The following is a 50,152-nucleotide window of genomic DNA, read 5'->3' as shown; positions in this document are numbered from 1 at the left end:
CAAAATAGAAATGAAAAAAGACCACCTGTAAAGGGTGGTCTTTTTCTTTGTATCGAATTAATGCGGTGTTGGGAATCCAGAGGTAAGGAGCGTCATGACTGTAAACCAGCCAATAACCAAGAATGTTCCTCCACCAAATACGATTCCAAGAATGTTTTTGTTTTTAAGTGCCGAAAATGTTGCATAGCCGGCAAGCAGTGTAATTAAAGCGCAAATAATAGCAAAACCCATGAAAAAAGCCCCCTTCATAAATTAGGCAGACATAAAGCCTGTTTGTTGAATAAGTTTGAATGGAATTTAGGCGGCAGCCTGTTATGTAATGACAAGCATACACTCGTTTTATATTTTATATTTTTTTACATCATTTGTCGAGGTCTAAAAACTCAACTTTCACTTGATATGCCTTTACTATACCCAATACCAGGTCATTATAATGTTTTATTGTGAAATAAATCCCTTCCCTTGTCGTAAAAACAAGATGTTCTTCAAGCTGTAAGAGAGCCATTTCAGTCTGGATTTTGCTGCCACCTGTAAATCTGAAAGCTGACAATTCATTAGCGTATAAATAAGTATCGATACCAGCATGAAATCCATAGTCGTAAAAATTTTCTCCCTTTGTTCCTTCTGTTTTTATCAATTGATGCGTTTCTTCATGAAGATCCGCTTCCGAAAGCAAACCTGAAGCTGCATCTGCTAATTGCTGATCGTTATAAATATAAATATTTTCATGAACAAGAAACGGTGGTGAAGCTGATTGAAGAAACCGTTCAAAGTCAGGCAGTTCCGAAAGTAAAGGCCTAGCCTCAATTCCTATGAAAAATTGCATTTTGCAGCCTCCTTTGTGCTGGAATGTACAAAACTAAATAATTATGATTTGAAAACTCATCAGGAGACATGAGCTTTTCTACCGTAATCCTTAAAACTTGCCTGACAATAGTGTAAAATAATTGTATTAATAATACCACTAGAAGCTGGAGGCTATTTTAATGAAATGGAAACAGATTCCCCTAGGTCTTTTACAAACAAATTGCTATATCGTATACAATGAAAACAATTCATGCCTGATTGTGGATCCTGGCGATAATCCGAAAAAGCTGTCTACAGTGATTGAACAGCTGGAATTGAAGCCTGAAGCAATTGTGCTAACACATGCTCATTTCGATCATATCGGGGCAGTGGATAGAATAAGGGATAAGTACGGGATCAAGGTATATATTCATGAAAAAGAAAAGGATTGGCTATCAGATCCTGCTTTGAATGGTTCAAAGCATTTTATGCTTAACGAACCAATCAAAGTGCGTGCTGCTGACCACTTGATCAACGATGAAGGTGTCATGTCAATTGGCAGTTTTAAATTCGAAGTGTTTGAAACCCCTGGACATTCTCCAGGAAGTATTTCGATTTATTTTTCAGACGCGGAATTTGTCCTGGCAGGAGATGCACTATTTAATGGGGGCATCGGAAGGACGGATTTGCCGGGTGGCAACCATAATCAACTAATCAGAAGCATAGATGAAAAGCTCATGTCATTGCCAGAACAAACAGAGGTGCTTCCTGGACACGGACCGACAACTCCATTGGTTTAGAGATGGATTCAAATCCTTTTTTAAACGGATTTTAAAGAAGCATAATGAATAAGGGAAACTAGGAAAGCCCTTCTCAAAGAGAAGCTTTCCTGGGGGATGTTCTATTCATATCATGGGAGGGGATATAGTTAAGCTACTACTAAAACAATATAATATCGAAAACACTATGTCAATAGTGAAAACTTTTTTCAAGGAGTCATTATGAAAGAAATTATTAGACAGATTATTGACGCCTCCCCGGAAAAAATGATCTCATATGCTGAGTATATGGAACTTGCACTCTATCACCCGGAGGAAGGTTATTACATAAAGGAACGCCAAAAAATAGGGAAAGAAGGGGACTTTTATACTTCAAGCAATGTGTCCGATGTATTTGGCAAATTGATAGGGAAATGGTTTGCAAAACATTCAAGAAACCTTGGCCTGCCGCCATCTTTTTGTGAAATAGGAGCTGGAAATGGCCGCTTTGCACGCGCATTTATTCAGGGTTGGAATGACTTGAATGATGAGAAGCTCACCTACTGTATCGTTGAAGCGAGCCCTTATCATCGAAAGCTTCAGGAAGCGGAGTTTAACGGTCTAGAAAATGTGAAGATACTTTACGCTAGTACTTTTGCAGATACAGGCATGAAACAAGGGCTGATTTTTTCAAATGAATTATTTGATGCTTTTCCTGTCCATGTCGTCGAAAAAAGCGAGGGTATTGTGAGAGAAGCTTTCGTAGGCCATGACAATGGACAATTAAAAGAAATCATTGTTCCGGTAACGGATGATCGAATTACCGCTTTTTTTACTGACCAAGAACTTGAACTGGCAGAAGGGCAAAGAATTGAGATTCCGCTTGCCTTTGAACCGTTCATTAAATCTATCTCAGCTAACTTAACGAAAGGCCTCATGGTGACTGTAGATTACGGATACACGAAAAAAGAATGGATGCACCCATCAAGGAGGCGGGGAAGCTTAAGGGGATATTACCAGCACCAGATGCATCATGACGTATTGCAGCATCCGGGAGAGATGGATATTACCAGTCATGTGCATTTTGATGCACTTAAATTAATTGGTGAGAAATACAGCCTGAACTTTGTGCAAAAAATGAGACAGGATGAATTCCTTATGGCTGCAGGGATATTGGAAGAGCTTGCGGAACACAATGACCCCAATCCGTTTTCTGAAGCAAGCAAGCGGAATCGAGCGATCCGGAGTCTGATTTTGCCAGGCGGGATCAGCCAGTCCTTTGATGTCGTGATTCAGGCTAAGGGTTTGGATCACACGGCTGGAAAATTATTTTAATATAAGCGTGGAAAATAAAAAAAGCGATGTATGAACATCGCTTTTATTTGAGCCTAACAATTGATCAATGTCCAGTTCCACCTAATGGCATCATAAATGTTGACCAGTAAGTAAATCCAGCAAAGAAAATCGTTAAGTATGCGCCGAAGACGTAAATGTACATACGCTCAGACAGTTTCAAGTAACTTAAAAGCAAGAAAAATCCAGTTTGACCAAAGAAAATCAAGGACGTTGTATACATGTCACCTAAGAAAAACATGACAGCAAAGATTCCCGTCCAGAATCCTAAAACTCTGTACATACGATCCAAAGATATCCCTCCTTTACCCTACAAGTCCATCACTATCATATTATAAAGTAAAGTGGAGTAAAAAGTAAACAAGGATTGATTATTGTGCAATAACTGCTTGATATGAACAAGAGTCACAGCCTGTGAACATATTCTCTTTTTCGATCAGTTCGATCTCACCAAACAATGATTCGAACATGCCTCGCAAGAATTCATAATGCATATTGCACACTGTTTCTGTGTGCTCCATTGCCACTTCCTTAAAAGGACAGTTGAAGATTTGGAAATAAATCTTGGTCTTTTCGCTATTAGATTCGAATTCAGGATAAAAACCTGCAAGAGTCGCAGCATTCTTGATTGAATTCAGTTTATGCTCGAACGTCATTTCAGCTGACATATGTGAGTGCCGGGATATTTCTTGTTCAATCAGTTCTTCCCCGAAACGTTTTCCTGTCATGTACAAAGCTTTCTTTCCTGCTTCTCCAAGAGACATCATTGTTGTCATCGCGATTTTGGACAATAGCTGGTAATCACGGAATGGGAAGTGAAGCTGGATCACTTCATCGGACAGTCGGTACAGTCTGCTAGGACGTCCCCCTTTGCCAGTCTTTTTTGTTTCTGAAATCAGCATGTTCACATCTTCAAGTTTCGATAAATGCAGCCTTGCCACATTTGGATGGATATCAAAATTGTCGGCAATTTCCTGTACAGTTACATCTTTATGCCTTTTTGTAATGTATTGATAAATATAATAACGCGTTGGATCAGACAAAACACTTGTTATTTTTAATGTTTGCTCCACCTTAGTTCACCTCAGACCACTAATTTGCCTTCATTATAATACAGAGGAAAATAAGGTTTACACTGTTTACACTATATGTTTAGAAAATGTTCACAACTAAATGGCGAAATGATGACAAAATAGTATACAAATGTTATACAAAAGTTATACAATACGTATATGAGATAATTTTGATCGCCAGGAGGTTAACTTAATGGAAGAGCTGACGTTTTATTCATATCCAAGCTGTACTTCATGCCGTAAAACAAAAAAGTGGCTGATTTCTAACAGCGTGAAATTCAATGAACGTCATATGTTCAGAGATACTCCATCAAAAAATGAATTGCTTCAGATTTTATCCCTGACGACTGAAGGCTTTGATGAACTGCTAGCAACAAGAGGAGAAACTTATAAAAATCTTGGTGTGGATATGGAAGACCTGCCGCTTTCAGAAGTAATCAAACTCGTCATTCAGGAACCAAAGCTGCTAAGACGGCCAATTTTGACTGATGGGAAAAAGCTGATTGTTGGATTTAACCAGATGCCTTGAAAAAAATAGCAAAAAAATGAAAAAACGGAAGCGCGGCGCTTCCGTTTTTGGTGGACTGGGCTAGCTGGATTCGAACCAACGCATGACGGAGTCAAAGTCCGTTGCCTTACCGCTTGGCTATAGCCCAATAATATGACTTGCTGACGTTACGGAAGTTATTATGAATTGAATTGTCACCTTTTATACACATTTAATTCGAATTTCTTGAAGGAGACAAAGGGATTGTGGCGAAATCTCTTTCTATAACCGAAAAAGGTGGTGCATCCTTATTGTTAAATCAATTGAACAGCTAGCGGATAATGTCCTGAAAGATGCTTTAAGAAGTGGCGCGTCGGACATTCATATTGTCCCTCGCGAGAAAGACACACTGATTAAATTCAGGCTCGGCAATCAGCTGCTTCCCCGGTACACTCTTGAACAAGCTGATTGTGAGCGGCTCATCTCCCACTTCAAATTCACAGCTTCAATGGATATTGGTGAAAAAAGACGGCCTCAAAGCGGTGCTTTTACCTATCAGTATCAAGAAATGAAGATAGGCTTAAGGATTTCCACGCTTCCAGCCTACCAGAGTGAAAGTATGGTCATTCGTCTCCTTCCCGAACAAAACCAAACTCCTTCATACCAAATTTCATTATTCCCATCCACAACAAAAAAACTGATTTCCCTTTTAAAACACGCACATGGCTTAATTATATTTACTGGTCCAACAGGGAGCGGTAAAACGACAACATTATATTCCATGCTTTCTGAAACCTCGGATTTGGTGAACCGTAATGTCATTACGCTTGAAGATCCAATTGAAAAACCGAGTGACACAGTGCTGCAGGTCCAGGTCAATGAACGGGCAGGAATTACCTATTCTGCCGGTTTGAAAGCAATCCTCCGGCATGATCCGGATATTATAATGGTTGGGGAAATACGTGATAAAGAGACGGCAGAAACGGCTATAAGAGCATCTCTGACAGGTCATTTGGTACTCACAACGATGCATACGAGGGATGCCAGAGGAGCGATTTACAGGCTGATTGAATTCGGGATTAATTGGCTTGAGATTGAACAGACACTGATCGCAGTTACGGCACAAAGACTTGTTGAGCTGACGTGTCCTTATTGTGAAGGAACTTGTTCGCCATTTTGCTATTCATCAGGCAGCGGCAAAAGAGGAAATGTTTTTGAAATCCTTACGGGGAAGGATTTATCTGCGGTACTGAAGGAAGCAAGAGGGGAGCTCCAGAGCTATCATTATAAAACTCTCAAAGATGCAATCCGTAAAGGCATCGCCCTGGGGTTCATCAAGGAATCCGAATACCAGAGGTGGGTGCTCAATGATGGAGAGTAAGTGGCCTGTCGCTGAACAGGCCCGGTTCCTCAAAAGGAGTGGGGAACTGCTGTCGCGCGGTTATTCTTTGGCGGAAGCGATTGAATCCATGACTTTTTACTTGGAGAAGAAAAGGAAAGATGAGGTTATAAGAAGCTAGAAAAGCTGCGTGAGGGATTTCCCTTATATTTGATTCTTGCAGAATTGAAATTTAAAAAGGACCTGGTTAGCTATGTTTACTTTGCCGAGCAGCATGGCGGATTGGCCCATACCTTAACAGAGGGCAGCGACATGGTCCTTAAGCGGGAAGCCGACTACCAGAGATTAAAAAGACTTGCCGCATATCCAATATTTCTAGTATTGCTTACATTCATTTTATTCTTTTTCGTAAACAGGATTTTACTGCCGAAATTCAATTCGCTTTTTACGGACATGAATCTGGCTCCCAATATCTTTATGGAAACCATCGCGGCGGCAGCCCATATAATTCCTTTCACACTCTATTTTCTTCTTAGTCTCACTACAGTGCTTTCCTTATACTACATCGTAAGCTTTAAAAACCTTCACCCACTAAAACAAAAAAAGAAGCTTGTGAAGCTGCCGTTTGCTGGCAAATTTATCAGGCTTTTTTACTCACATTATTTCTCGGTTCAGCTAAGCTATTTGTTTTCTGGCGGCCTTTCAGTGCTGTCTGCTTTGAAGGTGTTCGAGCAAAATCTCCATGAACCTTTTTCAAGGGAAATAGGAAAGGACTTAATTTCGAAGTTGGCTGCTGGGCAGGATTTTGACGGAGCAGTGGGAGAGTACCCGTTTTTTGATGCTGAGCTGCGAGAATTATCAGGCACGGGCAAAAGAATGGCAAGCTGGATCAGGAGCTTTATTTTTACAGCAGGCACTGCCTGAAAGAACTCGAAGAAAAAACGGAAAAAGCGCTGAAGACAGTGCAGCCCGTTTTGTACAGCTTTATTGGCCTGCTTGTCGTTTCGCTGTACCTAGCCATCTTGTTGCCGATGTTCCAAATGATGAAAGGGATTTAATCATTTTCTTAATGCGAAAAAATAAAGGAGAATACATGATGAAAAACCAAAAGGGTTTTACTTTAATAGAAATGATGATTGTTTTGCTCGTTATCACCGTCCTTCTTATCATCACAGTACCAAATATATCTTCACATAGTTCAAATATCAATACAAAGGGCTGCGAGGCTTATATGAAGATGGTCGAGGCCCAGGTACAGGCGTACAAAATTGATAAAAAAGTGATTCCTACCTTCGCCGAGCTTCACAGTGTCGGATACTTAAAAAGTGCAGATGCAGCTTGTCCAGACGGAACTCCGATTGAAATTACTACAGAAGGGGCAGTGCAGAAGAAATGAACCACTTGAGCCGACGGATGAACCATTCTGGCGGTTTTACAATGGTCGAAATGCTGATTGTCCTTTCAGCCTTCTTGATGCTTACCCTCACATCAGCGTTCCTGTTTACACCCCAAAAGGACATGCTTGAAAAAGATCTCTTTTTTTCACAATTGAAATCCGACCTTTTATACAGCCAGCAATATGCAATTTCCCATCAAGAGACAATTACTGTCCATATCATGCCGGAAAATAACTATTACTATATCCGCGGGGCGGATTATGCTGCGCCATATTTGGCCAAAAGAAATTACTCACCTGAAATCAAGGTGGAACAAGGGACAATGAAGTTATTGTTCCGCTACATGCCGGATGGTAATATCGATAGTTTCGGGTCTGTATATGTCACTGCAGGTTCGAAAAAATACAAGTTGATGATCCAGATTGGAAAGGGCAGGTTCTATGTTACGGAGGAATGATGGTTTTTTTCTAAGCGAAATGCTGCTATCACTGGCTGCGTTTTTAATGGGTAGTGCAATATTGCTCCCGATTGCCATTCATGTCATCAATCAGACAGTGGAGTCTGAAAAAAAGGCGACAGCATCAATTTGTTATATGACGAACTGATGAATTTAAAAATAACAGGAACCGATTCTGGCAGAAGACAAATTGAACAGAATGGCGACCGGTATGAAGTTGTGGTCACTAAGATTGAGGTAGATTCTTCGTGGGAGGTTTGTATTCGATATGATATCGCACAAAAGCTATATGAAAAATGTGCTCCCTCAGAATGAGCGAGGCTTCACTATGGTTGAGATGATTTTATCTGTTCTGCTATTTTTGCTGATCGCCTCCATGCTGCCATTAGGTATGAAAATTATCCTTGATAACCGTACAGCTGATGCTGCAGTGCGGAGAATGGAGTGGGAAATCTTCAGCAGCCAGGTGAAAAAGGAAATCCGTTCAGCACAGCAACTGACTGTCCAGCCTGATAAGCTTCTGATGAAGATCGATGGGCAATTCATTCTTTATGAAAAATATGCCTCCAGTATGAGGAGGAGAGTGAATTACCAGGGGCATGAAATCTTGATTCAAAATCTATCAAGCTTCAGCTTTGCCAAAATTGCTGATGGCGTCGAGGTAAAGGCCAGGGATGTAAAGGGAACGGATTATTCAGTCAGAGTCCACCAATTTTATCAAACCGGGGGTGTGGAGCCATAAATCAAAAAGGTTTTGTTTATCCGCTAACGATGATCTTTTTGCTCCTGATTTCTTTTTATTTACTGATACTGACTGAGAATTATTTAGCAGGAAAAAGGTTCGCGAAAGAAACTGAGACGATACGGCTGCAAGAATACTATATGCTTTGTTCGGCCAAACAGGCTGAGGCCATGATGGGGGAAGGGTTATTGCCAGCGTCAGGAATTATGAACTATGAGTTGGGAGACGTTGCTTTTCAAAAACAATCCATTTCAGGAAGTGTGGAAGAAGTGACCTTCAATCTCAAGCTGGACAGTGGGGAGAAAGCTCTTGGCATTGGCCAATATGACAAGGTTACTGGTGCGATGGTAAGATGGAAAGAAAAGAACTGACGGGTGATTAAAAGATATGGAAGCTATTTATTTAATTGGGTTCATGGGAGCTGGCAAGACTAGCGTATCACAGGAACTGGCCATAAAGCTGGAAATTCCTGTATACGACACAGACCGGGAGATTGTCAAGTTGTCCGGCAAGACAATAAATGAAATTTTTGCAATTGATGGTGAAGAGAAATTCCGTGATTTGGAGTCTGAGGTTTTACATTCTATGCCTTTAGGTAATGCTGTTGTATCCACTGGAGGAGGAATTATTGGTTCGAAAAAGAATAGGTTGTTCTTAAATGAAAAAATGAATGTAGTCTTCTTGAATGCGAATTTCAGCACCATTATGGAGAGGCTGAAAGATGACGATACCAGGCCGTTATTAAGCCAATACAATGTGGAAGCTGCTGAAAAACTGTACAACCTTAGGCTTCCATTATATCGTGAGGCGGCAAATATTGAGGTAGGTGCATCAGGTAAATCAGTTTCGACTATTGTCGATGAAATCATCCAGCGTATGAAAAAGTAAGTCATGGTTATACTTGATAACGTATGAAGGATGGTGTAACCATGAAAACAAATGATTATGTTAAATACCTTACCCAAACTGTTGTAAAATATATTGACCAACCAAAAGAAGAACGCCGGAAGATGAAACAGGCGAAAAAAGAAGCGGAAGCTACCTTTTTATTCAGGTGGTTTGGCATCCTGCCGTTCATGTTGATGTCGAGTATAAAAAAGAAAAAGAACAAATAATAAGAAAAACGCAAGCGCTTGGTCAGCCCCGATAAGCGTTGGAGGGCCTGACAGTGAAGTCGCTCTTTGACTTCATTGGCAGGACCGAAAACGAAATGTATAGCCGACTGCCCAGAAACGCAGAAACTGGAGACTCCGACAAAGAAGCGCTTTATGCTTCTGCCGGCGGAGTTGAAGTTTCGGAGTTTCTAGGAGGCGACACTAGACAAACGACTCGAGGGGCTAGGCGCTGCAGCTGGACAATTCTCGAAGTGGAATTATATAAATTCTGATATAACTAGAATGCCCGGCTAAAGCGATAGCCGGGTTTGTTTTTGCAGCAAAATCACTCATATAGCATTTTCTGTTAAATAAAATAATCCGCCGTTGACGATTTCGATATTTACCTTCGGTTCATATTGCTCCTGTAAGGCAGCTTTTTCGGTTTTAAAGCTATCAGACTCTACTTCCTCGTCTTCATAAAAGTGATGGAGCAATTCCAGGTCCTTTTGCCAGCGTTTTCTTGCCTCTTCTGCCCAGGTATGATCCTCTTGCTCTACCCTTGTTGTCAAAAAAGACTGGATCCTGTTTACACCGCTTTTTGGCTTTATTAATGGAGAAAGTGTATAGGCATAATCCGGAATTTTTGAATTCAGCGGCAGATTCAATATTTTGTCATGAAAGTCTTCTACCATCTTCCCGTTGATCAGCTGCAGGCCAATCGAATGGAATACATCCCGCTTTCTGTCACATTGATAGGATATTTTCAGGTTCAGCTATCCAGGGTATAAGTGGTGTCTGTGTAGGAAATTGGTTATTTTGATATAACCGGATATATCCGGCAAGACTTTTTGTCGATGCAAAGATCTGATGAAGTCGAGGTGACCCAAAGTGGATGACCTCACCTTTAATATCATCCGGTGCCTTCTGTTTATTGGTAATGAAGGTCAACTTCATTGGATTGGGAACGCCGCCGGTTTTCTCAAGGTAATGCCAGTAAAACGGGCGGTTCATCAATTCCTTATCGAGATCAACAGTTAACTGGACTGTCATATATCCCTTGTCATTTTCCATTAATTCACAGTTATTCGCGGTAAAATACTTCTCGAGAAAATTATGGATTTCCTGTTGCTGCACGCTGGTTCCCCTCCTTTATTTCCTCTGCGAACTGGATCATCGATGTCAGGTTTTCCATCTTGATCCGAATCTCACCTTCGGAAGTTGATCTTCCGAAAATATCGGTCAAATGATCTTCGATATTGCCGAATTCCAATTTCGTGAGAATATCATCAAGTTCACCGATGACTTTTTCAAACAGGTTGATTTTTTCGTATAGCAGTTTCAGGACATGTTCTTCAACCGTATCTTTTGTCGCGAAATTATAGATTTTTACATCTTTCTCCTGCCCAAGACGATGAATCCTTCCAATTCTTTGTTCAAGTCTCATCGGATTCCAGGGAAGGTCAAAGTTGATGATGTGGCTGCAGAATTGCAGGTTAATTCCTTCGCCGCCAGCCTCCGTTGCGATCAGGACCTGGACATTCTTCTGGAATAGCTCCCTCATCCAATCCTTTTTACCTCGTTTGAATCCCCCTCTAAAGGGAACGGAAGTGATGCCGTGCTGCTTCAAAAACCATTGAAGGTATAGCTGAGTGGCCCTGTATTCGGTAAAAATGATGACCTTATCGTCTATCTGCTTTATTAATTCAAGCGCTTTTTCAGCTTTAGAATTTTTCGTTACTGCCTCGACGCGTTTGATCAGCTGGGCGATCGTATTCTGGAATTCCACGGGGGGATTATCCTGTCTATGAAGCATGTTCCTAAGTGTGTAAAAAACAGCTTCCCGGCTGCTGCAAGCTTCCCTTTGAAGTGTCATTAACGAGAATTGGCTGGAGCTGAGACCGGCTTCTGAACCTCTTAAGGATTGAACTGAATCGTACAGTGCCCGTTCTTCTTCCGAGAAGTGTATAGGAATGGTCTCAACATGGCGTTTAGTCCATTCGATACCCGTATCAGAGCGCCTGTTGCGGATCATCACTTTATTGACCAGCTCCCTTAGGTGTTCATCATCATTAACAGACCTGGCATCCTTTTTATATTTATCAAAAAATGCAGTTTCGCTACCTAGATGTCCTGGTTTTAAGAGTGAAACGAGATTGAAAATTTCTTCAACCCGGTTTTGTATCGGTGTCGCTGTCAGCAGAAGACAAAATCTCTTCTTAAGATTTTGGACAAATTCATAGTTTTTTGTTTTATTATTTTTTAGCTTGTGAGCTTCATCAATAATGATAAGGTCATAATTTAAGTTATTGATGATATCCTTGTGAGGAACCCGTTTCGCCGTGTCGATTGAAGATACGACAACATCACACTGCTCCCAAACGTACCTTTTCTTCTGGGCAATGGCGGGAATATGGAATTTTGTATTCAACTCCATGGCCCACTGTGAGACAAGGGATGCAGGAACAAGGATCAATACTTTTTTGACCAGACCCCTGATCATGTATTCTTTCAAAATCAATCCAGCCTCGATTGTTTTCCCCAGGCCAACTTCATCAGCGAGTATTGCTTTTCCGTTCATGTTCTCAACGACCTGCTTCGCTACCTTCAGCTGATGTGGCAGAGGAGTGAGTTCTGGCAGATGCGCGGGTGCCTGAAGTCCCTCGAATTCCGGGATAATGGTATGCTTTTCTATCTCAACGGCAAGCTTATAGAGTTCCCAATTTCCCCATGGGCCATCATTCTGAATTCTTTCAGCCATTTCGTCCTGCCAGGAAGAATCAAAGTTTATTTGAACAGTCATTTTATCCACCTCTTTAAAAGTATAAATATATTGCCGAAATTGGCTCTCTAATGGTAGGATGAAGTTAGCTTTTGAATGTTTTGAAATTTGTCATTTTATAGTCTAAAATAGTCAGTTTACACACATGTGTAATAACGTCTAGCATGCCCAATTGTGAAAATAATATAAATGCGGATGACAACAAGGGGAGAGACTACTTACGTAGCGCCGAAGGAGCAAGCAAACTTTGTGAATCTCTCAGGCAAAAGAACTCTTGTTTGACGCATCTCTGGAGAGCGCTTTATTAGTGGGAGCACCAAAGGGGAAAGCCTTAACAGGTAAACTTTCAGGTGAAAGGACAGAGACCTTCTCAGATTCAGAGGGGGTACTCTGTCCTTTTTTATGGCTTCATTTGGGCTGGGGGAACCAGAACCAATTCTGCATGAACTAAAAAGCATTTTGTGAACTGATTTTTTAGCTGTAGGACGAAGGGGGATACATAATGACTGAATTAAAGCGAACACCGCTATTTGAAGTGTACAAGGAATACGGTGGGAAGACGGTTGATTTTGGAGGCTGGGAGCTTCCGGTCCAATTTTCAAGCATCAAGGAAGAGCATGAAGCAGTAAGGACAAAAGCTGGTCTATTCGATGTTTCTCATATGGGAGAAATTGAGGTGAAAGGCCCCGATAGTCTGGACTATTTACAAAAAATGATGACGAATGATGTTTCAAAACTTAAAAACGGCGGAGCCCAATACACAGCAATGTGTTATGAGACTGGCGGAACTGTAGATGATTTGTTGATCTATAAGCTCGAGGATGAGCATTACCTCCTTGTTGTGAATGCTTCCAATATCGAAAAAGATTTCGATTGGATGCAGGATCATCTTGAAGGCAATGTGACAATCGAGAATTTGTCAGAAGGCATGGCACAGCTTGCTTTACAGGGACCGCTTGCTGAGGGAGTCCTTCAAAAGCTTGCGAAAGGTCATGAACTCAGCACAATTGGTTTCTTCAAGTTCAGTGAGGAAGTTGACCTGAACGGCAAGAAAGCGCTTGTATCACGAACAGGATACACAGGCGAGGATGGATTCGAAATTTACTGCGATTCAATGGATGCTGTAAGCCTATGGAGAGAAATCCTGGAAGCAGGCGAAGAAGAGGGAGTCATTCCATGCGGACTTGGTGCCAGGGATACACTCCGCTTTGAAGCGAATCTGGCTTTGTACGGCCAGGAGCTTTCCTCTGAAATCAGCCCGCTTGAAGCTGGAATAGGCTTTGCAGTGAAGTTGAATAAAGAAGCTGATTTTATCGGGAAAGAAGCACTTAAGCAGCAAAAAGAAAATGGTCTGCCTAGAAAGCTTGTCGGTATTGAAATGATTGACAGGGGAATCCCGCGCCATGGTTATCCCGTTTTCAAAGGTGATACTCAGATTGGCGGAGTCACGACTGGCACGCAATCCCCGACGCTCAAGAAAAATATCGGGCTTGCACTAATTGATGCAAACGAAACTGAGTTAGGTAATGAAGTGGAAGTTGAAATCCGCGGAAAACGCTTAAAAGCTGCTGTTTCAGCTACACCTTTTTATAAAAGAGATAAAAAGTAAAAGCCGGAGAGGGGAAAAGTTATGAAGCATCGCTATTTACCGTTGACTGAAAGTGATAAAAACGCAATGTTGGAAAGCATCGGCGTTTCATCGATCGATGAATTGTTCAGCGATATTCCTGAAAAAGTCCGTTTTGCCGGAGAATATAACATCAAACCAGCCAAGTCTGAAACAGCTCTTATGAAGGAACTGGCAAAAATGGCTGCGAAAAATGCCGATTTAAAAATGAATACTTCATTTATTGGCGCTGGTGTCTATGACCATTACATTCCAGTAATTGTTGACCATGTTCTTTCTCGTTCAGAGTTTTACACTGCATATACACCTTATCAGCCAGAGATTTCCCAGGGTGAACTTCAGGCAATCTTTGAATTCCAGACGATGATCTGTGAATTGACTGGCATGCAAGTAGCGAATTCATCCATGTATGACGGAGGAACAGCTCTTGCTGAAGCTGCGATGCTCAGTGCAGGCCATACAAGAAGAAAGAAAGTTTTGATTTCCAGTGCTGTTCATCCAGAATACAAAGACGTCGTCAAATCCTATGCAAAGGGCCAGTACATCGATGTTGTGGAAGTACCGCATAAGGATGGCGTAACTGACCTTGGAGCACTTAAGGATATGGCAAGTGAAGAAGTAGCTGCAGTCATCGTCCAGTATCCAAACTTCTTCGGCGGAATTGAATCAATGAACGAAATCGAAGCAATCGCACATGAAAATAAAGCATTGTTCGTCGTATCAAGCAACCCGCTTGCACTTGGGGCATTGACTCCTCCAGGGAAGTTCGGTGCTGATATCGTAACTGGAGACGCCCAGCCTTTCGGTATCCCTACAGCATTCGGGGGACCTCATTGCGGATACTTCGCTGTTTCTGGAAATCTCATGAGAAAGGTTCCGGGCAGACTAGTCGGCCAGACGAAGGATGACCAGGGACGCCGCGGATTCGTATTGACACTTCAGGCGAGAGAACAGCATATCCGCCGCGACAAAGCGACATCCAATATTTGTTCGAACCAGGCATTGAATGCACTTGCTGCCTCGGTAGCGATGACAGCGCTTGGAAAAAAAGGCGTTCGTGAAATGGCTGTTGCCAATATCCAAAAAGCTCATTATGCAAAAAAGGGTTTTAAAGAGAATGGCTTCGAAATCGCATTTGAAGGACCTGCTTTCAATGAGTTCGTCGTCAAGCTGAATAAACCGGTCAAAGAAGTGAACCAAAAGCTTCTTGGAAAAGGCATAATCGGTGGTTACGATCTTGGCCGCGATTACTCCGGGCTTGAGAATCATATGCTTGTTGCGATAACTGAATTAAGAACAAAAGAAGAAATCGATACGTTTGTAAAGGAAATGGGGGATATCAATGCATAAGGAAGATCAGCCACTCATTTTTGAATTAAGCACACCGGGCCGTGTCGGCTACAGCCTGCCGGAAATGGATATTCCGGAAATCGACTTATCAGAGCTTTTGCCTGATGGATTCCTCCGTGAAGAAGAACCCGAACTTCCTGAGGCTTCCGAGCTTGATATCATGCGCCATTACACTGCACTATCCAAGCGCAACCACGGTGTTGATTCCGGGTTCTATCCGCTGGGATCATGTACGATGAAATACAATCCGAAGATGAATGAAAATGTTGCCCGCTTCAATGGTTTTGCACATTTGCATCCATTGCAGGATGAAAGTTCTGTCCAGGGTGCTCTTGAATTGATGTACGACTTGCAGGAACACTTGATAGAAATCACTGGAATGGACGAGGTGACTCTTCAGCCGGCAGCCGGTGCACACGGCGAGTGGACGGGCTTGATGATGATCCGTGCTTATCATGAAGCAAATGGTGACGACAAGCGTACGAAGGTAATCGTTCCTGACTCCGCTCACGGAACAAACCCAGCATCTGCAACAGTAGCTGGTTTTGAAACAATCACTGTAAAATCAGATGAAAACGGTCTGGTTGATTTAGAAGACCTTAAGAAGTTGTCGGTGAAGATACAGCGGCATTGATGCTGACTAACCCGAACACTCTTGGTCTATTCGAAGATACATTCTTGAGATGGCCGAAATCGTCCACAGCGCAGGCGGAAAGCTTTACTATGATGGAGCCAACCTGAACGCTGTTATGTCCAAGGCACGCCCTGGCGATATGGGCTTTGATGTGGTTCACTTGAACCTTCATAAGACATTCACAGGACCACACGGCGGCGGCGGACCAGGTTCTGGCCCAGTCGGTGTAAAAGCAGACTTGATTCCTTTCCTGCCAAAGCCAATCGTGACGAAGCAGGATGGCGTTTATAAGTTTGATTACGACCGTCCGCAGTCAATCGGAAGGGTTAAGCCTTTCTACGGCAACTTCGGCATCAATGTCCGTGCCTATACGTATATCCGCACAATGGGTCCAGATGGCTTGAAAGCTGTTACGGAGTATGCTGTGCTGAATGCGAACTATATGATGAGAAGACTTGCAGAGTATTATGACCTGCCATTCAACAGGCATTGCAAGCACGAATTCGTCCTCAGCGGCAAACGCCAGAAGAAACTTGGCGTACGTACATTGGATATCGCAAAACGCCTGCTTGATTTCGGCTACCATCCGCCGACTATCTACTTCCCATTGAATGTGGAAGAGGCAATCATGATCGAGCCGACAGAAACAGAATCCAAGGAAACTCTTGATGCGTTCATCGACGCAATGATCCAAATTGCTAAAGAAGCAGAAGAGAACCCAGAAATCGTCCAGGAAGCGCCACACTCTACGGTAATAGGCCGTCTGGATGAAACAACAGCTGCAAGGAAGCCAGTCTTGCGTTTCCAGAAAGCTGAATAGATTAGTGAGAGTCCTGCCAATTTGATATTGGTAGGGCTTTGTTTTGTATTGATGCTGTTAGTGTGCGTATCCTAGAAGACTTCGGACAAAACTAAGAGGAAGAGCTGAGATTTTGTCCGAATCTGGTGTGACTTCGGACAAAACAGCGAGGAGAAGTTGAAGTTTTGTCTGAAGCAGGTGTGACTTCGGACAAACTACGTGGAGAAGCTGAGGTTTTGTCCGAACCTAGCATGATTTTCGACCCTGGGACTATTCAATATTATCGGACTTCTAAGATAAAAAAAGCTAAACCCCCCAGCAATCCGGCTGAGGGGTAATTTTATGGGATTATTGCTTATTTAGCTTTGACTTTGCCGCCCCATTTTTTAAAGCCGCCTTGTAGATGGTTCAAGTCCCTATAGCCTTTTTTGTAAAGCAGCTGTGCAGCACGTCCGCTGCGGGATCCGGTTTGGCAGTAAAGGTAGACCGGCTTATCCGGCCTGATTTCCTTCAGGCGTGTCTTAAGCTGGGTAAGCGGGATATTTCTGGCGCCTAAAATGTGTCCACCAGCGAATTCATTCGGTTCACGGACATCGATTAGCTGCGCTTTGCGATAACCTGCAATAAATTCTTCCTCCGTCAGAGTCTTGAGGATTTTCTTCTGGCGGAAATACATAAACACAGAGTAAAGAATAACCGCAACTGTTAGGACGATTAAAAAGATAAGTGTATCCAAAACATATTTCTCCTTTCAAGCTTAGCTGAGCCACTTATAATTATATAAGCCTTCAGGGCAGAGAGCAAAGGAAATTAGCAAATTTCTTGAAAACAACTTGCTTTGCTTTTGAAAAGTAATTTGTTAGACTAAAAAAATCTTAGCTTTAAACTATTTTAAATGGGGTAAAAATTTTATGAATAAAGAGGTATGGGGATTTATTGATTCAGGAAACTGTTCACCTTCTTTTAACATGGCGCTGGATGAGGCCTTGCTTGATTGGCATGGGGCAGGAAAAATTCCTCCAGTGGTCCGTTTTATGGATGGGACCCGGCGACACTTTCAGTTGGCTATTTCCAAAGGATCGAAAGAGAAATTGATATGGAGGCTGTGAAGCAGCACGGTCTTGGTTTTGTAAGAAGACCTACTGGTGGCAGGGGCGTTTTGCATGAACATGAACTTACATACAGCGTTATCGTAACTGAAGAACACCCAGAAATGCCGAAAACAGTAACGGAAGCCTACCGGGTGATATCGGAGGGGATTTTACAAGGGTTCCAAAAGTTAGGGCTGGAAGCGTATTTTGCTGTACCGAAAACTTCTTCTGAAAAAGAAGCGTTGAAAAACCCGCGGTCGGCAGTTTGTTTCGATGCTCCAAGCTGGTATGAGCTTGTTGTTGAAGGACGAAAAGTGGCAGGCAGTGCCCAGACCCGTCAAAAAGGGGTTATCCTGCAGCATGGTTCTATTTTGCTTGATTTAGATGAGGAAAAGCTTTTCAGTTTGTTCAAGTATCCGAATGACCGTGTTAAGGAGAGAATGCAGAAGGTCTTTAAAACAAAAGCTGTTGCCATCAATGAGATCAGCAAACGCAAGATTGATCTTGAAGAAGCGAAGAAAGCATTCAAGGAAGGTTTTGAAGATGGCTTAGGAATTATTTTGGAGCCATACACTTTAAGTGATGACGAACTAGATTATGTAAATACTCTGGCAAAAAATAAGTACGAATCTGATGAGTGGAATTTTAAAAGATAAAAATATTTAAAAGCGGATTTTCCGCTTTTTTGTTTGTATCCAGTATTTTCTAGGCTTTGAGGACTTATAAAAAAGTGCAACCCTCGAAATTTGTTGTTTTTTATCATTTAATGGAGATATTCTATCTTTCTCTCTTTATATCTCTATTTTTTAATAGATTTCATGTTTGACAAAAACACTATCTTTTGACCTAAGCACCATATATAGTATTGTCGAAAATAAAATATACACTATATATTGATTTTTGATGTTTCGATATGATAACGTAAGGGTAATTCAAAAATGCAGCTAGAATTACATACTTCTAGTAATACATTAGTGAAAAGATTTAAAACCAGAAGGAGTTGTAGAAATGTCTGTAACTATTGGACAAAAAATGAGCCTGGATGTGGAAAGCCTGAACAAGGATATTAAACTGTTCCCGCAGGTTCACCCGATTACCCATGACATGAAACTTACCCACAAAGGCGTCTCCCGATTAGTCATGCTGGACCGCTATACTTTTAAAGACACCGAAAAAATCACTCTATCAAATGGGGATTTCGTCGTCCTCACCATCAAAGAGGATCCAAAGTTTCCGGCACGCGGCCTTGGATTCATACAAGATATTGATTGGGAAAATAAGAAAGCTAAAGTGCTTGTAGACGAAGAATTCCGCGGTGTGCTGGATGACCCGGAAGAAGCAGCAACCGGGGTGATCACAAAATCGCTGGACGTCATTGAAAAGCCGCTTGAAGTATTCTACGAGCAAATCGCAAAGCGTAACGCCACAGGGCTTGCAGCTGTGGAAAAAACAGAAGAGAAGCGCCAGGAATGGTTTGAGAAGTTCTATCAAGAGCTAGTATCAATGAACTTCATCCCGGCAGGACGCGTTCTCTACGGAGCGGGCGCGGCAACAGACGTGACTTACTTCAACTGTTATGTAATGCCGTTTGTAAAAGATTCACGCGAAGGCATCTCCGAGCACCGCAAACAGGTCATGGAAATCATGAGCCGCGGCGGCGGAGTAGGAACGAATGGTTCAACATTAAGACCCCGCAACACACTAGCCAAGGGAGTAAACGGAAAATCATCCGGATCGGTCTCATGGCTAGATGATATTGCCAAGCTGACGCATTTAGTTGAGCAGGGCGGGTCAAGACGTGGTGCGCAAATGATTATGCTGGCGGATTAACTAAATGACATTCTAAGTTAAAACTGGTAAGATTAACGTGAGAACAAACGTTCGTAAAAGGAGGACGTTTCATGAATCTGACCAGAGAATTTCTTTATCAAAAGTATATTCACGACAAAATGAGCTTAAAAGAGATAGCTGAAGAAACAGGGCTGCCAATTACGACAATCAAATCAAGGCTTAGAAGGTTTGGTATTAGAAAAAAACCAATTAAACTGGGCAATGAGATATACGATAATCGTGATTGGCTATATGAAGAATACATTGTTAAAAGAAAGGGATATACTGTACTTGCTAATGAACTAGGGGTAAGTTATTCAACAATTTTAGATCGGATTCTTTTCTTTGGATGGGAGCTGAGGGGCCTTAATGAAATTGATAAAGGTGCTCCAAGAAGAGGGACAAAACATACCCCAGTTTCCATTGAGAAAATAAAGTCGACTAGGATAAAGAAACGTGTATACTTTGAATGCTTTCAGTGTGGTAAAACTACTGAAAGGGTACGCTCAGGATATTCCCGTTCAGGTAAGAGGTTTTTTACTTATACTTGTTATAAGAATTACCTGAAAGAAAATAGAGTGGAAACAATTGATATAACTAATTCTGCACTCTATAAGGAATGGCGTAAAAAAGTATATACTCGTGATAACTTTAGGTGTAAGATGCCTGGTTGTAACTCTAATTCCAGAGATATTGCTGCTCACCATACTTATCCCAAAAAGCTTTTCCCTGAAAAGCAATTTCTTTTAAACAATGGAATCACACTCTGTAAAAACTGTCATGAAAAAACTTATGGTAAAGAAAGTAACTTTATAGATGTACTAGTCCGCGTCGTTCAGAAAATGAACGACTAGAAAATCGGGTGAATTGCAGGGAACTCCTTAGAGGCAGGCAAGCCACAACGTGACTGGAAACGGTGAGCGTGAGGGCCTAAAAATTGCTTGCATTGGACAATCTGCAGCCAAGCGTCATTGGGCAAAGGTAATGGCGAAGGTTCAACGACTAGAGAGTGAGTCCCAACAATAAACTCTCACAAGCGCCCGGCCCCTAACAGATAATGCTGAGGGTGATGATATAGTCTAGTCCGGCTGCATAGCAGCGAAATATTCCGAAAGGAACGGTATGTACGTGGCATCCTGACATTGTAGAATTCATCATTTCAAAAATGCAAAACCCAAGGATTCTTCGCTTCCTGATTGAAAGCACAAATGATGAATCAATCAAGAAAATGGCGAAGGAAAAGTTGAAATTCACACCGCTGACGTTGCAGGAAGAAGCAATGTACCAGGGAATCGTGAACTATAAGAGCATCCCGGGTTACGGTGGATTCAGCGCTGATATTATCAAAGCGGCTGAAGAAAAACTAGCTACTGGTGGAACTTATACAGTCCATAACTCGGAATTCCTTACAGGTGCAAATATTTCAGTCACTCTGACAAAGGATTTTATGGACGCAGTTGAAAACGATGCTGATTATGAACTTCGCTTCCCTGATGTGGAAAGCTATGATGCTGAGACAATGAAGGTTTATAACGAAGAATGGCATAAAATCGGTGACGTTCGCGAGTGGGAAAAGCTCGGATACAAAGTGCGTACCTATAGAAAAATCAAGGCGAAAGAGTTATGGAATCTGATCAATATCTGTGCGACATACTCAGCTGAACCAGGCATCTTCTTCATCGACAATGCCAACGACATGACTAACGCACAAGCATATGGACAGAAGGTTGTAGCTACAAACCCGTGTGGTAGAGCAGCTTAGTTTGCCTCACGTTAAAAATTGCGGAATGAAGCGGGAACCCTGAGATGGGAATCCGAACCGAAGGCCTTGAGTAAAAACAAGGTCAGGGGCAACGCATAGATGGTGAACCTGCGATAGCAGAATATAATCCATCCACGAGGCCGCAACAATGCTGGTGAAGCATTGAAAAGATATGCTGAACTAACGGGAAACGAACCGTTAGAACTAGGGGATAAAAAGCCCTTAGGATAACAAATGGAACAGCCTCTCGCACCAAATTCTGTTTGCAACCTCGCTGCTGTGAACCTTGCAGAAATGGCGGACAAGGATACAAAGACAGTTAACTTTGAAAAATTGAAGCGTACTGTAGAAGTTGGCGTTCGCATGCAGGACAATGGTGTGACACGTTTCTCCCTAAGTGCTTAATTGCACGAAAGGAGAGGGCTATCAGCTTTATGATAGTTACAACTGGTTAATCGAAGGAAGAAATGAGATCTTCATGTTGATCAAAACTTCCTCTCTGATACTCCTACATGCATTGCTATTTGATAAGAATGCAGTGTGTGAAGCTAGGTAAAGTCGTCTGAATCGAACCTAAAATTTACAATCTCTGTGAGTCATGGTTTGAGATAGGGCGGGAGGCTACAAAATATCTATGGTGAGAATGAACAAACGTTCTGACGAAGTGGCGAATGTACGGGTCTAAATGCATCATAAACCGAAAGGTTTTTGTCCTACCGGGGAGTGAGATACCGATTAGTAAGCATCGTTGTCATGAAAATCGGGATAGCGAACAATGACGCTATAACGCTCACAGGCTCAAAGTCACAACCTACGGATATATGTATAGCTAGATTAACTGGAACGTGGAAAGCAATCGACACCCATCTTAAACAGCTTATCACTGGGGTGGTCACTATAAGGTTCTTCCGAACCGAAATGTGTTAACGATTGTGAGAGTAGGGGCACAGTACCGTTGAAGCTATGGAAACATAGTGGAGGGATAGCCCCAAGTCTAATGTAATGATATTTCAAAACAAAAATTAAATGCGATTAGAGACTAAGTTCAATTATCAGGTAGGAACGTGGGCAAAAAACACCGAAACGAGGTGTAGCCACGGTTGAACACTACTTTACGAAATTGGGAATATTATGGGATGCAAGATACCTTTGACGACCTTTATGAAAGAAGCAAAAAAGGACAATCATTCAACAACCTTTATGAGTTAATAACATCTAGACAAAATATCCTTTTAGCTTATAGAACAATCAAATCAAATAAAGGGTCTAGAACCGAAGGAACAGATGAAATAACTATTGATGATGTCAAAGCAGTCAACGAAGAAGAATTTGTAAATATCATCAGAAAGACACTAAGCAATTACAAGCCTAAAAGTGTAAGAAGAGTGCTCATACCTAAAGCCAACGGGAAAAAACGACCGTTAGGAATACCAAGCATGAGAGACAGACTCATACAACAGATGTTTAAACAAATCCTCGAACCCATCGCCGAAGCTAAGTTTTTTAATCATAGTTATGGTTTCCGACCATTAAGGAAAACTCAAGATGCTATATCAAGAGTTAGTACCTTAATAAACAAATCAAAACTACATTACGTTGTGGATATAGATATCGAAGGATTCTTCGATAACGTCAACCACAACCTACTAAAGAAACAGCTTTGGAATATAGGTATTAGGGATAAAAGAGTCATAAGCATAATCTCGAAAATGCTAAAAGCACCCATAAAAGGTGTTGGAATTCCTGAAAATGGTACTCCCCAAGGCGGAATACTCTCTCCGCTACTTTCAAATATAGTACTAAACGACTTAGACCAATGGGTCGCTAGTCAATGGGAACTATTTGATACAAAACATGAGTACGCAAGAGTAGATGGTAAATACAGAGCGCTAAGGAAAACAAACTTAAAAACAGGCTTTATAGTGAGATACGCTGATGATTTCAAAATTCTTACAGATAACCACAAAGATGCTTACAGGTGGTTTCACGCAGTTAGACTTTATCTCAAAGATAGACTCAAGCTTGATATATCCAAAGAAAAATCAAAAGTTATCAACCTCAGAAAAAACAGTTCCGAATTTCTTGGATTCAAGCTTAAAGTCCAGAAAAAGGCAGATAACTTTGTTGCCTTCACGAAAATCAAAGATAAAAAGAAAACTGCAATCGTTGCTCAAGCTAAAGAACACATCGATAGAATTTATCGAAACCCTACGGTTGAAAATATGATCCACTTTAACCAGTTTGTTCTAGGTAGTCATAACTATTTTAAATACGCAACCCACGTTTCTGCGGAGTTCAGAGAAATTGATTTCAAAATACACCGTATGATGTACAATCGGTTAGGCAGAATCGGTTTTAAAAAGGAAATACCAACAAACGCTTCCACAACTTATAGGAAATTCTTTAAGAATAACTATACAACTTGGAGCTTTAAGAAATTTCACTTATACCCGCTTCAGGATGTTAAATTCAATATCCCTTACGGGTTCTCACAGAACAAAACACTTTTTACACCAGAAGGCAGAATGTTAGTTCACGAAGAACTTAAAAAAGAAATCAACATCAACATTCAGAAGTTGTTGAAATCTAAATTGCCTGATAGAAGTGTTGAATACATGGACAACAGATTGTCTAGATATTCTATGGTTCAAGGGAAATGTGAAATAACTGGTACCTTCCTCACCGCTGATGAGGTGCACTGTCATCATTACAAACCAACCTTCTTAGGTGGCAAGGATGATTACAACAACCTCAGAATAGTAAACAAACTGATTCACAAACTGATACACGCAACCAGAAACGAAACCATTCTCAAATATCTTAGGATATTTCAATTGAACTCGAGACAATTGAAAAAGCTTAACGATTTTCGTATAGCATGTAATCTTGAAAGCATTTAATATCATTCATTAGATGGAACGCCGTATGCGGTGAAAATCGCACGTACGGTGTGGAGTGGGGGAAAAGGTGGAGATAACTTCAAATCCTTACCTATCACTATTCATCGATGCGACTCCTTACTTCCTTGAAGATAATAAGAGACAAGCATTGGGTGAACGGCGTGTCGGTCTTGGTGTCATGGGACTTCACGATCTTCTGATCTACTGCGAAATAGAATACGGTTCTGAAGAAGGTAACCAGCTTGTTGATAAAGTATTTGAGACAATTGCGACTTCTGCCTACAGAGCATCTGTTGAGCTGGGGAAGGAAAAAGGTAGCTTCCCATTCCTTCAAGGCGGTACAGAAGAAGAAACAAACAGGCTTCGCCAGGCATTTACAAACACTGGCTTCATGAAGAAAATGCCTGAAGATATTCGTGAGTCGATCCTTGAAAATGGAATCCGCAACTCACACTTGCTGACTGTTGCTCCCACGGGATCAACTGGGACAATGGTTGGGGTCTCAACAGGACTTGAGCCTTACTTCAGCTTCTCCTACTTCCGTAGCGGCCGTCTTGGCAAGTTTATTGAAGTGAAGGCTGATATCGTTCAGGAATATCTTGACCGGAATCCGGATGCTGATCCTGAGAACCTACCGAACTGGTTTGTATCAGCAATGGAATTGGCGCCTGAAGCACATGCTGATGTTCAATGTGTCATCCAGCGCTGGATTGACAGCTCAATCAGCAAGACGGTAAACGCACCGAAGGGTTACAGCGTTGAACAGGTTGAAAAGGTATATGAGCGCCTGTATAAAGGTGGAGCAAAGGGTGGCACCGTTTATGTTGACGGCTCCCGCGATTCCCAAGTATTGACGCTAAAAGCCGAAGAAAACACGATGGATGAGGAAATCGACAAGAAAGAAAAGCAAAAGCAAAAGCAAAAGCAAAAGCAAAAGCAAAAGCAAAAGCAAAAGCAGCATGTTGTCCTTGTCGACACGATCAATGAATTGCGTTCAACCAACGTAACAATCGGCTCTGAAGTCGGCAACACTTGCCCCGTCTGCCGCAAAGGTGAGGTAAAAGAAATCGGTGGCTGCAATACATGTACAAACTGTAACGCACAGCTAAAATGTGGCTTATAATATGACCCAAAGAGGATGGAAAAATTTTTCCCATCCTCTTTTTTCGTTTCTGTCCATAATAACAGTTAAATGGAATGAAATGAGGAAATTGAAATGAAAGCTTTTGTACCACAGCTTGTGTATATTGAGCCAAGGGCTTTGGAATACCCGCTTGGGCGGGAGCTGAAGGAAAAGTTCGAAAAGATGGGACTGGAAATCAGGGAGACGACTTCACATAATCAGGTGCGCGGCATACCGGGTGACAATGAACTGCAGCAATACCGGAATGCGAAATCAACTCTTGTTGTTGGTGTCAGGAAGACATTGAAATTCGATACCTCAAAGCCATCAGCTGAATATGCTATTCCGCTCGCTACTGGATGCATGGGTCATTGCCATTACTGTTATCTGCAGACGACGCTTGGAAGCAAACCGTATATCCGCACATACGTGAACCTTGATGAAATCTTCGAACAGGCGCAAAAATACATGGACGAAAGAAAACCGGAAATCACCAGGTTCGAAGCTGCCTGTACATCGGATATAGTCGGAATTGACCATTTAACCCACGCCTTAAAGAAAACAATCGAATTTTTCGGGGAGTCGGAATATGGGCAATTAAGGTTTGTGACGAAATACCATCATGTCGATCACCTGCTCGATGCAAAACATAATGGTAAAACAAGATTCCGTTTCAGCGTCAATGCCCGTTACGTTATCAAAAACTTTGAACCTGGAACATCATCCTTTGATGAAAGACTGGAGGCAGCCAGAAAGGTGGCAAAAGCAGGCTACCCTCTTGGCTTCATCGTTGCGCCAATTTATATCCATGAGGGCTGGAGAGAGGGCTATCAGGAATTATTTGAAAGACTTAGCCATTCCCTTGAAGGAATCGACCTGACTGGCTTAAGCTTTGAACTTATCCAGCATCGTTTCACTAGGCCTGCAAAAAATGTGATACAAAAGCGTTATCCTAAATCCAAGCTTGAAATGGATGAAGAGAAACGAAAATATAAGTGGGGACGTTACGGGATAGGAAAGTACGTCTACCAGACGGATGAAGCAAAGGATCTTGAGTCAACAATCCGGGGTTATATCCATTCTTTTTTCCCTGAAGCAGAGATTCAATATTTCACATAAAGCAAAAATTTTAACTTGTACGCCGTACTATTTTACAAATTGAGCGCTTAAAGATGTAAAGATGGGATTACATCGACGGGAGTGGCTCATATGTATATTGACGGCGTTTTTTCCGGCGGAGGAATTAAGGGATTAGCATTGGTAGGTGCCTGTGCCGCAATCGAAGAACGGGGATTCCGTTTTAAAAGGGTTGCCGGGACCAGTGCGGGTTCATTGATAGCTGGCTTGATTGCCGCTGGCTATACTAGCACAGAGATGGCCAATCTTTTGGATGAACTCGACCTGAAGAAATTTCTCGATTCCAGAAAAACAGTCATCCCATCTGCGTTGACCAAGTGGCTTTTTGTATACTGGCGGCTGGGGCTTTATAAAGGTGACGAATTGGAGTGTTGGATAGCGGATATATTGGCTGCCAGAGGGCTGCGCACTTTTGGGGATCTTGCTCCGGATTCATTAAGGATCATCGCGTCTGACCTTACAAATGGCCGGCTGCTCATCCTCCCTGATGATTTGCCGAAATACGGTGTAGATCCGAGAACCTTCCCTGTAGCACGTGCCATCAGGATGAGCTGCAGTCTTCCGTTCTTCTTCGAGCCGGTAAAGCTGCGTGACCGGGTTGGCATGAATATCGTAGTAGATGGTGGAGTGTTAAGCAATTTTCCAATGTGGTTATTTGATAAGGATAACGTAAAAAAGTCCGGCCGTACTTGGAGTGAAGTTGAGCCAAAATCTGATTCAGCAGCCTACCAACAAAATCAAGAACGCCCTGAATATGTTCGAAGCTTTGTTCGAGACGATGAAGGATGCGCATGACTCCCGCTATATTTCCAGGAAACATGAAAAGAATATCATTTTCATTCCGACAGAAGGCAACTTGACTACTGAATTCCAGCTTTCAGATGAAAAGAAGCTGGAATTGATTGATCTTGGCAAAAAGAACGCAGAGAAGTTTTTTAAATCCTGGTGTTATTAGCTCTATAAAACACAAAAATCGAGCTTAGAACGAAGCCCGATTTTTCTGCTCTTTTTACCGTCTATGACCGTTAAATGTGACGCATCCTTCTTTTTGTTGCGCGCGGATGTGAGCGACCTTATTTTTGATCGTTTAGAGGAAGTATTTGCGTCTTTTGTCTGGAACCGCTTTTTAGAACGCTTTGCTGCTTTTTGGAATGCACGTTGCTGTTGCTGTCCTGAACTTGAGCTTGTCAGGCGGGTGACGAGGAAATAAATTAACGCACCAACCAGGGCGATTGTTGCAAGCATGATAAGTATACTTAATGGATCGGAAAATAACTTAAAGGCGAAACCAAAGATTGCAAGAACGATCAGTCCTGAAACAATATACGTAGAAGTACGATTCTTCAATGAAAGCCACCTCCCTACTAGCATCATGAGCAATTTTTCCAGCTTTTAAACTTGCCAACGATTACTTTATACAAATTCTCCGATTTTATACTCTTCTCCTGCTACTTTTTCCTTTTTAAAAGCGCTTTAAACGAGAGTTTCACATTCCATATTATTGCAGCCGCTTGTTCTGTTACTGTTATTTTACTAAAAAGTAGCACAAACCTCTATATAGAGGACAGTCTATGCAACAATTTTTCCTGTTGTGCAAATGATTGGTCTGTCCGGGACATACTAAGTATGGAGGTGCAACTTATGACAGAAAATCAAGAAAACCTTGAACAGAATCAAAGGGAAAAGCCAATGTCTTTCATCGCGATGAGCATTATTACCGGGTTGTTTGGAGGGATATTTTGGAGTGCGCTTGCTTATTTAGCCTATATCTTTCACTTTACTGAGATCCGTCCGAATGTCATTCTTGAGCCATGGGCTCTGGGAGAATGGAAGGAGCAATGGCTTGGTACGGTTATATCCATTGTAGTGATTGGTCTTTTTTCAACGGGCGCGGCTCTTGTGTATTATGCAGTAATGAGGAAGCTTAAGTCTATATGGGCTGGTGCAGCATTTGGGTTGGCACTGTTTTTCCTTGTTTTCTATGTGCTCAATCCGCTATTTCCTGGTATTAAACCATTCTGGGACTTATCAAAGAACACGTTGATCACATCGATTTGCTTTTATGTTCTTTACGGAGTTTTTGTTGGTTATTCCATATCATATGAAGAAAATGAAAATCGCAACAGTGAAAATAATCAGCAGGAAGTTACCTCCTGAGCGTCTCGCGGTAGTTTTCGCGAAATCAATTGTGATAGAATGTTCTTATTGAACATTCTTTTTACGGGAGCCTTTTATGAAAAAAATACTCATGCTCAATGGACCCAACTTGAACCGTTTGGGAAAAAGAGAACCCGGAATATACGGTGTCAGGAATTTGGAGGATTTGGAAAAACGGATGGTCCAGCTTGGAGCGGAAAGCCAAGTTGAGGTTATTTGCTTCCAATCGAATCATGAAGGAGATCTGATTGACAAACTCCATGAGGCAGAAGACACTGGTATGGATGGCATTATTTTTAACCCGGGAGCCTTCACGCATTATAGCTACGCCATCAGGGATGCGATTGCAGGGATTAATTGTCCTGTTATCGAAGTACATATTTCCAATGTTTATCAAAGAGAGGAATTCAGGCACAAATCGGTGATTGCTCCAGTATCAAAGGGGCAGATTGCAGGTCTAGGCTTTCTTGGCTATGAATTGGCGCTTGAAGTATTCAAAAGGGAAGCAAAAGGGGAGGAATAGGTTATGGAGAAAATTCAAAAATTGCGCGAGAGCTTTCAAAGGCTCGGAATCGATGGAATGCTGGTCACAAGTGATTACAACCGCAGATATATGACTGGGTTCACTGGTTCTGCCGGAATGGTGCTGATCAGTGCAGAAAAAGCATTTTTCATCACGGATTTCAGGTATACTGAGCAGGCTGCAAAACAATGCGAAGGTTACGAGGTGGTCCTGCATAAAGGACTGATTCAGGATGAAGTGGCGGCACAAGCCAAAAACCTGGGAATCAAAAAGCTTGGCTTCGAAGAAAACCATTTTACATATTCAGCTTATAAAACTTTCGATAAGGGCGTGGAAGCTGAACTGGTGCCTGTATCGGGGGAAATCGAAAAGTTACGCTTGATTAAGACTGATTCAGAGATTAAGATATTAAAGGAAGCAGCAGCCATCGCAGATGCTGCGTTTACACATATCCTAGAGTTTATTCGTCCGGGCAGGACAGAGCTGGAAGTATCAAATGAACTGGAATTCTTCATGAGAAAACAGGGAGCAGCATCCTCTTCATTCGATATCATTGTAGCTTCAGGCTACCGTTCAGCACTTCCCCACGGAATAGCAAGTGACAAGGTGATTGAACCAGGGGACTTTTTAACCCTGGATTATGGCGCATATTATAATGGGTATGTATCTGATATTACCCGTACATTAGCAGTAGGCAGCCTTCAGACAAATTAAAGGAAATCTATGATATTGTACTTGAAGCCCAGCTTCGGGGAATGGCGGGCATCAAACCGGGCATGACAGGCAAGGAAGCTGATGCGCTTACACGCAACTTTATCACGGAAAAAGGATACGGTGAGTATTTTGGCCACTCTACAGGCCATGGAATCGGACTCGAAGTACACGAAGGACCTAGTCTGTCATTCAGATCTGATACCGTCCTTGAAACTGGAATGGTTGTGACTGTCGAGCCAGGTATCTACATTGCTGGACTGGGCGGAGTAAGAATAGAGGATGATACTGTTATTACACTAGACCATAATGAGTCACTGACACATTCTACTAAGGAACTCATCATATTATAGGACACATTAGGAGGACAAATAATGATTTCAGTTAACGATTTCCGTACAGGTTTAACAATCGAAGTGGACAATGGCATTTGGCGTGTCCTTGATTTCCAACACGTAAAGCCAGGAAAAGGAGCGGCTTTTGTTCGCTCAAAGCTTCGCAACCTTCGTACTGGAGCGATTCAGGAAAAAACCTTCCGAGCTGGTGAAAAAGTAGCGAAAGCACAAATCGAGAACCGCAAAATGCAATACCTGTATGCTAGCGGCGACCAGCACGTATTCATGGACAATGAATCTTACGAGCAAATTGAATTGCCAGGCACATCTATTGAATATGAATTGAAATTCCTTAAGGAAAACATGGAGGTATACATCATGCAATTCGGCCACGAAACTCTTGGTGTCGAGCTTCCAAACACAGTTGAACTTGAAGTGACAGAAACAGAACCTGGAATCAAAGGTGACACTTCTTCCGGCGGTACTAAGTCTGCGACATTGGAAACTGGCCTTACAGTACAGGTTCCTTTCTTCATTAACCAGGGTGACAAACTTGTCATCAATACAACAGATGCATCTTATGTATCTCGTGCTTAAACCCATATCAAAAACTGCTGAAAAGCAGTTTTTATATGAAAAAAGCATCTCGTTCCTCACGAGATGCTAAGATATGCATCGCTTGTTTAGACTGACCGAGGTGCATTCAGTTTTCTTATTGCTCAATGTCAAATTTCCACTCATTCATTCCGCCGGTCATATTGTAAATGTTCTTAAAGCCATTTTCCACGAGGATTTCGCTTGCCTGCGCAGAGCGGTTGCCACTGCGGCAAACGACTAAATATTTTTGTTCTTTATCCAGCTCGGAAAGCATGCTCTCAATGACTTGCAATGGAACTAATTTTGCTCCTGGAATATGTCCTGCTGCAAATTCATCAGGGTACGCACATCCAAAACCTGAGCTTCACCACTATCTATCAATTCTTTTGCTTCATCGACTGAAACATCAGTATAGGAACCGCCGCCCGAACAGCCGGTAATCAATAATATTAACATAAATGCCGCAAATAATTTCTTCATGATGATCTCTCCTTAATAAATACATATAGAGGTATTTTAACTTAAAAATATTCATGTGGATATAGACAAATTGTGTCAGCTAAGGTTTGCATGTTTAGCTTATAATTTTATATCACAAAAAAGCCAGGCAATAGGCCTGACTTTTGTAGATTTATTTAACTAATGGCTATTTTCGTAAAGACGTTGTTAAAATCCTAAAGCCGACTGTAACGTGATAATAGCCATTTTGTAGTTCGGTATTAAGTGTGCAAGCTCTTTTCTCCTAAAAATCTTTAATTTTGTGAAGAAACACAGGTCATTATTCCTATGTTGTAGTCAATAGCAACAAAGTTTGAGAAAAGAGCCTAACTAATATATGTTCCTGTAACTGTAGCTTTGATTTCCAGTTGTCCTGGTTCTATCGGCGTCCCGCTTGTGCTGCTTGTATCTAATGAAGCAACCAGGAAGGGACCTGGTGAACCTTTTTGTGTTTCTTCGGTAATCGTGAGAGGGGTAATGGAGGTCTGGATTCCTAAAGTCCTGGCTACAGTTTGGGCTTTGTTGTATGAATCAACCACTGCCATTGAAAGTGCCTGATTGTACAATTCCTGAGCTCTGCCACTGAAAATTGTATGTTCATGATCTCGTTTGCGCCATTTTCCACAGCGGTGTCGATGATCAAGCCTGCCTGTGCAAGATTCTTGATCGTGATACTGTACAGATGTGTGACACGATATCCCTGAAAGAATTGCTTGCCGTCCTCATAGGTGTAGATTGGATCAATCCGGAAATCTGCCGTATTAATATCATCCTTTGCAATGCCGAGGTTTTGCAAGGCTGCCAACATTGCATTAGATTTCGATGCATTTTCAGCTTGTGCATTTTGCAGGTTTTGATTTTCCGTCCGAACGCCAACCGTTGCTGTCGCCTTGTTTGGCGCAGCGAACACAGAACCTTCTCCACTAACAGTGATCTTCTTTCCATTTCCGTTACTGTTGCTGCGGTATCCTGTATACATTCCATTAACCATCCATTATCCCTCCACACTATTTTTCTATTACCTATTTCTATGTTGTTATTGAAAAACAAATAACGGTCATAGAAAAAAGCATGGAATGGAAAAAAGGAATAGAAAGAGTTTACTCGCCAGCTCCAGGTGCTTTGTCAGTGTCATTCTTGTTGTTATATTCAGTGTCTGTCATCGGTGATTCCTTTGGACTTCTGCCGCCTCCAAGGTACGAAGCCCGGTCGTCTCTCTGTACTTTCTGGAACTTCTTGTGATCCTCATTCATATTTATCAACTCCTTTCGATTCTATTCTTTTCGTTTAAAAGCGATATTATTTCATTTTGGGCCATGCAGCACAAAGCATTTCGAAAAAATAGCTGATCAGCGCAGATCAAATACTCAACAAATTCTCTCTATCAACCAATCACAAATCTGCCGGTCATAAAGTGGCCAAGCAGGCATACATATTAAGTAAGCGTATGTCAGGAGGATCGACGATGGACGATATCTTATCTTTTTTGCCGAAACGAATTGCGGAATTGCTGGATGCAGTGCCTCCTAATGACAAAGATGGAATGGAAGAAGTGCGGATACGGATTAACCGGCCGCTTGAAATAACGGTTAGAGGAAAGCCTCAATTCTTGCCGTATATCATTCCGCCTGAGGATGCTGTCCAGCTATTGAACAAGCTAGGGCATTTTTCTATGTATACCTTGGAGGAAGAATTAAAGCGTGGCTATATCACAATTGCTGGAGGTCATCGTGTCGGTCTTGCAGGTAAGGTAATCCTTGAGAATGGCTTTGTCAAAGCAATCAGGGATATCTCTTCTTTTAATCTGAGGATAGCAAGAGAAAAAATCGGGATCGCAGAACCGTTGCTTCCATACATTTACCAGAATGGCTGGAAGCATACCATGTTAATAGGTCCTCCCCAGACAGGAAAGACCACATTGCTCAGGGATATAGCGAGGATGATTTCCAGCGGAGTTCCAGATAAAAAAGTGCCTCCTCTAAAAGCTGGCATTGTGGATGAAAGATCGGAAATAGCAGGATGTGTAAAAGGGGTCCCTCAACTTACATTTGGACCAAGAGTAGATATCCTGGATTCTTGCCCTAAGGCCGAGGGGATGATGATGATGATCCGCTCAATGAGCCTGATGTTCTGGTCGTTGATGAGATTGGCCGCAAAGAAGACGGAGAAGCAATTCTTGAAGCCGTTAATGCGGGAATAAAATTAATCATGACAACCCATGGAGATTCGCTAGAGGATATCCAAAAAAGGCCAACTTTGAAGCCGATTTTAGAGATGGGGATTTTTGATAGATTTGTGGAGCTTGGAAGAATTTCTGGCCCGGGAACAATCACCTCGATCAGGGAAGCAAGCGGAAAGAAATTCGCCAAAAAGTGAGAGTGAAATAAATGATAAAAATAATAGGCGCCATCTTGATTATCCTGGCCACGACTTGGACAGGTTTCGAGGCATCAAGGCACCTTAGCGAGCGCCCAAGACAGCTTCGGCTCCTGAAGTCGGCATTGCAATCTTTGGAGGCAGAAATCATGTATGGTCACACACCGCTGCACGATGCCTCGAGAAAGCTCGCTGCCCAGATGTCTAAGCCTTTATCCTGGTTTTTTGAAGCTTTTTCTAAAAAGCTGACAGAATCCGATACAACGGTGAAAGCCGCATGGGAAGAAAGCCTGAAAGAAGTCTGGAAACTGACAGCCTTCAAACAGGGAGAGTTTGAAATCATGAAGCAATTTGGTGAGACGCTCGGCAGGCATGACCGGCATTCACAGCAAAAACAAATCCTGCTGACGATCTCCCATCTGGAAAGAGAAGAAGCAGATGCCTGCGAAAAACAAATGAAATACGAAAAAATGGTGAAAAGCATTGGATTTTTATCTGGCTTACTATTAATCATCTTACTGATATAGCGTTTAGGAGGAGGACAAGATGGGTCTTGAAGTGGATATTATTTTTAAAATCGCAGGTGTTGGCATTGTCGTTGCATTTTTGCACACTATTCTCGATCAGGTGGGAAAGAAGGAATATGCCCAGTGGGTAACCTTGTTCGGATTCATCTACATCCTTTTCATGGTCGCTTCGATTGTCGACGATCTCTTTCAAAAGATTAAATCTGTTTTCCTATTTCAAGGGTAGGGGAGGCTTTGCCATTGAAATACTTCAAATAACAGGTGTAGCACTGATCGCGACTTTCCTGGCCCTGATTGTCAAGGAACAAAAGCCAAACTTTGCTTTCTTGCTGATCGTGTTCACCGGTTCAGCTATTTTCCTTTTTCTCGTTGATCAAATCTACCAAATCATATCAATGATCCAGAAGCTGGCGGCGAATGCAAAAGTAAATCTCGTTTATGTAGAAACCATCCTGAAAATCATTGGAATCGCCTATATTGCCGAATTCGCGGCCCAAATCACAAAAGATGCAGGCCAGGGAGCTATTGCTTCAAAAATAGAATTAGGCGGGAAAATCCTCATTCTGGCCATGGCCATTCCGATTCTCACTGTAATGATCGAAACAATCATTCGCTTGATTCCGGGCTGATTGATAGCCTTTAAATAAAGCAAGATCCAAACTAATTATTTGAGAATTGTCCAGCTCCAGCGCCTAGCTCCTCGGGTCATAAGCCGGCGTGGAAGTACATTCTGGGAAGCTAGTTGCTCCCACGGCTTACGCCGCGTCGCAAGGCTGCAGGGAAGTATATTCGGGGCAGTTGCCTGGCTGGGAAACTGCCTCCTCGCCGTCCGTCTTATGCCTGTCGAGGCTGAACGAGGCGCTTACGCTTTTCTTGGAAGAGGTGAATTTAGTTGAAGCAGCATTTGCAGTTCATACTTGGCATTGTATTGATCCAGCTTTTTTTTCTCATTCCAGGTGTACAAGCTGCTGGTGACGAGGAGAAAACCAGCACATTGATCAATCCGGACAAAATCGCCGGAGCCCAGCTTGAGGATTTGAATATCGATGAACTGAAAGGATTCTGGGAGGATATCATTAATAAATATGATGGCTACTTGCCAGAAAGCCAGAAAGGCAGTCTATATGATTTCATCAGCGGTGAAAAAAAGTTTTCACTGAAAGAATGGTTCAAAGGCATACTGAACTTTGCATTCCATGAATTTATCGTAAATGGGAAATTGTTAGGTTCACTCATATTGCTCACCGTATTCAGCATGTTTCTTCAAGCCCTGCAAAATTCCTTTGAAAAAAGCACGATCAGCAAGGTTGCCTATTCTATTGTGTTTATGGTTCTCATCATTATTGCGCTCAACAGTTTCCATGTTGTGGTTGATTACACAAATGACACGATAAGTACAATGATTCAATTCATTCTGGCTTTGATTCCGCTGCTCCTGGCTCTGATGGCAACATCTGGGGGCCTAATTTCCGCAGCTTTTTTCCATCCAGTCATTCTTTTTATGATGAACACCAGCGGCATGTTCATCCAGTATGTCGTGCTGCCGCTCTTATTTCTTTCGACACTACTCAGTATTGTCAGCATTCTGTCAGACCATTACAAGGTCACACAGTTGGCCAGTATGCTCCGGAACTGGAGTGTTGGGCTGCTTGGGATTTTACTGACCGTATTTCTGGGTGTCATTTCCGTCCAGGGGGCTTCCTCAGCAGTTACAGATGGAGTCACTGTAAAAACGGCTAAATTCATTACAGGCAATTTTGTTCCGGTTATCGGTCGGGTGTTCACAGATGCGACCGACACTGTCATCAGTGCCTCGATGCTGCTTAAGAACACAGTTGGTCTGGCGGGTGTGGCTATTCTGCTGATCATCGCAGCTTTTCCGGCTGTGAAAATCCTCATGGTAGCTTTCATATATAAATTTGCGGCTGCAATTCTTCAGCCATTGGGTGGGGGACCGGTGATAACTTGTCTCGACGTCATCAGCAAGAGCATCATCTATGTTTTTGCTGCGCTGGGGATTGTATCCTTGATGTTTTTCCTGACGATCACGGTCATTATTGCCGCGGGAAATCTAACAATGATGGTGAGGTAGGGGGGAGAAGAAATGGATTTTATTAAAGAATGGATTACCAATATTATTATCTTCATTCTCCTGGCAACTGTCCTTGACATGCTGCTGCCTAATTCCAGCTTCCAGAAATATACGAAGATTGTCACCGGGTTGATTTTGATCGCCATCATTCTGTCTCCGGTCATGAAACTGTTTACATCTGACTTTGAATCGGCGATTGCTTCCATGGGCCAATTCAATAGTTTAGAGGATGAAAATATAAAAAATTCAATAGAATTTCAGAAAAAAGAAATACAAGCATCCCAGCATGCATATATTTTAGAAACAATGGCTGTCCAATTGAAAACAGCCGCAGAGGAGGAGTTGATGGAGCAGCAGGGAATGGAGATTGCTAATATCGAGCTTGAAGTAAATGATCAGGATCAGCGGCCTTTCCCTGAGAACCTGGAGTATGTCATCGTGCATGTAAAAAAAGCCGAAGATGAGGGAGAGACTGTGGCAGTAGTAAGAGAAGTCGAAATTGATACGAATGCACCCCTTCCATCAAAACAAACCTCTCAGAATACAGATCAAATATCTTCTCTTCTGTCAGAGAAATGGAATGTTCCTGAAAAGTCTATTCAAATAATGATAGAAGGGGGGAGTGACGAGCATGGACAATGAGAAGGGTCCACTAAGCTGGCTTAAGAAGAAATTGAGCGGCAAGGACGGGCCGCCAGAGAAGAAATCCGGCAAATACCAATACTTAATGATTGTCGTTCTGTTCGGGGCAGCAATCATGCTCATAGGCAATATCCTTGGAGATGAAAATCCTGATATGTCAGTTACAGCTACGAAGGAGGCAGGGACTGAAGAGGATGCGGCCGTATTCGGGCAAAAGAAATCGGCAGGAAATGACGTCATTTCTGAGTATGAAGAGGCTTATGAAGCTCAGCTTACCGAAATGCTCGAAGGTATAAATGGCGTCGGGGAAGTCACAGTCTTTGTAAACGTGGATGCCACTGAAAAAAAGGTTCTTGAGAAGAACACAGCCATCCAGTCCCAGACAACGGATGAAACCGATCGTGAAGGCGGCAAACGCAAGGTTCAGGACGCTTCACAGGATGAGCAGCTGGTCATCATCCGCAACGGTGAAAAAGAGGTTCCTATCGTTCTGGAGACAAAGAAGCCAGAAATAAGGGGTGTCCTCGTAGTAGCCAAGGGTGCTGAAAATATACAAGTGAAAAAATGGATTATCGAGGCAGTCACAAGGGCTTTGGATGTACCGAACCATCGTGTGGCAGTCATGCCTAAAAAATCTAAGGGGGAATAATAGATGTTATTGAAAAAGCAAACAGTTTGGTTATTGACAATGTTAAGTCTTGTAGTGGTACTGTCGGTGTTTTATATCACTTCACCTGAACAGCAAAAAGCGGATCTGGCTGGTGTTGAAGAGCAAAAGGCTGAAGATAAAGAGACGGCAGCAACAGAATCCAAAGATGGCAAAACAGTCATTTCTGGCATCGCAAGCGATGAAAAGTTCGAGGCACTTCGTATGAAGCTTGAAGAACAGCGTACTAAAATGAAGGAAGACCTTCAGGACATCGTGGCTTCAACTGACCTGCCGGCTCAAGACCGCAGCGATGCGATTGAAAAGATGAACGAGCTTGATGAAGTAGCTCAAAAGGAAGGCGTGCTTGAAACTTTGATCAAATCAATGGGTTACGAAGATGCACTTGTCCGTGCGGACGGTGAGAACGTCAGAATCACAGTAAAAGCTCAGGAGCATTCAGCGTCTGCAGCAAACGAGATTATTCAGATGGTGCGTACAGAGCTTGGCTCTTTACAGCTAGTAGCGGTACAATTTGAGCCTGTAAAATAAAAGAACAATAAGTAAAAGGGAAGGCGATGGCCTTCCCTTTATTTTAGCTGCAGCTTGATCAGGTTATCCAAAGATTGATGTGCTGCTTCAACGGATTTAAATAAATGTTCATGATGTTCACTCTGCGAAATAGCTGATGATGAAATTTCCTCCAACGCAGCGCTTGCCTGCTGGATGACGGAGCTGAAGCCTGTAATGGAACTTTCGATTGCCATCGAGGAATCCAAGATGATTTTTGTCAGTCCTTCCTGCTCAGAAATATCGCTCTTCAAAACTTTAAAAGTTTGGTGTATTGTTTCAAATGCTTCCATTGTTTCTGCTGCTAATTTGAGGTTTTGTGTAAGTGTTTCAGCCGTCAGGTTGACTCCTTCTTTTGTTTTAGAAGTATCACTCATGACGCTTTTTAAGTTTTCGGTAATTTGGGTCGCCGTATTACTTGTGATGTCAGCAAGCTTCCTTACTTCTTCGGCAACGACGGCGAATCCTTTGCCGCTGTCTCCTGCACGGGCTGCCTCAATAGATGCGTTCAGTGCCAGCAGATTAGTTTGGGAAGCAATTCCCTGGATATCCGCTGCAAAGCTGGTCGTTTCCTTGATCAGTGTGGAAAGAGACAGGATGTGTGTATTGACATTCTGCATATTTTCATATGAAGCTGTCAATTCTGAAATAAGGCTGGACATCAGCTCATCGCCTTTATCGGAGACCTTTTCGGCTGCCATTGAGTCCTGGTGCAGCTTTTTGACAAGTTGAGATGTCCTGGCGATAACCTGATTTGTTTTTTCAAGGGATTGGGTAATGTCCACAACTGAATCAGACTGGATATTGATCCCTGCAGATATCTCTGTCACAGACTGTGTCATTTCAATGGAAGATTGATAATTTTCCTTGCTCTTGAATCTGACATCATCTATTAGCTTTGCAATGCTCCTTGTATTGCTTTCGATTACTTTGCGTGTCTCTAAATCTTTCTTCAATAGACTCTCTGTTTCCTGCTGTGCTGATTCAATCGTTTGAGCGAGCTTTTTGGAGATGGAAAACTGGAAGCCAAGCATGACTGTGACCAGCATATACAAAAGATAAATGGTTACATAGTTCTTCGTTTCCAAAGGCAACTCGTGGTTATGCATCAATGTGAATGCCGTAATAATTACAAACCCGAGACCGGAAGCCAAGGTCAGTAATTTCCTGTCCATGTAGATCGCTGCAGCTGCAAGGATAAAATAAAGTAGGGTATAGGCAGTAGGTGAAACGCTAGTTTCCATAATTAGAAACAGCACAGCGGATACAATGATAACGGAAAGATAAGGGATAAAATTCGTTAGCTTTTTGGTATAGTGGAGCGTTGCGACAACTCCGACTCCGGCTCCACCTCCAACTATGATTGAAAGAATCACGGCAAGTTCCTTCTGCATGGCAATATCAACAACTGTCGCCAAAATAACAGACACCAAAGTGGCTTTGACGATTAAAGAGTTTTTTCTTTCCAAATCATCTCTCTTAATTTCTTCAATACTTTTCATCGATTGTATTCTCCTCTAAATTTCAAACTAATGTTATATTCGCTAGAAATTTCGGGATTCCTGTCGTATGAATTCACTTTTTTTTCAGAAAATATTAAAATAGAGAAGGAAGACAAGAAACAGCGTTACATATTGAATTTTTACATGGTATTATCGTATAGTGTTAGTATCTAGTCTTAATTATGAAATGGACAAGGGGTGCCTAAAGATGTTAAAAGTACAGGAAATCAGAGAGCTAATCAAATTAGTGGACCAATCAAGCATTGACGAATTTTCATATGAATATGAAGGATCAAAAATCAAGATGAAAAAGCATGGAGCAGTCAAATCTGTAGTTGAGCAAGTTCATCCAACTGCACCAGCACCTACTCCACAGCCAGTACCGGCAGTTCAGGAAGCGCCACGCACTGAGTCTAAGGTCGAAACGGCAGCTGTGCAGGAAGTGAAGCAGGAAGAAATCCAGGATATTTCCAATTTACATAAGATCGTTTCACCAATGGTTGGGACTTTCTACCAATCCTCTTCTCCTGAAGCAGAGGCATATGTAAAATCAGGCTCAAAGGTCAGCAAAGATTCGATTGTATGCATAGTAGAAGCCATGAAGCTCTTCAACGAAATCGAAGCAGAAGTGAATGGGGAAATCGTTGAAGTTCTTGTTAAAGACGGCCAGCTGGTTGAATACGGCCAAGCTTTATTCCTGGTCAAGCCCGAATAAGGAGCGATAATGATGATAAAAAAATTACTGATAGCCAATAGAGGAGAAATCGCAGTCCGGGTCATCCGTGCCTGCAGGGAAATGGGAGTCGAATCCGTAGCGGTTTACTCTGAAGCAGATAAAGAATCACTTCATGTACAGCTTGCTGATGAAGCCTATTGTATTGGACCAAAAGCTTCAAAAGACAGCTATTTGAATTTCACGAATATTATCAGTGTAGCGAAATTGACAGGCTGTGACGCGATCCACCCTGGATATGGTTTCCTTGCTGAAAATGCAGATTTCGCTGAGCTTTGCAGAGAGTGCAACATCATTTTTGTTGGACCATCTCCTGAAGCAATCCAAAAGATGGGAACTAAAGATGTCGCAAGGGAAACAATGAAGCAGGCGAATGTTCCAATCGTTCCGGGATCACAGGGGATCATTGAGAGAACGGAAGATGCTGTAAGTCTTGCTAATGTGATCGGTTATCCTGTCATCATCAAAGCGACTGCTGGAGGCGGAGGTAAAGGAATCCGTGTTGCCAGGACTGAACAGGAGATGATTAAAGGGATCAATATCACCCAGCAGGAAGCGATGACAGCATTCGGAACCCGGGTGTTTATATTGAAAAATATATCGAAGACTTCCGCCATGTTGAAATCCAGGTGCTTGCAGACAGCTATGGCCACACCATTCATCTCGGCGAGCGTGATTGTTCAATCCAGAGGCGCCTTCAAAAGCTTCTCGAGGAAACACCATCACCCGCGCTTGACGGAGAAATCAGGGCTGAAATGGGAGCAGCTGCAGTCAAAGCGGCAAAAGCAGTTGATTATACTGGAGCCGGCACGGTAGAATTTATTTATGATTATCGCAATCGTAAATTTTATTTCATGGAGATGAATACGCGGATACAGGTTGAACATCCTGTAACTGAAATGGTAACAGGCGTCGATTTGATCAAAGAACAGATCAAGATTGCCTCAGGTGAAAGGCTGAACCTTAAGCAGGAAGACGTAGAGTTCAATGGATGGGCGATTGAATGCCGCATCAACGCAGAAAATCCTGCAAAAAACTTCATGCCATCAGCGGGTAAAATCAAAATGTATCTCCCTCCAGGCGGATTTGGTGTTAGAATAGACTCAGCGGCATATCCTGGTTATACGATCCCGCCTTACTATGATTCAATGATTGCGAAAGTCATTACTTATGGAAGCAGCCGGGAAGAAGCGATTGACCGCATGAAGAGGGCGCTTGGTGAGTTTGTGGTTGAAGGCATCCACACAACCATACCGTTCCATCTCAAGCTGCTGAACCATGAGAAATTCGTGGAAGGGCAGTTCAATACGAAATTTTTAGAAATGTATGATCTTATGACAGAAGAATAATAGGAGGTCTAGCCATGAGTGAACAGCAACATTTACTTGAAATGAGCCATGATGAGAATGGCTTAGGGAAAGTGGAAATTGCACCTGAAGTAATTGAAGTCATTGCAAGCATCGCTGCATCCGAAGTAGAAGGTGTCACGCAAATGCGCGGCAGCTTCGCGGCTGGAGTGGTTGAAAGACTAGGTAAGAAAAATCACGGCAAAGGTGTAAAGGTTGAGCTTGCCGAAGAAGGAATCAAGGTTGACGTTTATTGTGTCATGAAGTTTGGCGTTTCTATTCCTGTGGTTGCCCAAAAAATCCAGGATAACATCCGCCAGGCATTATTGAACATGACTGCACTCGATGCAACTGAAGTAAATATCCATGTAGTCGGCGTCCAGTTCGAAAATCAAAAAGTAGAACCAGAAGTCGAACAAGAAGTTTAACCACCGAACCAAAGGCATAATTATGCATGCCTTTGGTTTTTTTGTAGTCCAGGAAATTGCCTTGTTCGGACAAAATCTCGCATTGAAAAGGAAAATTTGTCCGAAGTAAAACCATGTTCGGACAAAATCACGTGATGAAGAGGGAAATTTGACCGAAGTAGACCCATGTTATGGCAATATCACCACACAAATAAACTAAAGCCTGTTGAAGTCAACGCTACGCTGCCACGGGCTGGCTTAAATCGCTAGTCCCCATGCTAAATTCATAAAATTCTTAGCAACTAAGAGATATTTCCGCTTGTTTTGATTAACTTTTTTCTAAGAAGTGAAAAATAATAGGAAACCATGCGTAAAGAGATATGATATGCTATTATTTTGTTAGAATCAGACAAGCCATAAAGGAGCTAAGGAATTCAATGAAAAGAAGAACAGCAAGAGAAAAGGCATTACAAGCCTTATTCCAGATTGATATAAGTAAGGTAGAGGTTTCAGACGCGATCGAACATGTGCTTGAAGAACAAGCTGGAGATGATTATCTGAACAAGCTTGTGAACGGTACGGTTCAGCATCAGGAGGAAATCGATGAGGAGATCAAGGTCTACTTAGAAAAGTGGTCTCTCGACAGGCTTGCAGCTGTAGACAGGAATCTTCTGCGTCTTGCCGTATACGAATTGAAGTATTGCAACGAAGATGTACCGATGAATGTCGTTCTTGATGAAGCGATCGAAATTGCTAAATTATATGGGGATGACCAATCAAGCCGATTTATTAATGGTGTTCTGTCAAAAGTAAAGCAGAGCATTTCCTAAAAACCATTGGAAGCAGGCAGGTTGGACCTTCCCTGATCACATAGGGGGAGAAAGTATGGCTGCTAGTATTATTGATGGAAAAGAAATTGCAAAAAAGAAGAAACTTGAAATCGCCGACCAGGTCAAGGAGCTGAAGAAGCAGGGAGTAACTCCCGGCCTGGCTGTGATACTTGTCGGTGATAACCAGGCATCAAGAACCTATGTCAACAGCAAGCAAAAAACTGCAAGAGAACTTGGTATGCATAATGTCCTGATTGAATATCCTGTCTCCATTACTGAACAGGAACTATTGGCTAAACTAGACGAACTCAATCGTGATGAAGACATTCACGGCATTTTGATTCAGCTGCCGCTTCCAGATCACATCAATGAAAAAAACCTGATAGAAGCTATTTCCCCTGAGAAAGATGTTGATGGCTTCCATCCAATCAATCTTGGTCGGATGATGACAGGCCAGGATGCTTTTTTACCGTGCACGCCATATGGTGTAATGGTCATGATGAAGGAAATAGAGATAAATCTTGCCGGGAAGCATGTGGTTGTGGTCGGCAGGAGCAATATTGTCGGAAAGCCGGCAGGCCAACTTTTCTTGAATGAAAATGCAACCGTTACATATTGCCATTCGAGGACAAAGGATTTAAAGGAACATACGAAACAGGGTGATGTAGTCATAGCAGCAGTCGGAAAAGCAGGCTTGATTACCGCTGACCATATCAAGCCAGGCGCTGTGGTCATCGATGTTGGCATGAACCGCGATGACAAAGGCAAGCTATGCGGTGATGTAGCCTATGATGAAGTCAAAGAAAAAGCCGGGTATATCACTCCTGTGCCCGGGGGTGTTGGTCCAATGACCATCGCCATGTTGATGTACAATACAATGAAGTCTGCAAAGAACCATCTGAATAGACTTCAAAATTCAAATCTTTAAGGCGTGATTCTGTCCATATCTCTTATAAGTTAGAAGCTGAAAATCCACTTATGTTAAGTGACGAATCGGGATTCTAAATTTATAATGGGTATGGGCAGTTTTTTTATAGGACACAAAAGTATAAATTTCGACTTCGAGAATTGTCCAGCTCCAGCGCATAGCCCATCGAGTCGCTTCGGTCCGCCCAATGAAGTCAAAGAGCGACTTCACTGGTCGGCCCTCCAGCGCTTGTCGGGGCTGGACAAGGCGCTTGCGCTTTTCTAACCTTCCACAAAAGGAGTTTACCAATGGATAATCAGCGTTATCTAACCGTCAACGCGTTAACCAAATACATAAAACGAAAATTCGATGCCGATCCGCATCTCCAGGGCGTCTATATCAAAGGGGAAATTTCCAACTTTAAAAGGCACTCGAGCGGGCATATGTATTTTACGCTCAAGGATGAGAAAGCCCGAATCCTTGCTGTCATGTTCGCGGGTGCCGCCAGGTCCATGAAATTCAAGCCAGAGAATGGCATGAAGGTTCTGGTCAGAGGAGATATCTCAGTGTACGAAGCAGTGGCCAGTACCAGGTATACATAAAAGAAATGAAAACCGATGGAGTGGGCGATTTATTTGTTGCTTATGAGCAGCTGAAGATGAAGCTTGAGCAAGAAGGCCTTTTTTCTCCAAAGTACAAGCAGCCTATTCCCAAGTACCCAAAAGCAGTTGGCATTGTTACTTCTCCAACTGGGGCCGCAATCCGCGATATATTAACAACAATCAAGCGAAGATACCCCATTACGAAGGTACTCATTTTTCCGGCACTGGTACAGGGAGACCAGGGAGGGCCATCCATAGTGAGGGCAATCGAGAAAGCGAATGAAAGGACAGATATTGATGTTCTGATCATCGGCCGCGGAGGCGGATCGATTGAGGAGCTCTGGAACTTCAATGAGGAATCAGTTGCCAGGCAATTTTTGCCTCGAAAATTCCTATTATCTCTGCAGTTGGCCATGAAACAGACTTCACAATCGCTGACTTTGTCGCGGATATGAGAGCGCCGACTCCAACTGGTGCTGCGGAGCTGGCCGTCCCTCATATTCAGGAGCTCATTGAGAGGGTTATGAACAGGGAAACAAGACTGATGAGGGCGATGAGGGAAAAAGTGTTCTTCCAGCAGAAGCGCTATCAGCGTCTGATCAGGTCATATGCCTTCCGTTATCCAAGGAAGCTTTATGAACAAAAACTTGAACAAGTGGACAAGCTGACGGAATCACTGACTCGTGGAGCTGAAAAGCTTTATTTTGCTAAAAACGATGCACTTCTGCAACTTAAAAGAAGATTGGAACGAAGTCACCCAGAAGAACTAAGGAAAGTGTCCGCTGAAAGGCATATGAGAACCACGAGGGCTTTAAACCGGGCAATGACCGCCGTCCTATCTGAAAAGCGAAAAGAGTTTAATGGAATACTATCTACGCTTGAAGCTTTAAGCCCGCTGAAGATTATGGACCGAGGCTATAGCCTTGCATACACAGACGATGGTGAACTGATCAAAACAGTCACCCAGGTAAAACCTCAACGGAAAATAAACGTGAAGCTTTATGATGGAAGCATTCAATGTGTCGTGACAGATATCAAGGAGAGTGAAAACAATGGCAGATGAAAAAAAATTAAGTTTTGAACAGGCGATGGATCAACTGGAAACTATAGTTGAAAAACTTGAAGAAGGCGACGTGCCTTTGGAAGAAGCGATCTCTTTTTATAAAGAAGGAATGGAATTATCCAAGCTTTGCCATGATAAGCTAAAGAATGTGGAAGAACAACTGGCCCAGATCATTACTGAAGATGGACGGACTGAGGGTTTCTCCATAAATGAGGAGGTATAGTTTTGCATCCTGTTTCACTTGATTCTTTTACAAAAAAATATAAGACACTTGTCGAAAAACGGCTTAGAGAGGTTGTTGGTGACCTTGACACGCCGGAGAATCTTGCTAAGGCAATGCTTTATTCATTGGAAGCAGGCGGGAAAAGGATCCGTCCGCTACTCGTTTTCGCTGTAATAGAAGCATTCGGGAAAGACCCGCAAGATGGACTTGATGCTGCTGCGGCGATTGAAATGGTCCATACCTATTCACTTATTCATGATGATCTGCCGAGTATGGATGATGATGATTTGAGAAGAGGAAAGCCGACGAACCATAAAGTATTCGGTGAGGCGACTGCCATTCTTGCAGGCGACGCTTTATTGACATTGAGTTTCAATTTGCTGGCGGATATCCCAGAGGATGCCGCACCTGCACCTGTAAAGCTAGCGTTGATCAAAGGATTATCAGTTGCCGCTGGTGCTCCGGGCATGGTGGGCGGCCAGGTAGCAGATATGGAAGGAGAAACTAAAGAACTGACTCTTGAACAGCTTGAATATATCCATATTAATAAAACAGGGAAATTGCTCGAATACAGTATCATTGCCGGCGCAGAAATTGCCGGGGCAAATAAGGAGCAAAAGGAAGTAATGTCCAAGTTCGCCTATCATATTGGCCTTGCGTTCCAAATACGTGATGATATCCTCGACCTTGAGGGTACTGAAGAAATGATCGGCAAGCCGGTTGGCAGTGATACAGTTAACGAAAAAAGCACCTATCCTGCTATACTTGGATTAGCTGGAGCCAAAGAAGCGCTTGATCACCACCTGCGAAGCGCGAAAGATTCACTTGCCAAAAGTGGGCTTGAGGTTGGGATTCTTGATCAGATCACTGATTTGATTGGACTGCGCAACCATTAGTGCAGTCGTTGAGAATAGTGCAATAGTGTGCTATAATTGGCTGTTAGCACGGTAGTGTTGGCAGCTTTTTTTATAAGATAGGAACGTATAGTTTTCACTTCGAGAATTGTCCAGCTCCAGCGCCTAGCCCCTCGAGTCGCTTGTCTAGCTGCGGCTCCTAACTCCTCGAGACGCTTCGGTCCTGCCAATGAAGTCAAAGAACGACTTCACTGTCAGGCCCTCCAGCGCTTGTCGGAGTTGAGCAGTCGCCTCCGCTTTTCGAATTGTCTAGTGTCGCCTCCTAGAAACGCAGAAACTTCAACTCCGCCGGCAGAAGCAAAAAGCGCTTCTTTGTCGGAGTCTCCAGTTTCTGCGTTTCTGGACAGTCGGCTATACATTTCTATTTCGGTCCGCCCAATGAAGTCAAAGAACGACTTCACTGGTCGGCCCTCCAGCGATTGTCGGGGCTGAACAAGGCGCTTGCGCTTTTCTTATACATAAAATAGAAAAACAGACGCCATTATTTTCAGCTGATGCTTGAAAACCTTCCTTTACTTATTATATGTTATTACTAACAACTTTTTTAGAATATGATAAGCAACGTGGAATAATAAGTCAGAAATGAAAGTGAGTGGTCCGAAATGGATCTTTTATCAATAAAGGACCCTTCCTTCTTAAAAAATCTTTCGAATAAGGAATTGGAAGAGTTAAGCAGGGAGATTCGGCAGTTTTTAATTGAAAAACTATCAGTTACAGGCGGACACATAGGACCTAACCTTGGCGTTGTCGAATTAACGATTGCCCTTCATAAATGTTTTGACAGCCCGAAGGATAAATTTCTTTGGGATGTTGGCCATCAATCATACGTACATAAAATCCTGACCGGAAGAGCATGTCAATTTGATACGTTAAGGCAGCATAAAGGACTGTGCGGTTTTCCTAAGATGATTGAAAGTGAGCATGATGTCTGGGAAACTGGCCATAGTTCAACGTCACTTTCAGCTGCTATGGGGATGGCGATTGCCCGTGACCTTAAAAGGGAAGATTCCCATATCGTTCCGATTATCGGTGATGGTGCTCTTACAGGAGGCATGGCTTTAGAGGCCTTGAATCACATCGGGCATGAAAAGAAGAAGCTGATTGTCATTTTGAATGATAACGAAATGTCGATCGCTCCTAATGTGGGAGCATTGCATAGTGTGCTTGGCCGCCTTCGAACCGCTGGTAAGTACCATTGGGTAAAAGATGAACTTGAATACTTGTTAAAAAAGGTTCCGGCTATTGGAGGACAGCTCGCAGCGACTGCCGAAAGGATAAAGGACAGCTTAAAATATCTGTTTGTGTCAGGAATCTTTTTCGAGGAATTAGGAATCACCTATCTTGGACCAGTGGATGGCCATGATTACGAGGACCTTTTTCAAAACCTTGCATATGCAAAAAACAGGAAGGGCCTGTATTGCTGCATGTGATCACAAAAAAGGGCAAGGGATATAACCCGGCTGAAAATGATAAAATTGGCACTTGGCATGGAACGGGACCTTATAAAATGGAAACCGGCGATTTTGTGAAGCCGGAATTCTCACCTCCAGCCTGGAGTAAGCTGGTTAGTGAGACAGTAAGGAAAATCGCGAGGGCGGACGAACGTATCGTTGCTGTAACGCCTGCTATGCCTGTTGGTTCAAAGCTTGAGGGCTTTGCCAGCGAATTTCCTGACAGGATGATTGACGTCGGAATTGCTGAACAGCATGCTGCTACTTTTGCAGCCGGACTGGCAACGCAAAATATGAAACCATTCCTGGCGATCTATTCAACATTCCTGCAGCGGGCATATGATCAGGTGTCCATGATATTTGCCGCCAGAACTTGAATGTATTCATTGGTATTGACCGTGCAGGACTTGTTGGCGCTGATGGAGAAACGCACCAGGGCGTATTTGATATCGCCTTTTTAAGGCACTTGCCTAATATGGTATTGATGATGCCGAAAGATGAAAATGAAGGACAGCATATGGTATACACGGCCATAAAGTATGACGAAGGCCCGATTGCGATGCGTTATCCGCGAGGCAATGGGTTGGGTGTACCAATGGATGAAGAGTTGAAAGAAATCCCAATCGGAACCTGGGAAGTGCTGCGTGAAGGTGAAGACGCAGCCATCCTGACATTTGGAACAACGATTCCGATGGCAATGGAGGCAGCAGAGATTCTGGCAAAACAGGGTGTATCAGTAAAAGTAGTCAATACCCGTTTTATCAAGCCTTTGGATGAAGAGATGCTGGCTGGCATCATGAAAGATAACATGCCAATTCTTACGATTGAGGAAGCTGTCCTTCAAGGTGGATTCGGCAGCTTCGTGCTCGAAACATCGCATGACCTGGGCTATCAGCATGTAGAAATCGACAGGATGGGAATCCCAGATCAATTCATTGAGCATGGCAGTGTCGATAAGCTTCTTGAGGAAATTGGAATGACAACAGAAGATGTCGTCTTGCGAATGCAGAAGCTTGCGAGACAGAAACAAAAAAGGGCGTAGCAAATGAAAATCAAAAAAGAACGATTAGATGTGCTGCTTGTTGAACGCGGTCTTGCCGAAACTAGGGAAAAGGCTAAACGGACAATCATGGCGGGGCTCGTCTACTCCAATGGAAACCGGCTGGACAAGCCTGGTGAAAAGGTCAGCAATGATATTCCCTTGACGGTAAAAGGAAATGTCCTCCCGTACGTAAGCCGTGGAGGATTGAAGCTTGAAAAGGCATTAAAGATTTTTAATCTTGATGTTCAAGGGAAAACGCTTCTGGATATCGGAGCTTCGACTGGTGGCTTTACCGATTGTGCCCTTCAAAACGGCGCTGAGATGTCTTATGCATTGGATGTCGGATACAACCAGCTTGCCTGGAAGCTGCGTCAGGATGAACGAGTCGTCGTGATGGAACGGACAAACTTCCGCTATGTGAAACCGGAGGATCTCATTAAAGGGATGCCGAATTTCGCTAGCATTGATGTTTCTTTCATATCACTACGGCTGATATTGCCTGTGTTAAAAACCCTGCTGGCGGCAGGTGGCGATGTCGTCGCTCTCGTAAAGCCGCAATTTGAGGCCGGAAGAGAACAAGTCGGCAAAAAAGGTATCGTACGTGACAGAAAGGTCCACGAACAAGTTTTGGACAGAATCATTTCTTTTTCAATAGAAGAGGGCTATGATGTTGTGGATCTAAGCTTCTCGCCGATCACAGGCGGTGATGGCAATATCGAATTCCTGCTTCATCTTCAGTGGAACGGCACATCAGAAGAAAAAGGAAATCTGTTGCTGAAAACCCAGCCCGAAGCAGTCGTAACAGAAGCGCATAATGAACTAAAATCAAAGCAAACTAGCGAAGAAGAATAGGCTGAATTAGCCTGTTCTTTTTTGTTGGTTAGGAAACTATAAAATTTATTTAGTTGTGGATAACTACATGTAGTATTCTTAATCC

General features: G+C 42.7%; 53 protein-coding genes, 1 tRNA gene, 13 pseudogenes and 1 riboswitch. Of the genes and pseudogenes, 49 read left to right on the top strand and 18 right to left on the bottom strand.

Annotation, left to right across the window (positions count from 1 at the left end; all coding sequences use genetic code 11):
- Positions 1–57: 57 nt before the first annotated feature.
- Positions 58–231 (bottom strand): DUF2759 domain-containing protein, encoded by a 174-nt coding sequence (locus JCM21738_RS23175; protein WP_023627328.1) that lies wholly within the window; start codon positions 229–231, stop codon positions 58–60.
- A 130-nt stretch (positions 232–361) separates the two neighbouring features.
- Complete coding sequence (locus JCM21738_RS08105) at positions 362–826, bottom strand: hypothetical protein (RefSeq protein ID WP_023627329.1); 465 nt, start codon at positions 824–826, stop codon at positions 362–364.
- Positions 827–986: 160 nt separating this feature from the next.
- Between JCM21738_RS08105 and JCM21738_RS08100 the strand changes: the two are divergent.
- Both JCM21738_RS08100 and JCM21738_RS08095 read left to right on the top strand, forming a co-directional pair.
- A pseudogene (locus JCM21738_RS08100) lies at positions 987–1,621 on the top strand (MBL fold metallo-hydrolase).
- A 166-nt stretch (positions 1,622–1,787) separates the two neighbouring features.
- Entirely contained in the window at positions 1,788–2,879 is a 1,092-nt protein-coding gene (locus JCM21738_RS08095) for a class I SAM-dependent methyltransferase (protein WP_023627331.1), read from the top strand.
- A 64-nt stretch (positions 2,880–2,943) separates the two neighbouring features.
- On the opposite strand, the gene JCM21738_RS08090 is transcribed toward JCM21738_RS08095, so the two are convergent.
- Together JCM21738_RS08090 and JCM21738_RS08085 are read right to left on the bottom strand one after the other, a co-directional pair.
- A complete protein-coding gene (locus JCM21738_RS08090; protein WP_023627332.1) occupies positions 2,944–3,189 on the bottom strand; it encodes a DUF2626 domain-containing protein in 246 nt (81 codons plus the stop codon).
- A 79-nt stretch (positions 3,190–3,268) separates the two neighbouring features.
- Positions 3,269–3,970: a helix-turn-helix transcriptional regulator gene (locus JCM21738_RS08085; protein WP_023627333.1), complete on the bottom strand. Its 702-nt coding sequence runs from the start codon at positions 3,968–3,970 to the stop codon at positions 3,269–3,271.
- Positions 3,971–4,163: 193 nt separating this feature from the next.
- Here JCM21738_RS08085 and JCM21738_RS08080 point away from each other — a divergent pair, with 193 nt between their 5' ends.
- The gene (locus JCM21738_RS08080) at positions 4,164–4,499 is read left to right on the top strand and encodes a Spx/MgsR family RNA polymerase-binding regulatory protein (RefSeq protein ID WP_052019605.1); all 336 of its coding nucleotides are present in this window, start codon (positions 4,164–4,166) and stop codon (positions 4,497–4,499) included.
- Positions 4,500–4,554: 55 nt separating this feature from the next.
- Here JCM21738_RS08080 and JCM21738_RS08075 read toward each other — a convergent pair.
- Positions 4,555–4,626, bottom strand: a tRNA-Gln gene (locus tag JCM21738_RS08075).
- 135 nt (positions 4,627–4,761) lie between these two features.
- Here JCM21738_RS08075 and comGA point away from each other — a divergent pair.
- From comGA to JCM21738_RS08030, 12 genes are all read left to right on the top strand, one after another.
- Positions 4,762–5,838, top strand: a complete 1,077-nt coding sequence (gene comGA / locus JCM21738_RS08070) for a competence type IV pilus ATPase ComGA (protein WP_081742079.1) — start codon at positions 4,762–4,764, stop codon at positions 5,836–5,838.
- A complete protein-coding gene (locus JCM21738_RS25560) occupies positions 5,825–5,977 on the top strand; it encodes a hypothetical protein (protein ID WP_243462943.1) in 153 nt (50 codons plus the stop codon). The genes comGA and JCM21738_RS25560 overlap by 14 nt, the downstream gene beginning before the upstream one ends.
- 29 nt (positions 5,978–6,006) lie before the next feature.
- Positions 6,007–6,720, top strand: coding sequence for a type II secretion system F family protein (locus JCM21738_RS08065; RefSeq protein WP_243462942.1), 714 nt, complete (start codon positions 6,007–6,009; stop codon positions 6,718–6,720).
- Entirely contained in the window at positions 6,651–6,854 is a 204-nt protein-coding gene (locus JCM21738_RS27695; RefSeq protein ID WP_439645994.1) for a type II secretion system F family protein, read from the top strand. Before JCM21738_RS08065 ends, JCM21738_RS27695 begins: the two co-directional genes overlap by 70 nt.
- An 11-nt stretch (positions 6,855–6,865) precedes the next feature.
- The gene (comGC, locus tag JCM21738_RS08060) at positions 6,866–7,192 is read left to right on the top strand and encodes a competence type IV pilus major pilin ComGC (protein WP_369385686.1); all 327 of its coding nucleotides are present in this window, start codon (positions 6,866–6,868) and stop codon (positions 7,190–7,192) included.
- A complete protein-coding gene (gene comGD, locus JCM21738_RS08055; protein WP_023627338.1) occupies positions 7,189–7,650 on the top strand; it encodes a competence type IV pilus minor pilin ComGD in 462 nt (153 codons plus the stop codon). Before comGC ends, comGD begins: the two co-directional genes overlap by 4 nt.
- Positions 7,634–7,798: a hypothetical protein gene (locus JCM21738_RS24290; RefSeq protein ID WP_156315511.1), complete on the top strand. Its 165-nt coding sequence runs from the start codon at positions 7,634–7,636 to the stop codon at positions 7,796–7,798. Before comGD ends, JCM21738_RS24290 begins: the two co-directional genes overlap by 17 nt.
- A gap of 120 nt (positions 7,799–7,918) precedes the next feature.
- Positions 7,919–8,392, top strand: coding sequence for a competence type IV pilus minor pilin ComGF (gene comGF / locus JCM21738_RS08050; RefSeq protein WP_052019603.1), 474 nt, complete (start codon positions 7,919–7,921; stop codon positions 8,390–8,392).
- Between the two features lie 38 nt (positions 8,393–8,430).
- On the top strand, positions 8,431–8,763 hold the full coding sequence (gene comGG / locus JCM21738_RS08045; protein ID WP_159101422.1) for a competence type IV pilus minor pilin ComGG: 333 nt from the start codon (positions 8,431–8,433) through the stop codon (positions 8,761–8,763).
- A 16-nt stretch (positions 8,764–8,779) separates the two neighbouring features.
- Positions 8,780–9,280: a shikimate kinase gene (locus JCM21738_RS08040; protein ID WP_023627342.1), complete on the top strand. Its 501-nt coding sequence runs from the start codon at positions 8,780–8,782 to the stop codon at positions 9,278–9,280.
- A gap of 41 nt (positions 9,281–9,321) precedes the next feature.
- Positions 9,322–9,507, top strand: coding sequence for a YqzE family protein (locus tag JCM21738_RS08035; protein WP_023627343.1), 186 nt, complete (start codon positions 9,322–9,324; stop codon positions 9,505–9,507).
- A 53-nt stretch (positions 9,508–9,560) separates the two neighbouring features.
- On the top strand, positions 9,561–9,779 hold the full coding sequence (locus JCM21738_RS08030; RefSeq protein WP_023627344.1) for a hypothetical protein: 219 nt from the start codon (positions 9,561–9,563) through the stop codon (positions 9,777–9,779).
- A 57-nt stretch (positions 9,780–9,836) separates the two neighbouring features.
- Here JCM21738_RS08030 and JCM21738_RS08025 read toward each other — a convergent pair.
- Positions 9,837–10,623 (bottom strand): annotated as a pseudogene (locus JCM21738_RS08025) (YqhG family protein).
- The gene (locus tag JCM21738_RS08020) at positions 10,601–12,289 is read right to left on the bottom strand and encodes a DEAD/DEAH box helicase (protein ID WP_023627346.1); all 1,689 of its coding nucleotides are present in this window, start codon (positions 12,287–12,289) and stop codon (positions 10,601–10,603) included. Before JCM21738_RS08020 ends, JCM21738_RS08025 begins: the two are co-directional and overlap by 23 nt.
- A gap of 174 nt (positions 12,290–12,463) precedes the next feature.
- A riboswitch (glycine riboswitch) is annotated at positions 12,464–12,552 on the top strand.
- Between the two features lie 218 nt (positions 12,553–12,770).
- Between JCM21738_RS08020 and gcvT the strand changes: the two genes are divergently transcribed.
- The 3 genes and pseudogenes from gcvT to gcvPB all read left to right on the top strand — a co-directional run bounded on the left by gcvT (position 12,771) and on the right by gcvPB (position 16,699).
- Positions 12,771–13,877 carry a glycine cleavage system aminomethyltransferase GcvT gene (gcvT, locus tag JCM21738_RS08015; RefSeq protein WP_023627347.1) on the top strand — a complete coding sequence of 369 codons (1,107 nt, stop codon included), beginning with the start codon at positions 12,771–12,773 and terminating at the stop codon, positions 13,875–13,877.
- Positions 13,878–13,898: 21 nt separating this feature from the next.
- Entirely contained in the window at positions 13,899–15,245 is a 1,347-nt protein-coding gene (gcvPA, locus tag JCM21738_RS08010) for an aminomethyl-transferring glycine dehydrogenase subunit GcvPA (protein ID WP_023627348.1), read from the top strand.
- Positions 15,238–16,699 (top strand): annotated as a pseudogene (gene gcvPB, locus JCM21738_RS08005) (aminomethyl-transferring glycine dehydrogenase subunit GcvPB). The gene gcvPA and the pseudogene gcvPB overlap by 8 nt, the downstream one beginning before the upstream one ends.
- A gap of 334 nt (positions 16,700–17,033) precedes the next feature.
- Here the strand turns inward: gcvPB and JCM21738_RS08000 are convergent.
- Positions 17,034–17,354 (bottom strand): rhodanese-like domain-containing protein, encoded by a 321-nt coding sequence (locus tag JCM21738_RS08000; RefSeq protein ID WP_081742080.1) that lies wholly within the window; start codon positions 17,352–17,354, stop codon positions 17,034–17,036.
- 235 nt (positions 17,355–17,589) lie between these two features.
- Between JCM21738_RS08000 and JCM21738_RS07995 the strand changes: the two are divergent.
- From JCM21738_RS07995 to JCM21738_RS07960, 9 genes and pseudogenes are all read left to right on the top strand, one after another.
- Positions 17,590–18,425, top strand: a pseudogene (locus JCM21738_RS07995) (lipoate--protein ligase family protein).
- Between the two features lie 352 nt (positions 18,426–18,777).
- Positions 18,778–19,596, top strand: a pseudogene (locus JCM21738_RS07990) (ribonucleotide reductase barrel domain-containing protein); the annotation flags it as partial.
- Positions 19,597–19,670: 74 nt separating this feature from the next.
- Positions 19,671–20,453, top strand: coding sequence for an HNH endonuclease signature motif containing protein (locus tag JCM21738_RS07985; RefSeq protein ID WP_023627353.1), 783 nt, complete (start codon positions 19,671–19,673; stop codon positions 20,451–20,453).
- Positions 20,454–20,728: 275 nt separating this feature from the next.
- Positions 20,729–21,349 (top strand): annotated as a pseudogene (locus JCM21738_RS07980) (ribonucleotide reductase barrel domain-containing protein); the annotation flags it as partial.
- A gap of 246 nt (positions 21,350–21,595) precedes the next feature.
- Positions 21,596–21,766: a ribonucleotide reductase barrel domain-containing protein gene (locus JCM21738_RS23830; protein ID WP_023627355.1), complete on the top strand. Its 171-nt coding sequence runs from the start codon at positions 21,596–21,598 to the stop codon at positions 21,764–21,766.
- 695 nt (positions 21,767–22,461) lie between these two features.
- Entirely contained in the window at positions 22,462–24,261 is a 1,800-nt protein-coding gene (ltrA, locus tag JCM21738_RS07975) for a group II intron reverse transcriptase/maturase (RefSeq protein WP_023627356.1), read from the top strand.
- A 103-nt stretch (positions 24,262–24,364) separates the two neighbouring features.
- Positions 24,365–25,384: pseudogene (locus JCM21738_RS07970) on the top strand (ribonucleotide reductase barrel domain-containing protein); the annotation flags it as partial.
- Positions 25,385–25,477: 93 nt separating this feature from the next.
- A complete protein-coding gene (splB, locus tag JCM21738_RS07965; RefSeq protein ID WP_023627358.1) occupies positions 25,478–26,503 on the top strand; it encodes a spore photoproduct lyase in 1,026 nt (341 codons plus the stop codon).
- Between the two features lie 90 nt (positions 26,504–26,593).
- Positions 26,594–27,476 (top strand): annotated as a pseudogene (locus tag JCM21738_RS07960) (patatin-like phospholipase family protein).
- 2 nt (positions 27,477–27,478) lie between these two features.
- Here JCM21738_RS07960 and JCM21738_RS07955 read toward each other — a convergent pair.
- A complete protein-coding gene (locus JCM21738_RS07955; protein WP_035209190.1) occupies positions 27,479–27,868 on the bottom strand; it encodes an SA1362 family protein in 390 nt (129 codons plus the stop codon).
- Between the two features lie 294 nt (positions 27,869–28,162).
- On the opposite strand from JCM21738_RS07955, the gene JCM21738_RS07950 reads away from it, so the two are divergent.
- From JCM21738_RS07950 to efp, 4 genes and pseudogenes are all read left to right on the top strand, one after another.
- Positions 28,163–28,678, top strand: coding sequence for a YqhR family membrane protein (locus JCM21738_RS07950; protein ID WP_023627361.1), 516 nt, complete (start codon positions 28,163–28,165; stop codon positions 28,676–28,678).
- A 76-nt stretch (positions 28,679–28,754) separates the two neighbouring features.
- A complete protein-coding gene (gene aroQ, locus JCM21738_RS07945) occupies positions 28,755–29,201 on the top strand; it encodes a type II 3-dehydroquinate dehydratase (protein ID WP_023627362.1) in 447 nt (148 codons plus the stop codon).
- Between the two features lie 3 nt (positions 29,202–29,204).
- Positions 29,205–30,265, top strand: a pseudogene (locus tag JCM21738_RS07940) (M24 family metallopeptidase).
- Between the two features lie 21 nt (positions 30,266–30,286).
- Positions 30,287–30,844 carry an elongation factor P gene (gene efp, locus JCM21738_RS07935; RefSeq protein WP_023627364.1) on the top strand — a complete coding sequence of 186 codons (558 nt, stop codon included), beginning with the start codon at positions 30,287–30,289 and terminating at the stop codon, positions 30,842–30,844.
- Positions 30,845–30,959: 115 nt separating this feature from the next.
- Here efp and JCM21738_RS25550 read toward each other — a convergent pair whose 3' ends face one another.
- The 5 genes from JCM21738_RS25550 to JCM21738_RS24285 form a co-directional block, all read right to left on the bottom strand.
- Positions 30,960–31,136 carry a rhodanese-like domain-containing protein gene (locus JCM21738_RS25550; protein ID WP_243462941.1) on the bottom strand — a complete coding sequence of 59 codons (177 nt, stop codon included), beginning with the start codon at positions 31,134–31,136 and terminating at the stop codon, positions 30,960–30,962.
- Positions 31,137–31,141: 5 nt separating this feature from the next.
- Positions 31,142–31,324 (bottom strand): rhodanese-like domain-containing protein, encoded by a 183-nt coding sequence (locus JCM21738_RS25545; RefSeq protein ID WP_243462940.1) that lies wholly within the window; start codon positions 31,322–31,324, stop codon positions 31,142–31,144.
- A gap of 344 nt (positions 31,325–31,668) precedes the next feature.
- Positions 31,669–31,887, bottom strand: coding sequence for an SIMPL domain-containing protein (locus JCM21738_RS26665; RefSeq protein WP_081742077.1), 219 nt, complete (start codon positions 31,885–31,887; stop codon positions 31,669–31,671).
- Positions 31,848–32,333: an SIMPL domain-containing protein gene (locus JCM21738_RS07925; protein ID WP_052019601.1), complete on the bottom strand. Its 486-nt coding sequence runs from the start codon at positions 32,331–32,333 to the stop codon at positions 31,848–31,850. The genes JCM21738_RS26665 and JCM21738_RS07925 overlap by 40 nt, the downstream gene beginning before the upstream one ends.
- 109 nt (positions 32,334–32,442) lie before the next feature.
- Complete coding sequence (locus JCM21738_RS24285; protein ID WP_023627367.1) at positions 32,443–32,595, bottom strand: hypothetical protein; 153 nt, start codon at positions 32,593–32,595, stop codon at positions 32,443–32,445.
- A gap of 212 nt (positions 32,596–32,807) precedes the next feature.
- On the opposite strand from JCM21738_RS24285, the pseudogene spoIIIAA reads away from it, so the two are divergent.
- From spoIIIAA to JCM21738_RS07885, 8 genes and pseudogenes are all read left to right on the top strand, one after another.
- Positions 32,808–33,718: pseudogene (gene spoIIIAA, locus JCM21738_RS07920) on the top strand (stage III sporulation protein AA).
- An 11-nt stretch (positions 33,719–33,729) separates the two neighbouring features.
- Entirely contained in the window at positions 33,730–34,245 is a 516-nt protein-coding gene (gene spoIIIAB / locus JCM21738_RS07915; protein WP_023627369.1) for a stage III sporulation protein SpoIIIAB, read from the top strand.
- 19 nt (positions 34,246–34,264) lie between these two features.
- Positions 34,265–34,471, top strand: coding sequence for a stage III sporulation protein AC (spoIIIAC, locus tag JCM21738_RS07910; RefSeq protein WP_009794945.1), 207 nt, complete (start codon positions 34,265–34,267; stop codon positions 34,469–34,471).
- Positions 34,472–34,484: 13 nt separating this feature from the next.
- A complete protein-coding gene (gene spoIIIAD, locus JCM21738_RS07905; RefSeq protein WP_173401223.1) occupies positions 34,485–34,874 on the top strand; it encodes a stage III sporulation protein AD in 390 nt (129 codons plus the stop codon).
- A gap of 263 nt (positions 34,875–35,137) precedes the next feature.
- On the top strand, positions 35,138–36,337 hold the full coding sequence (gene spoIIIAE, locus JCM21738_RS07900) for a stage III sporulation protein AE (protein ID WP_023627371.1): 1,200 nt from the start codon (positions 35,138–35,140) through the stop codon (positions 36,335–36,337).
- A 12-nt stretch (positions 36,338–36,349) separates the two neighbouring features.
- A complete protein-coding gene (gene spoIIIAF, locus JCM21738_RS07895) occupies positions 36,350–36,979 on the top strand; it encodes a stage III sporulation protein AF (RefSeq protein WP_023627372.1) in 630 nt (209 codons plus the stop codon).
- On the top strand, positions 36,969–37,628 hold the full coding sequence (gene spoIIIAG / locus JCM21738_RS07890; RefSeq protein WP_023627373.1) for a stage III sporulation protein AG: 660 nt from the start codon (positions 36,969–36,971) through the stop codon (positions 37,626–37,628). The genes spoIIIAF and spoIIIAG overlap by 11 nt, the downstream gene beginning before the upstream one ends.
- A 3-nt stretch (positions 37,629–37,631) precedes the next feature.
- Positions 37,632–38,177 carry a SpoIIIAH-like family protein gene (locus JCM21738_RS07885; protein WP_023627374.1) on the top strand — a complete coding sequence of 182 codons (546 nt, stop codon included), beginning with the start codon at positions 37,632–37,634 and terminating at the stop codon, positions 38,175–38,177.
- Between the two features lie 38 nt (positions 38,178–38,215).
- Here the strand turns inward: JCM21738_RS07885 and JCM21738_RS07880 are convergent, their stop codons facing one another.
- Positions 38,216–39,697 (bottom strand): methyl-accepting chemotaxis protein, encoded by a 1,482-nt coding sequence (locus JCM21738_RS07880; RefSeq protein WP_023627375.1) that lies wholly within the window; start codon positions 39,695–39,697, stop codon positions 38,216–38,218.
- A 208-nt stretch (positions 39,698–39,905) separates the two neighbouring features.
- Between JCM21738_RS07880 and accB the strand changes: the two genes are divergently transcribed.
- The 5 genes and pseudogenes from accB to folD all read left to right on the top strand — a co-directional run bounded on the left by accB (position 39,906) and on the right by folD (position 43,941).
- The gene (accB, locus tag JCM21738_RS07875; RefSeq protein WP_023627376.1) at positions 39,906–40,412 is read left to right on the top strand and encodes an acetyl-CoA carboxylase biotin carboxyl carrier protein; all 507 of its coding nucleotides are present in this window, start codon (positions 39,906–39,908) and stop codon (positions 40,410–40,412) included.
- Positions 40,413–40,424: 12 nt separating this feature from the next.
- A pseudogene (accC, locus tag JCM21738_RS07870) lies at positions 40,425–41,779 on the top strand (acetyl-CoA carboxylase biotin carboxylase subunit).
- Positions 41,780–41,793: 14 nt separating this feature from the next.
- The gene (locus tag JCM21738_RS07865; protein ID WP_023627378.1) at positions 41,794–42,204 is read left to right on the top strand and encodes an Asp23/Gls24 family envelope stress response protein; all 411 of its coding nucleotides are present in this window, start codon (positions 41,794–41,796) and stop codon (positions 42,202–42,204) included.
- Positions 42,205–42,620: 416 nt separating this feature from the next.
- Positions 42,621–43,013 (top strand): transcription antitermination factor NusB, encoded by a 393-nt coding sequence (gene nusB / locus JCM21738_RS07860; RefSeq protein WP_023627379.1) that lies wholly within the window; start codon positions 42,621–42,623, stop codon positions 43,011–43,013.
- Positions 43,014–43,068: 55 nt separating this feature from the next.
- Positions 43,069–43,941, top strand: a complete 873-nt coding sequence (gene folD, locus JCM21738_RS07855) for a bifunctional methylenetetrahydrofolate dehydrogenase/methenyltetrahydrofolate cyclohydrolase FolD (RefSeq protein WP_023627380.1) — start codon at positions 43,069–43,071, stop codon at positions 43,939–43,941.
- Positions 43,942–43,989: 48 nt separating this feature from the next.
- On the opposite strand, the gene JCM21738_RS24280 is transcribed toward folD, so the two are convergent.
- The gene (locus JCM21738_RS24280; RefSeq protein WP_156315510.1) at positions 43,990–44,151 is read right to left on the bottom strand and encodes a hypothetical protein; all 162 of its coding nucleotides are present in this window, start codon (positions 44,149–44,151) and stop codon (positions 43,990–43,992) included.
- Positions 44,152–44,228: 77 nt separating this feature from the next.
- On the opposite strand from JCM21738_RS24280, the pseudogene xseA reads away from it, so the two are divergent.
- The 3 genes and pseudogenes from xseA to JCM21738_RS07840 all read left to right on the top strand — a co-directional run bounded on the left by xseA (position 44,229) and on the right by JCM21738_RS07840 (position 46,704).
- Positions 44,229–45,585 (top strand): annotated as a pseudogene (xseA, locus tag JCM21738_RS07850) (exodeoxyribonuclease VII large subunit).
- Positions 45,575–45,808, top strand: a complete 234-nt coding sequence (locus tag JCM21738_RS07845; protein ID WP_023627382.1) for an exodeoxyribonuclease VII small subunit — start codon at positions 45,575–45,577, stop codon at positions 45,806–45,808. The pseudogene xseA and the gene JCM21738_RS07845 overlap by 11 nt, the downstream one beginning before the upstream one ends.
- Positions 45,809–45,810: 2 nt before the next feature.
- Positions 45,811–46,704, top strand: a complete 894-nt coding sequence (locus tag JCM21738_RS07840) for a polyprenyl synthetase family protein (protein WP_023627383.1) — start codon at positions 45,811–45,813, stop codon at positions 46,702–46,704.
- Here JCM21738_RS07840 and JCM21738_RS07835 read toward each other — a convergent pair.
- Entirely contained in the window at positions 46,701–46,901 is a 201-nt protein-coding gene (locus JCM21738_RS07835; RefSeq protein WP_148296077.1) for a hypothetical protein, read from the bottom strand. The genes JCM21738_RS07840 and JCM21738_RS07835 overlap by 4 nt on opposite strands.
- 15 nt (positions 46,902–46,916) lie before the next feature.
- Entirely contained in the window at positions 46,917–47,123 is a 207-nt protein-coding gene (locus JCM21738_RS07830; protein ID WP_023627385.1) for a hypothetical protein, read from the bottom strand.
- 201 nt (positions 47,124–47,324) lie between these two features.
- Between JCM21738_RS07830 and dxs the strand changes: the two are divergent.
- Both dxs and JCM21738_RS07820 read left to right on the top strand, forming a co-directional pair.
- Positions 47,325–49,215: pseudogene (gene dxs / locus JCM21738_RS07825) on the top strand (1-deoxy-D-xylulose-5-phosphate synthase).
- A 3-nt stretch (positions 49,216–49,218) separates the two neighbouring features.
- The gene (locus tag JCM21738_RS07820) at positions 49,219–50,067 is read left to right on the top strand and encodes a TlyA family RNA methyltransferase (protein WP_023627387.1); all 849 of its coding nucleotides are present in this window, start codon (positions 49,219–49,221) and stop codon (positions 50,065–50,067) included.
- Positions 50,068–50,152 lie beyond the last annotated feature (85 nt).

This window comes from Mesobacillus boroniphilus JCM 21738 (assembly GCF_000517385.1).
Classification (GTDB): Bacteria; Bacillota; Bacilli; order Bacillales; family Cytobacillaceae; genus Mesobacillus; species Mesobacillus boroniphilus.
The sequence above is the reverse complement of the archived record's forward strand: the minus strand, read 5'-3'. Positions and strand labels throughout refer to the sequence as shown.

Bases quoted from the DNA above. Each gene is read 5' to 3' on its own strand.
- JCM21738_RS23175 (WP_023627328.1), bottom strand. From the start codon at position 231: ATGGGTTTTGCTATTATTTGCGCTTTAATTACACTGCTTGCCGGCTAT.
- JCM21738_RS08105 (WP_023627329.1), bottom strand. From the start codon at position 826: ATGCAATTTTTCATAGGAATTGAGGCTAGGCCTTTACTTTCGGAACTG.
- JCM21738_RS08095 (WP_023627331.1), top strand. From the start codon at position 1,788: ATGAAAGAAATTATTAGACAGATTATTGACGCCTCCCCGGAAAAAATG.
- JCM21738_RS08080 (WP_052019605.1), top strand. From the start codon at position 4,164: ATGGAAGAGCTGACGTTTTATTCATATCCAAGCTGTACTTCATGCCGT.
- JCM21738_RS25560 (WP_243462943.1), top strand. From the start codon at position 5,825: ATGATGGAGAGTAAGTGGCCTGTCGCTGAACAGGCCCGGTTCCTCAAA.
- comGC (WP_369385686.1), top strand. From the start codon at position 6,866: ATGCGAAAAAATAAAGGAGAATACATGATGAAAAACCAAAAGGGTTTT.
- comGD (WP_023627338.1), top strand. From the start codon at position 7,189: ATGAACCACTTGAGCCGACGGATGAACCATTCTGGCGGTTTTACAATG.
- JCM21738_RS24290 (WP_156315511.1), top strand. From the start codon at position 7,634: ATGTTACGGAGGAATGATGGTTTTTTTCTAAGCGAAATGCTGCTATCA.
- comGF (WP_052019603.1), top strand. From the start codon at position 7,919: ATGATATCGCACAAAAGCTATATGAAAAATGTGCTCCCTCAGAATGAG.
- JCM21738_RS08040 (WP_023627342.1), top strand. From the start codon at position 8,780: ATGGAAGCTATTTATTTAATTGGGTTCATGGGAGCTGGCAAGACTAGC.
- JCM21738_RS08035 (WP_023627343.1), top strand. From the start codon at position 9,322: ATGAAAACAAATGATTATGTTAAATACCTTACCCAAACTGTTGTAAAA.
- JCM21738_RS08020 (WP_023627346.1), bottom strand. From the start codon at position 12,289: ATGACTGTTCAAATAAACTTTGATTCTTCCTGGCAGGACGAAATGGCT.
- gcvT (WP_023627347.1), top strand. From the start codon at position 12,771: ATGACTGAATTAAAGCGAACACCGCTATTTGAAGTGTACAAGGAATAC.
- gcvPA (WP_023627348.1), top strand. From the start codon at position 13,899: ATGAAGCATCGCTATTTACCGTTGACTGAAAGTGATAAAAACGCAATG.
- JCM21738_RS08000 (WP_081742080.1), bottom strand. From the start codon at position 17,354: ATGTATTTCCGCCAGAAGAAAATCCTCAAGACTCTGACGGAGGAAGAA.
- JCM21738_RS07985 (WP_023627353.1), top strand. From the start codon at position 19,671: ATGAATCTGACCAGAGAATTTCTTTATCAAAAGTATATTCACGACAAA.
- JCM21738_RS23830 (WP_023627355.1), top strand. From the start codon at position 21,596: ATGGAACAGCCTCTCGCACCAAATTCTGTTTGCAACCTCGCTGCTGTG.
- splB (WP_023627358.1), top strand. From the start codon at position 25,478: ATGAAAGCTTTTGTACCACAGCTTGTGTATATTGAGCCAAGGGCTTTG.
- JCM21738_RS07950 (WP_023627361.1), top strand. From the start codon at position 28,163: ATGACAGAAAATCAAGAAAACCTTGAACAGAATCAAAGGGAAAAGCCA.
- aroQ (WP_023627362.1), top strand. From the start codon at position 28,755: ATGAAAAAAATACTCATGCTCAATGGACCCAACTTGAACCGTTTGGGA.
- efp (WP_023627364.1), top strand. From the start codon at position 30,287: ATGATTTCAGTTAACGATTTCCGTACAGGTTTAACAATCGAAGTGGAC.
- JCM21738_RS25545 (WP_243462940.1), bottom strand. From the start codon at position 31,324: ATGAAGAAATTATTTGCGGCATTTATGTTAATATTATTGATTACCGGC.
- JCM21738_RS26665 (WP_081742077.1), bottom strand. From the start codon at position 31,887: ATGGCAGTGGTTGATTCATACAACAAAGCCCAAACTGTAGCCAGGACT.
- JCM21738_RS07925 (WP_052019601.1), bottom strand. From the start codon at position 32,333: ATGGTTAATGGAATGTATACAGGATACCGCAGCAACAGTAACGGAAAT.
- JCM21738_RS24285 (WP_023627367.1), bottom strand. From the start codon at position 32,595: ATGAATGAGGATCACAAGAAGTTCCAGAAAGTACAGAGAGACGACCGG.
- spoIIIAB (WP_023627369.1), top strand. From the start codon at position 33,730: ATGATAAAAATAATAGGCGCCATCTTGATTATCCTGGCCACGACTTGG.
- spoIIIAC (WP_009794945.1), top strand. From the start codon at position 34,265: ATGGGTCTTGAAGTGGATATTATTTTTAAAATCGCAGGTGTTGGCATT.
- spoIIIAF (WP_023627372.1), top strand. From the start codon at position 36,350: ATGGATTTTATTAAAGAATGGATTACCAATATTATTATCTTCATTCTC.
- spoIIIAG (WP_023627373.1), top strand. From the start codon at position 36,969: ATGGACAATGAGAAGGGTCCACTAAGCTGGCTTAAGAAGAAATTGAGC.
- JCM21738_RS07885 (WP_023627374.1), top strand. From the start codon at position 37,632: ATGTTATTGAAAAAGCAAACAGTTTGGTTATTGACAATGTTAAGTCTT.
- JCM21738_RS07880 (WP_023627375.1), bottom strand. From the start codon at position 39,697: ATGAAAAGTATTGAAGAAATTAAGAGAGATGATTTGGAAAGAAAAAAC.
- accB (WP_023627376.1), top strand. From the start codon at position 39,906: ATGTTAAAAGTACAGGAAATCAGAGAGCTAATCAAATTAGTGGACCAA.
- JCM21738_RS07865 (WP_023627378.1), top strand. From the start codon at position 41,794: ATGAGTGAACAGCAACATTTACTTGAAATGAGCCATGATGAGAATGGC.
- nusB (WP_023627379.1), top strand. From the start codon at position 42,621: ATGAAAAGAAGAACAGCAAGAGAAAAGGCATTACAAGCCTTATTCCAG.
- folD (WP_023627380.1), top strand. From the start codon at position 43,069: ATGGCTGCTAGTATTATTGATGGAAAAGAAATTGCAAAAAAGAAGAAA.
- JCM21738_RS07845 (WP_023627382.1), top strand. From the start codon at position 45,575: ATGGCAGATGAAAAAAAATTAAGTTTTGAACAGGCGATGGATCAACTG.
- JCM21738_RS07820 (WP_023627387.1), top strand. From the start codon at position 49,219: ATGAAAATCAAAAAAGAACGATTAGATGTGCTGCTTGTTGAACGCGGT.